The following is a 57671-nucleotide window of genomic DNA, read 5'->3' as shown; positions in this document are numbered from 1 at the left end:
CAATTTTTTAGGTTTTTCAGGTTTCATAAAACCTCCTAATCAAACAGCTGTGATAAATCTAAACCACCGAAAGGATTAGAGTTTAGACTACTCTTGGAGTCCAGTAAGATTCTACTTTCATCAGATTCTAGAAAAGCTTCATAAACACGCGCAGTCATTCGCGCATCCTCTAAACTGTTATGAGATTGGCCCTTGAATCCTAGAAATTCAGCCACAGTCTGTAACTTGAGATTGGCAATACCATGAAGATCAGAACTACGTCGCTCAAAAGCTTCGTCATAGAGATCGACTAGATATTGGCTACTATAATCCAAACCATGTTCCAATAAAATCGGTAAATCACTCTTGGCTGCATTGTATCCAACAAGGGGTAATTCACCTACAAAATCTTGAAAATTCTTAAGAACTTCCTCCACCATCGGAGCATCTTTCAAGGTTTCAGAAGTGATACCCGTTAAACCGTTTATAAAACTTTTCAATGGTACGTCCGTATGAACATATGAATCGAAAGCTCCAATTTCTTCACCATCTTTAAAACGGACAGCAGATACCTGAATCAAGTGAGTTTTATCTTGGTGTTTATTAAATTCCAAATCAAATGAAATGTAATCTCTTAATTTTTCCATCTTATCCATTCCTTACTGTATGTGTAAAAAGAAACTACTTGGTTATACCTAGAAACCAAGCAGTTTTTTCTTATCCTCCAAATAAGCGAGCAAAGAAGCCTTTCTTCGTTGCTTGTACTTCTTGCTTAGCCTGATCCAACTCCAACTGAAGGTTTTCTTGGTCCTTCATGGCTTGTAGGGTTAACTGTTGTTGTTGATCCAATTGCTTATCTTTTTCTGCGATTTGACGGTCTTTAACACGCATCTGTTCATCTTTCTCAGCTAACTGTTTGTCTTTGGCTTTTAATTGCTCATAAAGACGGATGATTTCAGCGTTCTTTTCATCAACAAGAATCTCCATTAACTCACGTTGCTTCACATCATCACTAACAGGTTCATCTTCAAAAATGGTCTTTTTGTAGATTTCTTCAAGCTTAATCAAGCCACTGCGAGTTACCACAGTGACTCCTTTATCATTTTTAGTCGTATCTTCTTCAGGTAATTCCTTGACACGGTTATTGATTGCTTGGCGGGACAAGCCCAAGACCTCAGCAATCTCACTAACAGTCATCTCAATACTCATAATATCCTCTGAAAGTTTTCTAGCTTTTCTTTATTTAAATATTATCATAAGCAAGCAAAACTGTCAAATATCACCGTGTTTTCAACCCTTTTTCAAAACAATTTCTCTTCTAAACTAAATTGTCTTTCAGCTTTTTTAAACTAAACATCCGTTTGCGATTTTACCACCAGCTCTAATCAATTGAAAACCTTTCTTGGTTTATAAAGAGTATCCCGTTTCTCTAAAATGGCTAATAACTTATCACCTTCAAAGCCAGCCAATTCCTTCTCAGTTTGTTCCAATTCAATAAAGCGACCAAAACGCACTTCTTCTGCCTGTTCTGGGGTCAAATAAACCTTAACTAAGTCACCTGTACCAATCTCTAAGGGATGAAGAAAGTCTAATTCACCAGCTTGAACCTTTTCCTCAATTTCACTCAAGGTCAAAGCATCATCTAACTGTAACCCAGCTGCACTTGTTCGTGTTAAATGAGACATATGAGCTGCATAGCCAAGTTTTTCTCCCAAGTCAACTGACAAGGTACGGATATAAGTCCCTTTGCTACATTTTACACGGAAACTAAATCGAGCCAGATTATTTTCATAGGAAATGGTACTTGTTCGTTCGAAACTATAAATCGTCACCTGACGTTCTGGACGTTCGACTTCCTGACCAGCACGCGCATACTCATAGAGCTTGCGCCCATTGACCTTGACAGCGGAATACATTGGGGGAATCTGAATAATAGATCCAGTCAGACTAGCAATGGCTTCATCGACAAGCTTATCATCCAGTGGAGACAAAACAGGGGTCTCAGCAACCACCTCACCACTAGCATCCTCGGTTGTTGTAGAATATCCCAGAGTAATTTCACCCTCATAGACCTTACCTTCGTCCTGCATAAACTCCACCATACGAGTCGCCTTCCCTACAGCAATGGGTAAAACACCCACCACATCAGGATCCAAGGTCCCACCGTGACCAATCTTCTTAGTTCCTAAAATCTTACGCAGCTTAAAAACTGCATCATGCGAGGTCATCCCCGCTTCTTTTTTTAAATTGATAATACCGTTCATGTCTTGCTTTCTAGTTTATTTAAAATATGTCTTCTTCAAGAATTGTTATGTAATTCTCTTTTGTAGGCAAAGAAAGATTACTTAAACGTTTTGCTTGATTCATAATTATTTTATCAAATACATTTCTTACAAATCTACCATTTGAATTCTTATTCTCAGAATCTTCACTTTGTTTATCAAGATACTTTTTGAGTTTCTCTGCAGCTGATTCTTGTAAAATATAATCTTCGTTCTTACAGTATGATAGAAAAATCTCGAACATTTGATTGACTGTATAATCTTCAAATTCAATAAAATAATTAAATCGTGATTTTAAACCAGGGTTAGATTCAAAAAATTTCTTCATTAGATCATCATATCCTGCTACAATTACAACTAAATCATCACGATAGTCTTCCAAAGCTTTTGTTAGTTCAGTCAGACACTCTCTACCATAACTGTCACTTTTTTCATTTTCTGTGATACTGTATGCTTCATCAATAAATAAAACTCCACCTTTAGCTTTTTGAATTAGTCTTTTAACTTTTAAAGCTGTTTGTCCTTGGTATTCAGCTATTAAGTCCGTTCTAGTCGCTTCAATAAAATGACCTTTACTTAGTATTCCTAGAGAACGATACATATTGCCAACAATTCTAGCAACTGTTGTTTTACCTGTACCTGGATTCCCGAGGAAAGCCATGTGCATCGTTCTATTAGTTTTTTTCAACCCAATCTTTTCTCGGTTCTTCTGAACTTTGTTAAAGATTACTAGGTCTTCTATTTCTTTCTTTACATTTTCTAATCCTATCAGGTTGTTTAATTCATCGGATAGCTCATCAAATGATTTGGTATTGATTTCTTTTAAAATAGCGTACTCACTATCTATAAATCTAGAACCAAGATATTTATACAATAATTCTAAAATACTAGTTTGTCTATCTTTAATCTTAGGAAATCTATCATTATTTGACGAATTACCTAAACGTTTTATAAACTCTAATTCCGAATACTTTTTATTAGAAACAATTTCTTGAAGAACAGTCTCAAATTCATAAGAATTATTTGTTAAGTCATCAAGCTTTTTCACTTCTGATTTTAACAATTTTAAGTAAGTTTCACTAATCATCTACATACCTTTAAACAATAGAAATAATACTATTAAAACAACGGCGATTCCTAGAGTATAGAATCCTTTTTTTAGAAAAACAATCTCCTTTTGCTTTTCTTCTAATTTTTTTTCAAGACCTTCGACAACTAACTTTAGATTATTTCCCTCTGTTATTGATTTGTTATTGATTTCATCAAGGTAATTTTTAAAATTATTTTGTGTTTCTTCAACTTGTAAATGCAAATCGTTAAAACTATTTTCTATTTTCACTAATGATTTTAGCTTCGCTTTTAAACTTTCAATTTCAATTTGAATTTCACTTTGCTTCTCTTCAAGTTGTTCTAACTCTTCTAGCTTTTTATGATGTTTCTTCAATATATCAATTAAATCTTTATTCTGTTTAAAAACATCATCTAATAGTTTTTTATTACCTGTTTGATATTCTTCTATCTCGTGCAATCCTTGTATAGCTTTATTATTTGCCTCTTTGGCTGCAATCAAAGACTTTGAAATGCTTTGAATATACTCATCATCCAATATTTGAAATGTTTCGTAAATGGTATTAAATTCCTGAATAATCTTTTTGATATGCTTGTTTTGTTCAATCATTCTATTTTGAACAGCATCGGTGAGAGAGTTTAAATCCTTACCTTTAACATCATATTCCATACCAATAAATCCTAGCATAGGATCGTCTTGTGGAACAGTCGGTAAATCTGATTGTTCTGGAATTTCTTCACTAAAAGCTTTCAACGCTTCTTTTTTCTCATTAAATCTTTCAGACTTTGCTAAAACCTGAATCTCTAATTCTTCTGACATAACATTCTCCTATAATAAATCGTTTAATGCACTTTGCATTTCTTCAAGTTCACTTTGCTTTTCATCAAAGTACATTTCGTTAGCTAATAATCGCTGTTTGAAATCAATCTTTGAATTAGAAAACTCCTCTTGAACATTACCAAGAAGTTCTCTTAGTTTTTGATGGTTCTTAACCATCTTACTGAATATATCATTTCTCTTAACAGCAACATTTTGCTCGGCAACAAAAATTTGAACATCCTGAATTCTTAGCAATTCGTTCTTCTTAACAGCTTGTTGTTTTTTGTTCTCATCTTGTATTTTTTTTGATATAAAACCATCAAGCCCGTTAATGATTATCGCTCCCAAGATTCCAGTCAGTAAACTTGCTAAGAACATCCCTAAAATATTAGCAATTGTTCCTAGAAGTTTTATTTCAAAAGTCATACCTGGTATCTTATTTAAGAACTGTTCAAAATATTCTCCTAAAAACATTGCTCCTACAGCAACTGAACCAGAAGTAATGATTTTTGAAATGTGAGCTATCTTAATTGCTATAGAATGTGTTTGATTTTCAGGGTTAGATAAATAAGAAATACTTTCTCTGATAGATCCAAATAATTGTTTAATCAAGTTTGGAAGTTTTTGTAATTTCTGGTTAAATGCGCCGATAATTTCTCCAACAATGCTTCCAACAAAACTATCTATACCTACTTTAATAAAATCTTTGATTTTGCCAAAAAATGAATGAAGTGCTTTTTTCATTTCCTCTATAAATATATCAAAAGATTGTTTTTTTGCTTTAAAATACCTCACTAAAGCATTCATAATTTCCTTCAGCATCCCAAATAATGCTGCAACAAACATAGCTTTAACTGCATCTTTACCTGCCTTGTTCGCCATTCTTACAGGAGCTTTTTTTGCTATATTTTTATTGATAGCCTTCTTTGCTTTTTTCTCAATCTTCAGCATCTTCTGTGAATCTGCAGCTAATTTATCGTTTAATCTTTTTTCATTTAAAGCTTTAAGATTTCTTTTTTCGGCATCTGAGATATTCTTCTTATCTATTTTCTCATTGGCTCTTTGAAGTTGATCCCTGAGTTTTTTTTCTCTCGCTTCTCGATTCTTGATATAGTCACTATTAGATTTTGCTCCTTTACTTTTATTAAGGGATTCATTAGTTCCTGCCAAATTTTCTGACTTATTGGCTAAATCAGAAGTTTCAATATCTGCTATTTTTCTCCATGGGTTTTCGAAAATCTGTTTTCGTGGTACGACGTGATCTAGATTAGCTTTATCATTAATTTTTAATGTTTTCCCAGTATATTCATCCTTTAAATTTCCAGATTTTTGCTTTGCTTTCATAGCATTATTTGCATCAGTATACCTTTTATCTTTCATTATTTTAGTAGCCTCTTCCTTTGTATAACCATTAGGATACTTATCATTATACTGTTTAAGAAGCGTGTCACTTGTCATATCTAAACCAATTTGATTCGAAAATTGATTCCAAATTTCATCTAAAATAACATCTCCTAGTTTATCTGGTGAACTAATCTCTTTACATTCTAGTTCTAATTTTTCAAGATTAGAAAACTCTATTGTAAATTGCTGTTCTAGTAGTTCTTCTAATTCGTCATAGTTTAAATTTTCAAACTCATATACTTCTTCACTATTCAATACTAATAATTCATTTTCCACTGCTTTCTACTCTCCCCTTCAACGCTTCAAACTTAGCCTTCATGGTTGGATTTTTTCGGGTTAATTTTTTGACCGAAACATCATCCAGCTTGTTATTAGCCAGTCGGAGTTGGTTTTCTGATGTGGTGAGGAATTTCTTGACCTCTTCCATACGCTTAATGGCTTTATCAATCTCATCGATGGCCTTGCCGAAGTTGACAGAAGCTGAATTGTAATTCTTTGCAAAGGCAACCTTGAAGGCATCCAAGTCTTCCTCGAAATGCGTAATGTCAATATTTTGCTCGCGAACCAAAGCCAATTCCTGCTTGTATTTGAGAGAATTCAGTGCAGCATTGCGCAAGAGACCAATCAACTGAATAAAGAATTGAGGACGAATGACATACATCTTCTCATACTCGTGGCTGACGTCGACAATCCCAGTATTGAAGTAGTCGTTATCTGCTTCAAGCATACTTACCAAAACAGCATACTCACAGTTTTTCTCACGGCGGTCTTTGTCTAATTCCTTGTAAAAGTCTGCATTCTTATGTTTCTTCTCTGTCCCGTCTGCTTCATTTTTCATCTCAAACATGATGGAAATGAATTCTAGTCCATTTTCATCAAAATCACGGAAGATAAAATCGCCCTTAGAACCACGTGCTGAAACCTTGTTGTCCTTCTCAAAGTAGGCATTTGGAAAGGCAAAGCTACGGACCTTGTTAAACTCACTTTCTGCATAGTGTTCCAAACTTTCACCGATTGCCTTGGTTGATTGTTGTGCCTTGAAATTCTTGTAGAATTCAACCTGCTCACTGGCTGCCTTTAGCTGGGCTTCATAATTTTGTTTTACAGAGGCTAGAGACAGCTCATTTTCTTTTTCTTGTAAAAGGAGCTGGTTTTTGACCTGATCACGTTCTTTTTCTAGGTCAGATAGTGTTTTTTGTAATTGATTTTCATGCTCTAAGCGCATGGTAGCCAATTGATTTTCGAGAGCTTGGACTTCTTTTTCCTTCTCTAGCAAGCTTTGACTTGCACTTTGCTCCACTTCTTTCTTAGCCAATTCTTTTTCTGTATTAAAGTTGTTAATTTGACTTTGAAGCTGGGCAATTTCTTGATCTTTTTGAGCCAGTTTTGCCTGTTGTTCATTTAAGGCTTTTTGTTCCACCAATGTCAATTCTTGTTTGATTCGTTCATGCAATTCCTTATCAAACTCTGCAGTGCGAACTTGAGAAAGCAGTTCTGCATATTGGCTTTCATTGACTGTAAATACTTCGCCACAATTGGGACATTTAATCTCGTTCATGTTATTCCTCTAAATTTATCTATTCTACTTTCATTATAGCATGGATAAACAAAAAGAAAAAGTTGGAATGAATCCAACTTTTAATCTACATATGTATCTTCGTTTTTATTTAAGAAGGCGTAAGGTAATCCCATGAGTAGACCACCACCGATAAAGTTACCGATGAAAGTTACACCCCAGTGACGAAGAATATTTCCAATACCGAAGTTTGCGATTGAATCAGCAGCAACACTGAATTTCACAATAGCAAATGATGCAAAGTTTGCGGCGATGTGCTCGTTTGTTAAGAATACAAACATGTAAATGGCTGAAAGAACCAACCAAAGTTTTGCCCCACCATCCTTAACTAAAACGAATGAAAGAATCGCGATATTTACAAAGACATTAGCCAAGATAGCTTCAAGCAAGATAAGTTCATTTGAACGGCCCAACTTCATTTCCACAACTCCAGAAATAAAGCTATCATGGGTAAGGTTTGCATAAGCTGCTGAATGGGCGAATCCCCAACCTGCTATAAGAGCACCGATCAAATTAAAGAGTGTACAGTATAGAAGAATTTCAGCTGTTTTTCTCCAGCTAATTTTTTTCAAAAAGCTACCAGCTGTCAAGAACATCATGTTAGATGTTACTAACTCAGCATTCAAGAAGACAATGTAAGCCAATCCCCAAGCGAAAACAAATGGGAAGAGGAAACGTCCACTACCAGGAGCAATCTTATTAATCAAGTCAGCTCCAACTGCACCAGCTGCTGTACTAAATGTTAAGAATGCACCAGCAAACATTGAACGGATAGCATACTTGAATTTACTTTGACTGTAAAGACTTTCCTTTTTCTTACAAGCAAATTCAATTTTTGAGATAAATTCTGAAGAAACCATATAAACTCCTAAAACTTTTATTTGTGAATATTATAACATAAAATCGAAATTATGGGAAGGCTTTCTTAATTCTATTTACAATATTTTTATCACTTTTAACAATCGTTTCCATTTGCTTAGTATCAATATCTTTAATGTTTTCAACCCTTTATTTTTAAATCTTCTATTCTATATATTTAATATATGTTTTTGTTTAGACCAATATTGAATTTACAAAAAAGTCTCTTTAGTTTTCAGCTAAAATCCATGCACTAATAATATGTTTGAATTTATAGACAGAGAAAATATCGTTTTTATCAAAAGGTTCTTTGAACAAAAAAATCGAGGTCTGGATTTTTAGTCCCGACCTCCTCTATTATTGATTTTCATTATATTTTCAAAAGCTTGTACTAATCAACATAAGTCTCTTCATTTTTATTAAGATAAGCGTATGGTAAGCCTATCAAGAATCCTCCACCAATCAAGTTAGCAATGAAGGTAACACTCCAATGACGTAGGATATTGGGAATATCAAAGTTAGCAATTTGGTCAGAAACAATGCTGAATTTAATAATGCTAAAGGATGAAAAGTTGGCTGCAATATGCTCGTTTGACAAGAAAACAAACATAGAAATAGCTGACAAGATGATCCAGAGTTTGGCATTGCTATCCTTAATCAAAATAGAAGATAGAATGGCAATATTTACGAACATATTTGCTAAAATCCCTTCCAACAAGACCAACTCGCTAGGTCGTGCCAACTTCTTGGCTACAATCTTTGGAAGATAACTGTCGTGTGTCAGGTGTGAAAAAGCCGATGAATTAGCAAAGCACCAACCTGCTAACAGAGCACCAACTAAGTTGAAAAAGGCACAATAGAGCAAAATGATAAAGGCTTTTTTCCAATCAATCTTCTTCAAGAATGTTCCAGCTGTCAGGTACATCATGTTGGAGGTGACCAACTCGGCATTCAAGAAAACGATATAGGCAAGGCCCCATGCAAATACAAAGGGAAATAGGAAATAACCAGCACTTGGAACAATGCTATTGAGTAGATCAGCACCTATGGCCCCAGCGGCTGTACTAAAGGTTAAGAAAGCACCTGCAAACATCGAGCGAATGGCATATTTAAACTTGCTTTGGTCAAATAGACTCTCTTTCTTATGGCAATAATAATCTATCTTCGAAATAAATTCTGACGAACTCATATAAACTCCTTAAAATATAATTGTTAATATTATAACATAAAATATTTTAAGGGGAAATAAATTTATGCCCTTTACATTTGAATGTTTTTAGTGCTAGCAAAAGCTTCAATTTCTTCTGCAGTCAATCCTACCAGCTCTGAAAGCCACAAGCCCACTATATCTGACAAAATAGAATCACAAATATATTCATTCTCACCATGACTATATTTGCAAGTGAATAGAGGAGTTCTTATAGCTGATTGATAAAATTTTAAGGCTAACTCTTGCAGTTTTTCTGGATCAAATTCAAGTCCCAACTCTTGTGCAAGTCCAGTTCTCACTTTATCCCAATCTTCACCTTTTGACTGATAATTTTCTCGTGCTTTGTCGATAAATCCCTGACTGAATTTTACCAACAAATCCTTGTTTTGATAGAGCAAACGACAGGAAAAGTCTGAGATAGAACCAGCATGAAGTAAGAAGGTAAGCAGGTCATCAAGGCTTTCTGCCACTCTCCCAACTTGGCCTTCACTCCCTATAAAGCCGATACTCTCATCCTCAAGAATTACATATTCTCCCCCACTACCGTCTTTAGCAAAGGCTATGGGCGAAAGAGAATAAACTTCATTGTTCTGAGAAAATTCAACCTCTTTCAACTGGTCATAAAAGAGAATATCGCATTCTTGCATCAATAAAATTCTTAGTTGTTTATCTTCTCTTATTACTTGTAGTTGATTCATATTAGCTACTCTCCTGGCTTTGACAATTGTCACAAGTGACAACAATTCAATTTTAGCAATCGACTCTTAATAATAATAATAGATTTTAATATGGCACTTCTTGGCCACATTGTCAAGATTTTTCACTAACTCCTCGTTTCTTTTGCTTTTCCCAAAATGAAAAGTAAAAGATTTTCCATCTTTCCTTGTAAAATACAGATGATACCTGTCCCCATTCATTCTTCTCCCTCGAATGTAATCAATATCAATCTGTCTAATTTCAGCTAGAGAAACAATCCTTTTTCTAAAAAGAATAATCGTGTGAATGTATAATCTTCCCTTTGCAATATGAAAAGGATCCAACATACTCCCACCACTTTTTAAGGATGTCTTAACTCTTTGGAAAAAAAGATAGAAATAAAATAGTGCTAAAAAAATTAACAAAAATCTGATGACCTGATTTTTCCAAAGGACTTCAAAAACCGAAATACGATAACTATACATATTAAAATAATCCCTTTTTTCTTTATTATACCACTTTTGTTGAGAGTCTGGGGCTATAGAAAAATAAGAAAAAGACTGAACAGAGTTCAGACCTTTTTAATAATATTTGATGTGATATCTTTATCTGGTCAAATCAAGACGTTTACCGATTTTTCCGATAAGAATAGCACCAACAATGAGTGAAGCGAATTCTCCGATAGCAGTTGTAAACCAAGTAAAGAAGAAAGGTGCTTCTGCTACGATGTTCAATTCAGCAGCAATGGTGATCATTGAAATCGAAAAAAGAATTGAAAAGAAGAAATGATCTTTACGAATCAATCCATTAAAAAGATAGTCTTTACTATATTTGCTAAACAACCATACGCCTAAACTTAGGAAGACAAGCGTAGAGCCCCCACCAACTGCGACGTCGATGATTCCAAAACTGAAGAAATTTGCAATCATACATCCAAGAGTAACACCGATAATGTACTTAGGATTGTAAAAGGCAAGGAAATTCATCATTTCAGAAATACGGAACTGATAAGCACCGTAACTGATAGCATTAAGGGGTGGTGTGATTGTCAAAACCACATAAATGGCTGCGACAATGGCAATATCTGCCAAATCACGGACAGTTAGTTTTTTCATGTTTTCTCCTTTAGCGATTAACCCGCGTAAAATATGCTTGGTGAAAGAAGCTAAGCACCAAGGGTTGAGCAAGTCAACCTTTCAAGTATAGCACATTTATGTCCTTTATGCTATACTGTTTTTATGAAAAGATACATAAAAAAATTTTTCGACAATGAAATCCTCTCCTACTTATTTTTTGGAGTTGCAACTACACTTGTTTCTATCATTGTTCGTATCACTATTTTTTACTTTTTCCAACAAGAATTATGGGCGACTGCTCTGGGAAATATAGCTGGAATTTTGTTTGCTTTTTTCACCAATGATACCATTGTTTTTAAACAAAAACGAAAAAATTGGTTCAAGCGTCTGATAAAATTTACGACCGCAAGATTCATTACCTTCCTCTTAGACCTGCTTCTAACCTTTATTTTTGTGACGAGTTTCCCCCATATTATCGGTCAGTTTGTAGGTGATAATCTCAATACTATCAATACAATTGAGACTATTTTTGCACAAGTTACTATCATAGTCCTCAATTACATCTTCAGTAAAGTTTTTGTTTTTAAAAAACACTAAGCATATTTCTTGCATTCAACAGATGATTAAGTTATAATTTGGATTGTAAAAATTTCGAAAGGAAAAAGAAAATGTTAAAAGATCTTAAAGAATTTTTACTCCGCGGTAACGTTGTAGACCTTGCTGTCGGTGTGATCATCGCTTCTGCTTTTGGTGCTATCGTTACTTCATTTGTTAATGATATCATCACTCCACTCCTATTGAACCCAGCCTTGGAAGCTGCGAAAGTACAAAACATCGCTGAGCTTGCCTGGAATGGTGTTACATATGGTAAATTCTTGAGTGCTATTATCAACTTCCTAGTTGTTGGTACTGTTCTATTCTTTGTGATTAAAGCAATGGAAAAAGCTCAAAATCTTCGTAAAAAAGAAGAAGTCGCTGAAGAGGCACCTGCTGGTCCAACTGAGTTGGAAGTTCTTCAAGAAATCAAAGCTCTTCTTGAGAAAAAATAATCATATAGAGGATTCGGTTCAATACTGAATCCTTTTTTTATTCACCTTTTGCTAAGCCTAGAAAAAACTTGAGTTCAGCTCTCTTTTTTGATATAATAATTAAAGTTTCCACCCTTAGTGTAATGGATATCACGTAAGATTCCGGTTCTTGAGATGGGGGTTCGATTCCCTCAGGGTGGATAGATGAAAACAAAAAAAGCAACGGCGCCGTTGTTTTTTTTTTGTGTTACCCTTGTCTTTGAATATAGAACATTGATACCAACGAAAGTAAAATAACTCCAAGTCCGATGATTAAAAAGGAAACTAATTGCACACTTGGTAAAAATGTCATTACACCTTTCGCAAGCGGCATAAAGAGAATTGCCAGTGTAAAAATGGTACTCAATACCCTCCCCAGATAGTCTCCATCAACCTTGGTCTGTACCTGAGTAAAGAAGTGAATATTAAAAATTGTCATAAATAATTCACAAACTAGGTTTCCTGAAAAGGTAAGAAAACTAGGCAGTGGCAAGCCCATCATGAAAACTCCTACTCCTGTGAGGATCAATAAGAACAAAAGTGTATTCATGCTCGATTTAAATTTATTTGCTATCAGTGCTCCAATGATTGAGCCAATTGCACCCATGGTTAAGATAGTCGCATAGGCTCCTTCTACACCATAGAGTTTATTTGAAAAAGGGAGCAAAAACTCAAAAGCTGCAAAAAAGAAATTCACACTGGAAGCCACTAACAAGAGAAAGAAAATTTCTTTTTGATGCCTGATATAGTGCAAGCCATCTTTGATATCCGCAAAAATATCTTTCCCAGTGAAACTTTTCTGCCCTTGAACCTTTGGTTCTTCTTTGGGAAGTAAAGCAACTAGGGCAAAAGCAATGAAAAAAGTCAGAGCATCTAGTAAGAGCGTCATATGAAGACTTGCAAATTGTAAAACAAGGAAAGAAAGCACAGGTGAACTAACACCAACAACCTGCAAAACTAACTCTAAGCGAGAGTTATAGGTCACTATCTCGTCTTTCTCAACAACCTCCGTTATAATAGCTTTATTGGCAGTGCGAGAAAATGCAAAGGCAATGGCTTGAACAATATTAGCAAAGATCAAAGCTCCAATCATCCAGCTGTCGTTCCTTATAAAAGAAATGGCCAGACAGAGAATCCCACAAACTAAGTCTGTCGTCATCAAAATCTTGCGTCGAGAAAAACGGTCTGAAATCACTCCACCAAAAGGATTGACTAGAATGGATGTGACGAGTTCAGAAATCTGATAAATTCCTAGAACGGTCTGTCCTATCGTTCCCATTGATGCCAACCAAACACTATTTCCATAATCATAGAGCATATTTCCTAGTTTGTTAATAGCTCCGCGACTAATCAACTGTACTGCATATCGATTCATAAAAACTCCTCTCAAATTTTGAAACTATTGTATCAAAACTTGAAGGAGTTTCTCATTTTTCCCTTATTTGGGAAATTAATTTTTGACAAATTTATCGTAATGTTCCTGATAGTAAGCTACCTGCTCTGGAAGCCCAAGAACATCAAAAATATTCATAGCTTCCTGCATTTGCTTACAACCTTCTTTTTTTTGCCCCTTCTGATAAAGGGCAAAGCCTTTAAGAAAGTGGAAAACATTACGCTCATAGAGTTTGATGCTCTTACCTATGATCTTCTCTATATAAGCTTCAAAGTAGCTGGCATTTTCAAAAGCAAGATGTTCTAAACAATGCTGGTAACAATTAAGAGCTAAAATCAGGACCAGTTTTCGATGGCGTCCAATTTCTTTGTAGAAATATTCACGCTCCATCACTTCTCTACCAAGTCGAGCAACATAGTCAATATCATAGAAGCTATAGAGATTGCCAAAGAGGATCAACTCATACATGGTCCATTCGTCTGTTTGAAAGAGATAATCCGCCACCTTATCCAGATCACTCTGCTTCATAGTGAAGCTAGCATCTCTTTGACAAATCAGACCTTGTAACAAAATCCAGTTCAGCTCAAAATAGAGGGGATTAGTTGAACTCTTAGCCTTTTCAAGTTGTTCTTCTTGAAGTTTTTGAAAACCTTCAATATCATTTGAGTAGTAAAGTGGAATAATCTGAGCCATCAAGCCGACATGCTCATGATGTTGAAAATTTCTAGTCTTATCCATAAAATTCTCAATCGTCACGTGAATATTATCTAATATTTCAAAGAAACGAGATGCAACCAGATCCGACTCGCCCAATTCAAAGCGGGATAATTGGGAGGTCGAACAGGCCTCTCCTGCAGCTTCTTTTAGAGAGTAATTTTTACTGATTCGAAATTCACGAAAGACTTTTCCAAGATTTTCCATCTTACACCTGCTCCGATAATTCTTCCCACTCTAGCATTGCTTCTTCTTGACGCTGGCTAATTTTATCCAGTTCTGCTTGTAATTGCATGAGTTCATCTGCATCATTGGTGGTATGCATTTGTTCAGAGATAGCTTGGGCTTGAGTTTCCAGTTCTTCGATTTCTGTCTCAAGACTTTCAATTTGTCTCATTAACTTACGAAGTTCTTTTTGACTCTCTTTTTGTGCTTGGTAGTCGTTAACTGGAGAAACTTCTTTTTCTTGGTTAATAGCTGCCGCTTCTTCCGCTTGACTAGCTACTAGCTCTGCTTTTTTATCAACATAATAGTCATAATCACCTAGATAAAGAGTTGAGCCATTTTCAGATAATTCTAGAACATGAGTGGCTACACGATTAATAAAGTAACGGTCATGGCTGACAAATAGAAGAGTCCCATCAAAGTCAATCAGAGCATTTTCCAAGACTTCCTTGCTATCGATGTCTAAGTGGTTAGTCGGCTCATCGAGAATCAAGAAGTTGTTGTTTTCCATGGAAAGTTTTGCCAGAAGCAAACGAGCTCGCTCACCACCTGAGAGCATTCCAACTGATTTCTTAACATCATCACCTGAGAAAAGGAAGGCACCAAGTCGATTACGGATTTCAACTTCTGGCGTCAATTTAAAATCATTCCAGAGTTCGTCTAAGACCGTATTGCTCGGTGTCAGTTTGCTCTGAGTCTGGTCATAGTAACCAACCTCAACATTAGCACCAAAGCGCTTTTCACCCTTGATAAAGGGAATCTGGTCCACAATGGATTTTATAAAGGTTGACTTACCAATACCGTTAGGACCAACTATAGCAATGGCGTTCATCTTACGAAGGTCAAGGTTGATGGGTTCTGATAAGATTTCACCATCATAGCCAATAGCAGCATTTTCAACTGTCAAAACGACATTACCAGATACTCTATCAGAATGGAAGGTCATATTAGCTGATTTCTTGCCAGCTTCAGGCTTGTCCAAACGCTCCATTTTCTCCAGTTGCTTGCGACGAGATTGCGCTCGTTTGGTTGTCGATGCTCGAACAAGATTTCGATTGACAAAGTCTTCTAAGGCAGCAATTTCCTTCTGTTGTTTTTCGTAGTTTTTTGCCTCAGTTGCGAGCTTCTGCTCCTTCTGCTCCACAAAGCTCGAGTAGTTTCCTACATATCTGTCCAAAGAATGTTTTGTTAAGTCGAGTGTTATGGTCGCAACCTTATCGAGGAAATACCGGTCGTGACTGACGATAATGAGGGCACCGCTATAGTTTACAAGGTAGTTTTCTAACCAGGCAATGGTTTCAATATCTAGGTGGTTAGTCGGCTCATCCAAAACCAAGAGATTAGGCTTTTCAAGTAGCATTTTGGCAAGGGCTAAACGAGTATTTTGACCACCAGATAACTCTGCAATTTTCATCTGCCACATAGACTCGTCAAACTTGAAACCATTTAAGATAGCACGGATATCAGCTTCGTATGTAAATCCCCCAGCCTGACGAAAATTTTCTGATAGGCGATCATAATCTGACATGAGTTTATCAAGTTCTGCTCCAGTCTTTTCCCCCATCTCCAACTCCATCTGGCGAAGTTGTCTTTCAGTACGACGCAAGTCATCAAATACATGTAGCATTTCATCGTAAATAGTATTCTCAGACTCAAAGCGACTATCCTGTGCTAGATATGAGAGGGAAATATCTTTTTTCTTATTGATTTCACCAGTGGTTGGCTCCTCTTCTCCAACCAATATCTTGAGCAAAGTAGACTTCCCAGCACCATTTTTTCCAACGAGGGCAATACGGTCTCTTTCATCTACTTGTAGGTTTATATTATCAAAAAGAACCTCTCCTGCAAATGAACGTTCAATTTTATTAGCTTGTAAAATAATCATACAGTTAGTATAGCATGTTTCGGTAAGCCGTTCAAGACTTGTGGTTTAGCTCTATTCATAACTTTTCAGAAACTCATGCTAACGTTTTACTAAAACTTCAAATCGTGGTATAATGTAAGCGATTAGATTATATATTAAAGGAGATTTCCTATGGCTTACCAAGAAAACTACCAAAAATGGCTTGATTTCGCAGAACTTCCAGATTACCTTCGTCAAGATTTGGAAAACATGGACGAGAAAACTAAAGAAGACGCATTCTATACCAATCTTGAATTTGGTACTGCTGGTATGCGTGAACTGATTGGTGCTGGTACTAACCGCATTAATATCTACGTTGTTCGTCAAGCAACCGAAGGTTTGGCTCGTTTGATTGAGTCAAAAGGTGGAAACGAAAAAGAACGTGGTGTAGCCATCGCTTATGATAGCCGTCACTTCTCTCCAGAATTTGCCTTTGAATCTGCAGCAGTTCTTGCTAAACACGGTATTAAATCTTATGTTTTTGAAAGTCTCCGTCCAACACCAGAACTTTCATTTGCTGTTCGTCACCTCAACTGCTTCGCAGGTATCATGATTACTGCTAGCCACAACCCTGCTCCATTTAATGGTTACAAGGTTTACGGAGAAGACGGTGGTCAAATGCCTCCACACGATGCTGATGCTTTGACAACTTACATCCGTGCTATCGAAAATCCATTTGCTGTTGAAGTTGCTGATGTAGAAGCTGAAAAAGCATCTGGTTTGATTGAAGTTATTGGCGAAGCAGTCGATACCGAATACCTCAAAGAAGTGAAAGATGTGAACATCAACCCAGCTTTGATTGAAGAGTTTGGTAAGGACATGAAGATTGTCTACACTCCTCTTCACGGTACTGGTGAAATGTTGGCTCGTCGTGCTCTTGCTCAAGCAGGATTTGACTCCGTTCAAGTCGTTGAAGCTCAAGCAACTCCAGACCCAGACTTCTCAACTGTTAAATCTCCAAACCCAGAAAACCAAGCAGCCTTTGCTCTTGCAGAAGAACTTGGTCGCCAAGTAGGGGCTGATGTTCTTGTTGCAACTGACCCTGACGCTGACCGTGTTGGTGTTGAAGTCCTTCAAAAAGACGGAAGCTACCTTAACCTTTCAGGTAACCAAATCGGTGCCATCATGGCTAAGTACATCTTGGAAGCTCACAAAAATGCTGGGACACTTCCAGAAAATGCAGCCCTTTGCAAATCTATCGTATCAACTGACTTGGTAACGAAGATTGCTGAAAGTTACGGCGCAACTATGTTCAACGTCTTGACTGGTTTCAAATTTATCGCTGAAAAAATCCAAGAATTCGAAGAAAAACACAATCACACTTACATGATGGGATTTGAAGAAAGCTTCGGTTACTTGATTAAACCATTCGTGCGTGATAAAGACGCTATCCAAGCTGTTCTTGTTGTTGCTGAACTTGCAGCTTACTACCGTTCACGTGGTTTGACTCTTGCAGATGGTATCGAAGAAATCTACAAAGAGTACGGCTACTATGCTGAAAAGACAATCTCTGTTACCCTCTCTGGTGTTGACGGTGCTGAACAAATCAAAGCAATTATGGCTAAATTCCGCAACAATGCACCAAAAGAATGGAATGCAACAACTATCACTGTCGTTGAAGACTTTAAAGCACAAACATCTACTGCCGCTGATGGAACAGTTACAGCTTTAACTACTCCTCCAAGTGATGTATTGAAATACACACTTGCTGATGGATCATGGATTGCAGTTCGCCCTTCAGGTACTGAACCAAAAATCAAGTTCTACATTGCAGTTGTTGGTGAAAGCAACGAAGATTCACAAGCTAAGATTGCTAACATCGAAGCTGAAATCAATGCCTTTGTAAAATAAAAAACTATTTAAAGGTCGGGAAAAATCCTGACCTTTATTTTTGCTAGTAAAGATGAAATGATATCTGACTGAAATTTTTATCTCATTTAACTGGAACGCTCAATCCTTACAGCACAAGGATTAGTAAATCGACACTTGGTCTACTGGTTTCTGTCCAACAATCTAATTTCGTATCAAATCTAAGCAATTTTAGAAACTTTATGGCATACTAGACATATCAATGAAAGCGAGGTAATCTCATGGAACAATTTTTAGAAAACATCAAAGATCTTGAAGTTACAACTGTAGCGCGTGCTCAAGAAGCACTTGACAAGCAAGAAACTGCAACTTTCTTTATCGGACGCAAAACTTGTCCTTACTGCCGTAAATTTGCTGGTACATTGGCTGGTGTAGTAGCTGAAACCAAAGCGCACATCTACTTCATCAATAGCGAAGAACCAAGTCAACTTGAAGCTTTACAAGACTTCCGCTCACGCTATGAAATCCCTACTGTACCAGGATTCGTCCATGTTGCAAATGGACAAATCAATGTCCGTTGCGACTCTTCAATGTCAGCTCAAGAAATCAAAGAATTTGCTGGGTTGTAAGAAACTTAGTTTAAATTGAATTTTAGGAGATAATCCAATAATTTTTTTCATGTTAAAACGCATAATATCAAGGTTTATGAACACCTGATATTATGCGTTTTTTGATTTTATAGACTGTTGAAGAACTATTTGTTTGCTAACTTTTTTTCAGCAATTCTTTAACCATCTGATTCAGCTCCTCAAGCTTTTTATCTTGTGATTCTATTAATTGTCTTTGATTCTCAATTTCCTTATAAAGTTTATCAAGATTTATTTGAGTTTTAGATTCATCCTTAACAAAAAAATTAGTTAAAGAACTTGTTAGCATTCCTATTGTTCCAATTCCAACTAGCATCAATAATACAGCTAGCCATTTTCCAAATAGGCTACTCGGTACAATATCCCCATATCCAACAGTTGTAACTGTAACAAGTGACCACCATACACTATCAGAAAATGACTTCTCTTCAACAACTGATAAGATTGAACTACCAACTAGAACGATAAAAAAATTGACATACAGAATGTAAATTAATCCATTTGTTCTTAGAAAAATTTTTAGCTTTTTCTCTAATTTGCCAGTAAGACCTATAATTCTTAATAACCGACTTAGTTTTACTAACTTTGTTAAGCGTGCAAGACGGAAGATCCTCCCCAAACGAAAAACTGTAAAAATAGCATTCAAAGGCAGAATTGCAAGCAAGTCAAAAATGTTGTTTATAATAAATGACCATTTACTTTTGGAAATACTAAATCTCCAAATATAATCGACAAGAAAAACAAACCATATGACTAAGTCTATAATACTGTATGGAGGTTTCTCAAGATCAATTAAATCTGTAAAACCAAGTATTACTAAAACAACTGATATTAAAGCTAATATTATAATACTAGTATCGTAATAGGCTTTTATCTTCCACTTGTTCTGCAATCTGTAAACTCCTCTTGTTATAAAAAGTAAATAAAATAGTTTAATGGGAATTCTAATAAATATCTCTACGATGACCAACTTCCAGAGTAGAGACTATCAGTTCATCATCTACAATTTGCACAATAACTCGATAATTACCAATCCGGTACCTCCATTGACCACCTCGATTCCCCACCAAAGCTTTCCCATGACGTCTTGGATCCTCTAAAACGTTATTTTCTAGATACTTTGTAATTAATATTTGTGTATAACGATCTAATTTCCTTAGTTGTTTAATAAATCGTCTTGTTGGAACTAGCTTATACAAGTTAATCTTCCTCCAGACCTAGATCATGCATCATTTCTTCCCAAGTAATGGGTTTAAGCCCTTTTTCCAAATCTTCTAAATACTCTTGATAAGCTAAATCTGCTACACGAGCATCATATTCATCCTCTAAAGCTTCTAAAGTTTTTGTCCGTATCAACTCTGATAGAGAAACTCCTTCAAACTTAGCCATGGCTTTCATAAATGTTTTATCTGCTTCGGAAACTTTTAATGTAATAGTCGTCATGTTTCTTCTCCTATAACTATTGGTAACACTATTGTATTACTTTTTAAGAGCTCAGTCAAGATAAAAAGAACACCTCTCGGCGTTCCTTGCTATATCTCCGTCAATGGTGTTGCGGTATCTGGTGAAGTATCGTAAACTTGAAAGTCTACTCCAACTCCCAGATCTGCCTGAGCTAACTGATTGACCATGGTCATGTGGGCCAGCTCCTTGATATTATTTTCCTTAGACAAATGGCCTAGGTAAATCTTCTTGGTACGATTACCTAGTGTGCGAATCATAGCATCTGCTCCATCTTCATTTGAAAGGTGACCAAGGTCAGACAGGATGCGTTGTTTGAGTCGCCATGCGTAAGATCCTGCTCGCAGGATTTCCACATCATGATTTGACTCGATTAGATAGCCATCTGCATTCTCGACAATGCCAGCCATACGGTCACTAACATATCCCGTATCCGTCAACATAACAAAGCTCTTATCATCCTTCATAAAACGATAGAACTGGGGCGCAACTGCATCATGACTCACACCAAAGCTCTCAATATCGATGTCGCCAAATGTTTTAGTTTTTCCCATCTCGAAAATATGCTTTTGCGACGAGTCAACCTTACCAAGATACTTACTATTTTCCATAGCCTGCCAGGTTTTCTCATTGGCATAAAGATCCATGCCGTACTTACGAGCCAGAACGCCCACACCGTGGATATGGTCTGAATGTTCATGCGTAATCAAGATAGCGTCTAAATCCTCTGGTTTACGATTGATTTCACTCAAAAGGCTTGTAATTTTTTTGCCAGATAGGCCCGCATCTACTAAAATTTTCTTTTTTGGTGTTTCCAAGTAAAATGAATTTCCACTGGAACCCGATGCTAAAATACTGTATTTAAAACCGATATCACTCATTCTAGTCTTCTAGTTCATCCTCCCAAATCTCTTCTTTCACGGCATCCTTATCGTATGGCAGTACGATAGTAAAGGTTGAACCCTTACCGTATTCACTCTTAGCCCAGATAAATCCCTTATGTTGTTTGACGATTTCTTTAGCAATAGCAAGTCCTAGACCAGTACCACCTTGAGCACGACTTCTTGCCTTGTCAACACGATAAAAACGGTCAAAAATCTTTGGTAGATCTTCTTTAGGAATCCCAAGCCCTTGGTCCGAAATTGATAAAATCATCTGATCATCTGTAGTCTTCATGCTTACAGTGATTTTTCCACCATCTGGTGAATACTTGATAGCATTATTTAAAATATTATCAATCACCTGGGTCATCTTATCCGTATCAATCTCAATCCAAACAGAGTTAATCGGATAATCTCTCACCAACTCGTACTTCTTCTCCTCATCCTGACTTTTCATTTTATCAAAACGATTAAGGATAAAAGTGATAAAGGCCGTAAAATTAATCAATTCAACATCTAAGTGACTAGTTGCATTGTCAATCCGTGAAAGATGCAAGAGGTCCGTCACCATCCGCATCATACGGTTGGTTTCATCCAGAGAAACCTTGATAAAGTCTGGAGCAACCGGTTCTGTAAGAGCTCCTTCATCCAAGGCCTCAAGATAGGATTTTACACTGGTCAAAGGTGTACGCAACTCATGACTAACGTTCGAAACAAAAAGCCTTCTCTCTCGTTCTTCCTTCTCTTGTTCAGTTGTATCATGTAGAACTGCTACTAAACCAGAGATAAAGCCAGACTCTCTACGAATCAAGGCAAAACGCACGCGCAAGCTGATATACTCCCCATTCACATTTTGCGAATAAATCATCAATTCAGGACTTTGGGTAATGAGATCTCTCAGCTCATACTCTTCTTCAATCTTGAGTAACTCTAAGATATTTTGATTAAGAGCATCATCCCTTTCAACTCCAAGTTGTCTCTTAGCCATATCATTAATCATGATAATCTGACCACGACGATTGGTCGCAAGTACTCCGTCTGTCATGTAGGACAAGATACTATTCAACCTTTTACTCTCTTGTTCCAGATTTTCTTGAGTCAAACGGATTACTTCTGACAAATCATTAAGATTGTTAGTGATATTAGTTATCTCTGAGCTTCCCTGCATATCCAAAACCTGAGAATAATCACCAGCAATCAAATCCTTAACCTTCTGGTTTAGCTGTCTAAGGCGAATATTATCACGACGGCTCTCAAGCAAAAGAAAAGTCACCAGCATAATAAAGCCAATTAGGATGAGGATAAAGATAAAGTCACTCGTCAAAATTGTTTGTTTAATTACTTCAATCATTATTTCTCATATAATATCCTACTCCACGACGAGTTAGGATGTATTCAGGTCTACTTGGTGTGTCTTCAATCTTCTCGCGCAAACGTCTAATTGTTACATCAACTGTACGGACATCTCCAAAATAGTCATATCCCCAAACAGTTTCAAGAAGATGTTCTCGGGTAATAACTTGACCAAGATGAGAAGCTAAATGATGTAAGAGTTCGAATTCTCGGTGGGTTAGGTCTAACTCTTCACCATATTTCTTAGCCACGTAAGCATCGGGTAAAATCTCCAAATCGCCAATCTGCAGACTTTGTAATTTCGTTTCAGGTTCTTGGTTATCAACTGAGACAATATCTGTACGACGGAGAAGAGCTTTAACACGGGCCTGTAGTTCACGATTTGAAAATGGCTTGGTTACATAGTCATCCGCTCCAAGTTCAAGCCCAATAACCTTATCAAACTCGCTGTCCTTTGCTGAAAGCATGATAATAGGAACACTACTTGTCTTACGAATAGTTTTTGCAACTTCAAGTCCATCAATCTCTGGAAGCATCAAATCCAAGATAATAATATCTGGTTGCTCAGCTTCAAATTGTTCAAGAGCTTCACGACCATTAAAAGCAGTTACAACTTCATAACCTTCCTTGGTCATATTAAATTTTATAATATCTGAGATGGGTTTTTCATCATCTACAATTAGTATTTTTTTCATTTAGTCACCTTTTTCCTTATCTCATTATACCAAAAAAATGTAAAGAAGACACGAAAGACCGATACTAGCAGCTTCTTTTCAAGTAGGCTTGCCAAATCTTTTGCTGAGGTTTAGCTAGGGGATAATTGATAAATTCTTCCGGACTTAACCAAAGGACTTCTCTATCTGCATATTCCTGTGTTTCAGTAACTCGGCCTGCAATTATCTGGATATGCCATTTACGATGGCTAAAAATGTGCTTGACCTCTTCAAATCGTAGATCTTGCCAATCAACTTCAAGATCATAGTCCTGTTCAAAACTCTCCTGTGGAGATGGTCCCAGTTCTAGAATTGGCTCCGCTACTTGACTAAAAAGGTCCAAGTCCTGAGTCTGGTCTGAGAATTCATCAACTTCAATCAAGGGAAAATGCCAAAATCCAGCCAAGAGTTTTTCACTCTCATTCTTCTCTAATAGAAACTGCCCCTGATTATTTTGCACTACAAGAGCCTTTAGATAAATAGGGATTGGCTTTTTCTTGGGAGCCTTAATGGGATAGCGATCCATGGTCCCATGTTGGTAAGCAGCACTGAACTCCTTAACAGGACTCTCCTCCGGTCTTGGATTAACAGGAGCCTCAATATCTGAACCTAAATCCATCAAAGCCTGATTGAAATCACCTGGACGATCAGGATCTATCAGAACTTCCATCATCGCTTGAAATATTTTTCGATTGCTAGGATTTCCAATATCATGATTGACTTCAAACAAACGTGCCAAAACGCGCATGACATTGCCATCTACTGCAGGCTGCGGAAGGTTAAAGGCAATACTAGAGATTGCACCAGCTGTATAAGGACCAATCCCTTTTAAGCTTGAAATGCCTTCATAAGTGGACGGAAACTTGCCTTCAAATTCATTCATAATCTGTTGAGCGGCTGTTTGCATATTGCGAACACGAGAATAATAGCCAAGTCCTTCCCAGGCTTTTAATAAGCGATCCTCAGGAGCATTTGCTAAGCTCTCAACAGTCGGAAACCAGTCTAAAAAACGTTCATAATAGGGAATGACGGTATCAACTCGAGTTTGCTGCAACATAATTTCAGATACCCAGATATGGTAAGGATTCTTACTCCGTCTCCAAGGTAAATCACGCTTATTTTCGTCATACCAAGCTAATAATTTTTGACGGAAAGAGAGAATCTTGTCCTCTTCCCACATGGTCACACCATATTTCTCCAAATCTAACATATTTCTAGTATAGCATAACCTTTTAGGATACTCAAAAAATCAAGATAGGGCTTGTTAAAACACTCTCTTAAATTCTATTAGAAAATTAGCAATTTAGTCTTTACAAACCAGCTGCTTCTATCATTTTCCCTACTTTTTTGATATAATAAATTTAATGATTCTTCAAAGGAGGCATCTATGCGTTTTAATCAATTCAGTTACTATCCTGTAAGCCAGCAACAAGCTTTACAGGAATTATCCAGCCTTGAATTCAAGCTAGACCAATCAAATTCTGCGAAAGAACTGTTTGAAGCTTTTGTTAGAACTTGTTTTTTCAATTACAAAAATACAGATTATCCCCTCTCAACTTTAGCTGTTGATAAAGAAACTGATCTGCTCACTTTCTTCAATTCTGATCGTGAATTAACTGCAGAAATTTTCTATACTGTTGCCTTTCAGTTGCTTGGTTTCAACTACTTGACAGACTTTGAAGATGGTCTTGCTTTTCATAAAGAAACGGCATTCCCTATTGTATACGGAGATTTGATTGACAATCTCTATCAACTCCTTAACACGCGCACTAAAAAGGGAAATACTTTGATCGATCAATTGGTTAGCGACGGTCTTATCCCTGAGGATAATGATTACCACTACTTCAATGGCAAGAGTTTGGCAACCTTTTCTGCAAACAATGCTATTCGGGAAGTTGTTTATGTAGAAAGTCGTATTGATTCTGATAATGATGGACTGCCAGATCTTATCAAGGTAAATATTATCCGTCCATCTTACCACGGCAAAATTCCAGCTGTTATAACGGCAAGTCCTTACCATCAAGGAACCAATGATAAAGCAAGCGATAAAGCTCTTTACAAAATGGAAGCTGAGCTAGAAGTCAAGGAACCGCATGAAATTTCTCTAGAAAAACCAACATTAGACTTGGTTGAACCTGTTGGAGAAGCTGAACTCGTTCCAGAAGCTGAAGAAAAACTCACTCATATCAATAGCAGCTACACACTTAACGACTACTTCCTTCCAAGAGGATTTGCAAATATCTACGTATCTGGTCTTGGAACCAAGGATTCTCAAGGTCAAATGACCAACGGAGATTACCGACAAGTTGAAGCCTATAAAAATGTCATTGATTGGCTCAATGGTCGTTGTCGTGCCTTCACAGACCACAGTCGTAAACGTCAGGTCAAGGCTGACTGGTCAAACGGTAAGGTAGCAACTACTGGTCTTTCTTATCTAGGAACAATGTCTAATGGTCTTGCCACTACAGGAGTTGATGGTTTAGAAGTCATTATTGCTGAAGCAGGTATTTCTTCTTGGTATAACTATTATCGTGAAAATGGTCTGGTAACAAGCCCTGGTGGCTATCCAGGGGAGGACTTCGATTCATTAGATGAATTAACTTATTCTCGTAATCTCTTAGCTGGTGACTATATTCGTGGAAACGAGGCTCATAAAGATTCTATAGAAGAACTGAAGAAAAATCTAGACCGTAAAACTGGAGATTATAACCAATTCTGGCATGACAGAAACTACCTACTCAATGCTGAAAAAGTTAAGGCTGAAGTTGTCTTTACACACGGTTCACAAGACTGGAATGTAAAACCACTTCATGTCTATCAAATGTTCAATGCTCTTCCAAGCAATATTAAGAAACATCTCTTTTATCATAACGGTGCCCATGTTTATATGAACAACTGGCAGTCTATTGATTTCCGTGAATCCATGAATGCCCTTTTGACACAGAAATTATTGGGGCATGAAACTGATTACCGACTTCCAAGAGTCGTTTGGCAAGACAATACAGCTCCTCAAACATGGATGACTCTTGAAGATTTTGGAAATCAAACTGACCACAAAACTTTCACATTAGGTACTGAAGAAGCTGTCATTGAAAACCACTATCAAGGCTCAGACTTTGAACGTTTTGGAAAGACCTACCAAACCTTTAACAATGAACTCTATCAAGGGAAAGTCAATCAGGTAACTATTGACCTGCCAGTGACAGAAGACCTTAATCTCAATGGGCGTGTTAAACTAAACCTCCGTCTCAAATCAAGTACAAACAAAGGCTTACTATCTGCCCAACTTCTCGAACTTGGTCAAAAGAAATACCTACAACCATATCCAGGAGTTTTGGCTGCTCGTACTATTGATAATGGCCGTTACCATATGCTGGAAAACCTTTGCGAACTACCATTTAGCCCAAATGCACAGCGTGTTATCACCAAAGGCTATCTCAATCTTCAAAATCGTCATGATTTATTGAAAATTGAAGAAGTCAAGCCAGATGAATGGATGGAATTCCAATTTGAACTCCAACCAACTATTTACAAACTAAAAGAAAGCGATACAGTACGTCTCGTTCTTTACACAACAGACTTTGAGATTACTGTACGTGACAATACAGACTATCACTTGACTGTCGACCTTGCACAGTCCAGTCTTAAGATACCTTTTCAAAGGGAGGTGACTGTAGATGAACAAAGCCGAGCAAAGACACCAGCTCATCCGAGCCCTAATCACTAAACAAAAAATTCATACCCAAACTGAATTACAAGAACTACTGATTGAAAACGGAGTACAGGTCACACAAGCAACACTTTCAAGAGACATTAACCTGATGAATCTTTCTAAGATTCGTGAAGGTGAACACTCCTATTATTCAATCAACACTGGCTCTACATCCAAGTGGGAAAAACGGCTAGAAGTTTATATGGAGGAAGCCCTCTACATGATGCAACCCGTCCAACACCAAGTTGTTATCAAAACCTATCCAGGTTTGGCACAATCCTTCGGATCTATCTTGGACGCCCTAAATTTTCCTGAAATAGTCGCTACTATCTGTGGAAATGATGTCTGTTTGGTTATCTGCGAGGATAAAGAACAAGCTCAATCTTGCTTTGAACGCCTCAAACAATTTGCACCACCTCTATTTTTTGATCGGTAACAAAAACCCGTGATGATAGTCATCACGGGTTTATTTTATGATTTGCTATTTTCAGCTTGCTTTTTAGTTCTTGCAAGTCTCAAAGCTCTATTTGGATTGAGACGATTAAAGAGTTCTTCTAACTTCTTCTCATTCCAGACATCTGCTGCAGAAACAAAATTTCCATCAGCATCACGGAAAGATATCGGTTTATCTCCCATAGCTATCTCCTAGTCCACAAATTCAAACTCAAACTTACCGATACGAACCAAATCTCCATCCTTGGCGCCACGGGCACGGAGAGCTTCATCGACTCCCATACCACGCAACTGACGAGCAAACTTCATAACAGACTCATCACGGTCAAAGTTAGTCATATTAAAGAGTTTAATGAGTTTTTCACCTGAAAGTACCCAAGTTGCATCGTCATCACGACTAATTTCAAATGGTTTTTCTTCTTCATCAAAGCCATAATAAACTTCTTCTTCCATTTCTGACTCATCATAAAGAAGGAATTCTGGGGTCTTATCAAGAAGTTCAGCCGTTGCGTCCAATAAAGGTGCTAAACCTTGTTTGGTCAAACCTGATATTGGAAAGATTGCTGGTAATTCCTCGAACTCATCAAAGTTAGTTGCCAATTTTTTCTTGAATTCTTCAAGGTTTTCCTGACTTTCTGGCATATCCATCTTATTAGCAACAATGATTTGTGGACGCTCCATCAGACGAAGATTGTAAGATTCAAGTTCCTTATTGATAGCTAGATAATCTTCGTAAGGATCACGTCCTTCACTAGCTGACATGTCAATGATATGAAGAATAACGCGAGTACGCTCGATATGGCGAAGGAACTGAGTCCCCAAGCCAACACCTTGGCTAGCACCTTCAATCAATCCAGGAAGGTCTGCAACGGCAAAGGATTCACCGGACTGGGTACGAACCATACCAAGATTTGGTACAATAGTCGTAAAGTGGTAGGCCCCAATTTTTGGCTTAGCAGAGGTAATCACGCTAAGAAGTGTTGATTTTCCGACAGATGGGAAACCAACTAAACCAACATCCGCAAGGATTTTAAGTTCTAACTGTAATTCACGCTCCTGACCAGGTTCTCCATTTTCTGAGATTTCTGGAGCAGGATTTTTAGGTGTTGCAAAACGGATATTTCCGCGACCACCACGACCACCGTGAGCCACGATAAACTCTTGTCCGTTCTCTATCAAATCAGTGAGAACTTTCCCAGTCTCTGCATCACGCACAGTTGTCCCTTGAGGTACTCGAACAATCAAGTCTTCTGCACCGCGTCCGTGCATTCCTTTGGTCATCCCTTTTTCACCCGATTGGGCTTTGAAATGACGATTGTAACGGAAGTCCATCAAGGTACGTAAACCTTCGTCTACAACGAAAACAACGTTACCTCCACGTCCTCCATCACCGCCCCAAGGACCGCCATTAGGGACGTATTTTTCACGGCGAAAGGCAACCATCCCATCGCCACCATTTCCAGCCTTGACCTTGATCTTGGCTGTATCTAAAAACATACTCATATTCTTTTCTCACTCTAAAAAGGGCTGGGAAATCCCAGTCACCAACTATTACTACTTGCTAGAAAATCTAGCATTTTAAAATCTGCTAAATACACCGATGGCTGTAGCAAAAATACCTGCTAGGGTTACAAATAACATAATCAAAACGACAAACATTGTTAGTTTTTCAAAGAAAGTTTTTTTACGTTTCCCATTATCACCAAATGCCATTTTTTCTCCTTTACTATAATACTCTAATCTTAAAATTCATCGGATACAGGAGCGATTGCCCACAAAATCAAGTAAGCAATAAGTCCAGCACCATAACAGAAAGCTAGAACTCCCCAAATCACACGTACGATTGTAGGGTCAATATCAAAATAATTAGCTAAACCAGCACATACACCACCGATTTTTTGATCTCTACCACTTCTCATAAATTTCTTTTTCATATTTTTATTTCCTTTCTTTAATTCGATTAATCGTTCAAATATTTTCTTAAATGACTCAACTGTTTTCTAGAAGCTTTCAACATACGTCTTGAACCCTTGACCGGCATAGACACTGCTTGTTGTGGTATATAAAATACTGTCTTTAAAATGCGTTTCGTAACAGGTTCATCTGCAGTCAATTCTTTTTCAAAATTATTTGAAATAATAACATCTAGATAGAATTCATGCACTCTCTTAGCAAAATTCTCAGCTGAAATTTCATACAATTTTTCAGCCAAAAGTTTTTCATCCATCTTTGGAGTTACAATTAAAGCTTCTAAAATAGCCCCTGCTAGATCTCTCTCTTCATAATAAAGAGTTCCAAACATTTTATGATTGACGAGGTTATCAAGATAGGGATTTCCATGAGCTATTACCGGAGTCTTACTTGCAAGACTTTCAAGATAGGTCAAGCCTTGCGTCTCACTAGTTGAAGCTGAAATGAAGAAGTCAGCAGCCTTATAGTAAAGTGCGGTTTCACTTGGGGCAATCATCCCTGTAAAAATAACAGAATCTTGAATCTGTAAATCTGACGCTTGTTCCTTGAGATTTTCCAGATAAGGACCATCTCCAGCTACGACTAATTTAACATTTTGCTCTTCTTTTAGAACATCTGGAAGTGCTGCCAGAACAGCTTGAATGTTCTTCTCGTAAGAAACACGTGAAAGGCTAAGAAGCATCTTTTCATCTTTCTTAATGCCTAATTTATCACGTAAGTCTGCGATATGTTCTGGTCCAATCTCAGGTCGTTCAAACTTGGCTAGCTCAATCCCTGTAGGAATAACTCGTTTTTCTACTTTGACCTTATAATCTGATAGAAGGTCTCGCACAATTTCACTTGGACAAATCACTCCATCAACATCATGAAGGAAGCCTCTCACAAGGTACTTAACCATACCTGGACGAATCAACATCCCCTTAGCGATATAGTGGACATAATCTTCGTACTGGGTATGATAGGTATGAATGACTGGAATTTTCAATTCACGCGCTATCCAAATCCCTAATAAACCAAGAGAAAACTCAGTCTGCGTATGAATAATATCCAGCTTGTATTGCTTGGCAATCTCAAGAGCTTTTGTAAATCCACGATAGGCGAAACGTCGATCCTTAAAGGCAAAGAAAGGAACACTAGGGATACGGATAATCTGCCAGTCTTCATAACGATTAACATCCTTGTCTGTTGTTGTAAAGATAAAGACGGCATGTCCTTGCTTTTCAAGTTCTGTTTTTAAGGTTCGAATACTGGTCGCAACACCCGAGACCTGTGGGAAATAAGTATCTGTAAATAAACCAATTCGCATATACTACCTCATTTTTTTCCTAAAGCTGCTTGCTCCCGATAGAATTTTAGCCAGATTTCAAGAAGATGCTCTTCTGAATATTCTCTTGAAATGGCCTTAGCCTTTTCTTTCAATGCTTTCAACGCTTCTGGATGCTCTCGATATTTCAAGATAGCTTCTTTCATCTCTTCTACATCACTTGTTGGTCTGTAATTTCCTTCAAGAATAACCTTATAAAGATCTAGATCACGAAGCATAATGGGTGCTTCACAACTCGCAGCTTCTAGAATAGTCATTGGAAAGAGCTCGTTATAACTTGGAAGCAAGAAAAGATCAGCCAAGGCATAGAGTTCTCTCATCCGTTCTGGATCAACAATCCCTGGGAAAATCAGATTCTCTGGAGGATTATCCATAATCTTTTTATAGCGTTCATAACCATCCGTTATACCACCAAATGAGAAACCACCAGCCCAAATAAAAGTAATATCAGGTAATTCCTCAGCTAGAGTGATAAAGTCATCAATACCTTTACGCTTTTGAACCTGACCTGCACCAACAACTACAAACTGATTCTCATCAATTCCCATATCTTTACGAAGTTGTTCAACTTGCTCTATAGGAAGTGAATGCCATTTTTCTTTGTTGACAAAGTTAGGAATATAGGTCACTTTTTCACGTGGAATTCCAGCAGCCACTAAATCCTCAATGAAGGTAGGATTGACCACAACCAGATGCTCCATACGGTCATAAAAAGAAAATACATAGCGTTTGACAATCCCCTTTAAGAAGAATGGAATCTTCAAACTACCTTCCAAGGTATCAGGTAAGAAGTGAACATAGCCAATCTTACGTCCAGAACGTTTTTTCTGAAAGGTCGAGAGATAATAAGGAAAATCAATCGTATGAAAATGAGTAACATCCGCTTCGATTGGAAGATTTTCTGTTACGATCAGTTGGTCTTTCGCATCTCGTTTTAAAAGCTGTACCAGTTCACGGTAAGCACCAGACACACCTTGGCCCGCCACTTTTTCACTTGAACTTAGCATATTGATGCGTAATTTCTCTTTTTCCATAGTAACCATTATACCATTTTCTTAAAATAAAATCAGCAAATAAAAAGAGAGATAGCATAAAAGCTGGGAATTTCCTGGCGTCTACACTATTTCTCCTTTTTATAATTTACTTACTTGATGCCTAAAGCGATACGAGCGTAACGGCTCATTTTCTCAACTGTCCAAGCTGGATACCAAACTAATTTGACTTCAACGTTAGTAACCTCTGGAACGTCCGTCATAGCATCATAGATTTGGTCGGTTAAAAGATCCGCCAAGGGACAACCCATGGTTGTTAAGGTCATATCAATTTCAGTCTCACCTGTATCGCCATCAAAACGAATCTCGTAGATCAAGCCTAGATTGACGATATCAATCCCCAACTCTGGGTCAATCACTTCTTCTAGTGCTGTCAAAATACGTGTTTTGATATTTTCAATCTGTTCTTCTGTGTAAGCCATCTTCACTCTCCCTTAACTTAATCTTCAATGAAATCACGAAGTGGTTTGCTTCGACTTGGCTGGCGAAGTTTTCTCAAAGCTTTGGCCTCAATCTGACGGATACGTTCACGCGTTACGTTAAAGACTTTACCAACATCCTCCAAGGTACGCATCTTCCCATCATCAAGACCAAAGCGGAGACGCAAGACATTCTCTTCACGGTCTGTCAGAGTGTCCAAGACTTCATCCAACTGCTCACGCAAAACGATACGAGTTGTATAGTCCACTGGATTTTCAATCACTTCGTCCTCTATAAAATCACCAAGATGGCTGTCGTCCTCTTCACCAATTGGCGTTTCAAGAGAAACCGGCTCTTGGGCAATCTTGAGGATTTCACGAACCTTGTCAGGTGTCATATCCATGCGTTCAGCGATTTGTTCAGGAGTTGGATCTTGTCCCAACTCTTGAAGAAGATTACGTTGTTCACGAACAAGCTTGTTAATTGTTTCCACCATGTGAACTGGGATACGGATGGTACGAGCTTGGTCAGCAATGGCACGAGTAATAGCCTGACGAATCCACCAAGTCGCATAAGTTGAGAATTTAAACCCTTTAGAGTAGTCAAATTTATCAACGGCCTTCATCAAGCCCATGTTTCCTTCTTGGATCAAGTCAAGGAACTGCATTCCACGTCCAACATAACGTTTAGCGATAGATACTACCAAACGAAGGTTCGCTTCTGCAAGGCGTTGTTTAGCTTCGATATCACCCGCTTCAACAGCAAGGGCCAACTCTTTTTCCTCTTCATTTGTAAGCAGAGGAACAACCCCGATTTCTTTCAAATACATACGGACTGGGTCATTGACCTTAGCTGAGGTTGAACCAATCAAATCTTCATCAGTCAACTCTGGTTCTTCCTCAGTGCTCAAAACACGCGCACTTGGATTTCCTTCGTTGTCCGTAATTGAGATACCAGCATCTTGAATGCGTTGCAAAAGATTCTCAATACCTTCCACATCTAAAGTGAAGGGAATTACGAGGGCGTTATTGATTTCATCATCAGTTGCTGTACCAGTTTTTTTATGATTGCGAATAAATTCCGCTACTTGGACGTCAAAGGTTGTTACTTCTTTTTGTTTTGTTGCCATTCTTACTCCATTCTTCTTTTTTGGGCAATTAAGCGTTCTAGCTCTTCTAATGCGGTGTCTGTATCACCGATATGGCTAGCTTCCTGAACTTTCTTTTTAATTTGCAGATTTTCCTGATTCAAAAGAGCTCTTTTTCGAGACTCTTCCACTTCAGCTAACTCGTGAGGGGACATTTCAGGTGGCAAATCTAAGGCTAGGACTTGATACCAAGCACTCTCCACTTCTCTGGTCTGATGAGCCAAATCCTCAGAGGAGATACTTCCATTATCAATCAAGAGTCCATACAAGGTCTGAAACTCTGGAGTTTCAAAGATAAAGTCATCTCTTAAGCGGTAGTCATTGAGCACCAAGGGATGTTCCATCATTCGATAGAGGATATGGGCCTCTGCTCTCATCACTGCTGTCAGTTGCTTTGTGACAGACATGGTGACAGGACTCGGACTATAGGTCTCCTTGACCTTCTCCTTTCTCTGTCTAACACGACTTTCATTGACAATATGTTCGACTTGCTGATAGTCAAAAGATGGCAAGTGATCCGTCAAAATGTGAATGTAGGAATTCTGAGCTGTGATAGAGGGTTCCTTGGCGATTAAGGGAGCAATTTTCTCTATAAATTCAATCTGAGCTTGTAGATTTTCACTATTTTCAGGTCTGAAATGATGAATGTAAAACTCAACAGGACTAATGCGTGTATTGGTTAAGAGATAAGCCAAGTCTTGAGGAGAGTTTTTCTGCAAATATTCATCCGGATCCATCGCGTCAGGAATCTGGACTACTTGGACAGGTATATCTTTAAGCTCGTCCAAGGCTTTAGCCGTCGCAGCTTGCCCAGCCTTATCTCCGTCATAGGTGACGATCACTTTTTGGGTAAAGCGTTTCAGATGCTCCACATGTTCACTCGTCAGTGCGGTACCCATAGAAGCAACTGCATTTTCAATACCAGCACGATAAGCCGCAATGACATCCATAAACCCTTCCATCAGGTAGATTTCAGGAGCCTTGCCCGATCCTTTTTTTACCCTCTCCAAATGATATAATTCGTAACTTTTGTTAAAAATTGCCGTCGCTCGACTATTTTTATACTTTCCAGTTTGAGAATCAGTCTCTTGCCATACACGACCAGAAAAGGCAATCACCTTTCCTTGATCATTTGAAAGAGGAAACATAATGCGATTATGAAAGGTATCAAAGAATTGGTTACTCTCAGATAGATAAAACAAACCCGAATCCAGCAAGTCCTTCTCACTATAATCATCTGCTAAACGCTGATATAGATAAGAGCGTTCTGCTGGAGCTAAACCAATCATAAAATGCTTGAGAACATCATCTGTTAAGCCACGTTTATAGAGATAGTTTCTCGCCTCTTCACCCATCTTAGTCGTCATGAGAATGGCATGATAAAAACGAGCGGCTTTCTCATGCATATCGTAGAGATTTTGATGGGGCGACCTAGGCTGTACAGAACCTTGAACAGGCGCTGCCATCTGAATCCCAAGTCTCTCAGCTAATATCCTCACCGCATCCGCAAAAGTTACTTGCTGATACTCCTCGATAAACTTAAAAACATCTCCAGAACGACCACAACCAAAACAGTGGTAAAACTGCTTATCCTCGACCACGTTAAAGGAAGGGGTCTTTTCACCATGAAAAGGACAGAGCCCTAAAAAGTTCCGTCCAGATTTTTGTAAAGAAATCACTTCTCCTATGATTTCGACAATATTGGTATTGTTTTTGATCTCTTCGATGAGTCTCTTGTCAACCATAGACAATACCTCCATTTTATCACAGTTTACTCTAACTAGTATAGCTTATTTCTGAAAAAAAGTAAACCATTTCATACACTTTACATGAGACTATTTCATAAGTTTACAGCTGTCATGAAAAAGTGAATCTTTTGAGCAAACCATTCTAATATTTGAAAGAAAAAAAGAAAAATTAAAGACTATTTCACTTGATCTTCGAGATTATTTTTCAATATCCTGCTAATATACTGACCATCTTTTCTACTGATACAAGCTGTTGCATAAGTCAATGGTGCTTTGTATACCACTCCTCTATAGGATGGATCAGTCAATACAGGCATAGAATAATAGGCATTCTTTTTATTATTAAGATCAATAAACCATTTACCTCCTAGGTGCTTACGGAAGGTTTCACCGATATAAACGGTCAAATAATCCAACATCTTGCGGTCTGCTATCAAAGCATGGTGGTCATCGTAGTGAGCCAAGATCCAAGCCTCCAAATCATCCAAAGACTGCATGCTATAGTCTAAATGAAGGCCTTGTTCCTCAGCAAACTCCCTAGTAAAATAGTCCATCTTAAATCCAATCTGAAAAATCCATTCCTGAAAATCTTCTTGTGTGTATACCATGTTTTTATCTCCTTACTATTATCAAAATTTAAGATTCTTAGATTGATTATATTATAAAGGAAAACAGACGAAAAGAGAAATATAAATAATATTTAAAAACAACTAAAACACTTAGAAGCAAAAGCCTACTTCTAAGTTTTTAAGGATGCTTGATTTAAAAATTATCTACTCAAAAAGTTGATAGTAATCGGAAATTTTCATCTTGGCTTTTTCATCCTTATTCAAATCTTGGATGATTTGTCCATCTTTCATAACAATCAAGCGATTTCCATACTTGAGAGCATCTTCCATATGGTGAGTAATCATCAAAGCTGTTAGATGGTCCTTGTTGATAAAGTCATTTGTCAATTCCATCAAGGCAACACTTGTTTTAGGGTCAAGTGCAGCCGTATGCTCATCTAACAAAAGGAGTTCTGGGCGCTTCAAGGTTGCCATCAATAGACTCAAGGCCTGTCTTTGTCCACCTGACAAGAATTCAATCGGTGTATCCAAGTGTTTCTCTAGGCCATTTCCAACCTTCTCAATGGTCGCTTGAAATTCTTCCTTATAGGATGACAATTTTCTTGGAAAAAGTCCACGTTTTTCTCCACGGAACTTGGCAATCAAAAGATTTTCTGCAACCGTCATACGTGGAGCTGTCCCCATCTTAGGATCTTGAAAAACACGAGAGAGATACTTAGCACGTTTCTCAGGGCTGAAATGAGTCACATCCTCGCCCATGATACGAATGCTACCACTAGTCAAGGGTAGCGTTCCTGCAATGCTATTAAAGAGGGTTGATTTCCCTGCACCATTTCCACCCAAGATTGTGATGAAGTCATGTTCATAAATATCAAGCGAAACATCATTTAGGATAATCTTTTCTTCGTCAAAGCCATTTGTCACAATTTTTGTGGCATTTCTTAATTCTACTATTGCTGTCATTTGCTTAACTTGACTCCTTTCAAGTATTTATCCTTAAGGGTTGGAATTACCAAGCAAGTTGCTAGGATAAGGGCACTATATAAACGGAGGTAGCTAGTGTTAAAGCCGAGAGCAATGACTCCCCATACCAAGAATTGATAGCTGATGGAACCAACTACAATAGTAACCAAGCGTTCTGCTAGGGTAAGACTCTTGAAGAGGACTTCACCGATAATCAAGCTAGCAAGACCAACAACGATAACACCGATACCACGAGAGACATCGGCATAGCCTTCTTGCTGAGCGATAAGTGCGCCAGCAAGTGCGATTACACCATTTGACAAGACCAAGCCCATAAGCTCCATACGTCCTGTATTGATACCAAAACTACGAGCCATGTCTGGATTATCCCCTGTAGCGATATAGGCCTGTCCAAGTTTGGTATCTAGGAAGAAAAGCATGAGAAGGATAACCAAAGTCACAAAGATTAAACCTGTCAGTAATTGATTAACCTCTGATGAAAATGGAAGAACATCTTGGATTTGCTTGGTGTTTAAGAGTCCAAGGTTAGCCCGTCCCATAATCATGAGCATGATAGAATGACAAGAAGTCATGACTAAAATTCCTGATAAAAGAGTTGGAATTTTCCCTTTGGTATATAATAACCCCGCTGCTAAACCAGCAAGACACCCTGCTCCTACAGCCGCTAAAGTCGCAAGAAAAGGATTGACTCCCTGGGTAATTAAAGTCACTGCTACTGCTCCTCCAAGTGGGAAGGAACCCTCAGTTGTCATATCTGGGAAGTTCAAGATTCGAAAGGTCATAAAGATTCCCAAACCTAGGATAGCCCAGACCAATCCCTGTGAAATAATTGATATTAGCATGTTTGATTCGTTTCCTTTATTCTAAAAATTGGAGGAGATGTCTCCAACTCCTCCTTTATTCTTATTCGATTACTTGACCGGCTTCTTTGATAACTGATTCAGGAATAGTAATTCCAAGTTCTTGAGCAACTTTCTTGTTGATCACTGATTTACCAGTTGAGAAGACATTAACTGGTGTATCTGCAGGCTTTTCACCCTTCAAGACTTTAGCAATCATTTTACCAGTAGCAACACCAAGATCGTGTTGGTCCACTACGACTGATGCCAAACCTCCAGCTTCTACCATGGCAGTCGCACTTGGGTAGATTGGGTTTTTAGCTGTTTGATTGCTTGAAACGACAGTTGAGAATGCAGATGCGATTGTGTTATCGATTGGAACCCAGATTGCATCTACTTTACCAGTCATAACGTTCACTGTTGAAGCAATTTCGTTCGTTGAAGGAACTGCGAATGTTTCGACTTTCAAACCAGCTTTTTCAGCGTAAGCTTTGAATTCTTCAACTTGTGATTTTGAGTTATCTTCACTACTTGAGTAAAGAGCTCCAACCGTTTTCACATCAGGAGTCAATGTTTTAATCAATTCAACCTGTTGTTCAGCAGGGTTGTGGTCAGACACCCCAGTGATGTTCCCACCTGGTTTTTCCAAGTTTTGTACAAGGTTAGCACCAATTGGGTCTGTGATAGCTGCCATGATAACAGGAAGGTCTTTTGTTGCACTTGCAAGACCTTGAGCTGCTGGTGTAGCAATACCTACAACGACATCATTTCCATTTGCCACCAATTGTTTACTCATTGTCGCAACCTTACTTTGGTCACCTTCTGAGTTCATAAAGTCAATTTTGACTTGGTCACCTTTATAACCTTCTTCAGCAAGTCCATCTTGGATACCTTGGTAGATCAAGTCAAGCGATGGGTGGCTTACAAACTGAAGAACACCAACTTTAGCTGTTTTATTAGCTGTCTCAGTTTTAGTTTCTTGTTTCGTTAAGCTAGAATATACCAAGCTTCCACCAACTACAAGTGCTAATGCTACGATAATACCGAGTAGACGTTTGTTTTTCATAATTTTCTCCTTATTTCTTCTTAACTTATTATTTTTTTATTCAATCACTTATTCAAGCGACGCCATCGTTTGATTTCCATAATTTTTTCCTCCCCATAGAAAAAGTCCTCACACAAAAAACTTGTGTGAGGACGTCGATGCGCGGTGCCACCTCAATTATAGGAACTAGTCCTATCGCTCTTACTCGCTAAAACGAGTTGCACTGTAAGGTGTGCTCACCGAATTCTTATGATTTCAAATTCTTAATAACATTCAGCCCAATTTTCATCACTTCCACCTATCTGATTCCACCAACCACAGACTCTCTAAAAAATTTCAATGATTACTTTCTGAATGCTTAAATTATATCATTTTACTAAAACTTGTCAAGGGTTTTCATAAAATATTTTAAATATTAACAAAAATTCCTACGTTTTTTTATAAAATCTAACTTGTATCAGCCTGAATTACGTAATCCTGTAGCAATTCCGTTGATAGTTGTATGGATTAATCTTTCTTCATCTGAAGATAGCTCGCCACGACGTTGACGCTTAATCAATTCCAACTGAATATAGTTAAGGATATTGAAATAAGGCATGCGGTAGTTGAGACTGTCTTTCAAATAAGTATTTTCTGCCAAGAGCTCCTCATGGCCTTCAATAGCCAAGATAACGTCCTTAGTCAACTGCCATTCATCTAAGATAGTATAGTAGATTGCTTGTACTTCTTCACTTTCACACAGTTTAGCGTATTCAAAGGCAATGTTCATATTTGATTTGGACAAGACCATATCAACATTAGATAGGAGTGACTGGAAGAATGGCCAGTTTTGATACATTTCACGAAGGAATTCAATATTTTTTGGATCTTGGTCAATAAATTCCTTGAAGCTTGAACCAACACCATACCAACCCGGGAACATAACACGACTTTGTGACCATGAGAATACCCAAGGAATAGCACGTAGACCACCGATTTCAGTGATCGTTTTACGAGCTGCTGGACGAGAACCAATATTGAAACTTGAAATAGCCTTGATTGGACTAGATTCAAAGAAATAATCATAGAAATGTTCATTTCCAAATACGAGCTCACGGTAGATATCGTAACTACGTTCTACTACTTGGTCCATGATAGCTTCATAGCGATTTGATGTATTGGTATCACTCTTCTTCTTGGTAATCATACGGTTGATAGCTGCTGAAACCAACATTTCAAGGTTATAGTAGGCTGCATCCTTGTTTCCGTATTTGTTTCCGATAACTTCCCCTTGCTCTGTCAATCGAATACGATCCTTAATTGACTTGAGCGGTTGAGAAGCAATGGCATCATAAGTAGGGCCACCACCACGGCCAACGGTACCACCACGACCATGGAAGAAGGTTACTTTGACTCCAAATTCGTCACCAATAGCTGTCAATTGTTGTTGGGCCTTATAAAGTGTCCAACAAGATGATAGATAACCACCATCCTTATTACTATCAGAGTAGCCAAGCATGATTTCTTGGTAATTGTTTTTAGAAGCAATCCATTTCTTAGCAAGTGGTAGAGAAAAATACTTTCTCATTGTTTCTTCAGAATGGTCCAAGTCCTCAATTGTTTCGAAGAGAGGAACAATCTGAACACGCGCTTTTTCAGCATCCACCAGACCAACTTCTTTTAGCATGATAGCCAACTCAAGCATATCTGACACGCTTGTTGCATGTGAGATAATCGTTTGACGAATGACATCTTCTCCTAAACGGTCTTTTAATTCACGTGCTGTTTGGAAAATAGCCAGTTCTTTTTCGAGAAGTTCAGACTTCTCAGCATGAGTTGCAGACAAGATTCGAGGATCTTCTAATAATTCATGCAAAAGCAATTCACATTTTTCATCTTCTGATAAATCACTATAGTGGTCATTGATTCCAGCAGATGACAATAATTCTGCTACACAGGCTTCGTGGACGCTTGAATCTTGACGCATGTCGATGGAAGCCAAGAAGAAACCAAATACTTCTACAGCTTCTAAAAGTTCTGCAAATTCACCTGTGAGTAAGGACTCTGCCTTGTTTTCAAGTAATGAATTCTTAATGGTATATAGATCTTTTTTGAACTCTTCAACTGTTTCGTAAAATGGTGGACGATCTTCAGCCAGTTCTTGAATAGCTCCTGAAAGTCGATTGCTAATATAGTCTGTAATCACTCCTTGTTGATGTCCTTGAGTACCTAGAAGACGTTCAACAGGATGACGTTCATCAGCTGACGAGCCAACAACAGACCATTCTTTTAAATTCAAGAGTGTTTGAATCAATTTGGACTGAATCAAATGAAAGGCACGACGATAAGGTTCTTTCTCACGAAAGACTGATGTATCTCCAGACTGAGCAGCCATTTCTTCAACAGCTTTACTAGTTTTTGATAAATTCGTTGAAAGAGAGAAGGTACGATAGAGACTAGAAATCTTGCTAATATAGTAGTTCAAGATCACTTCACTTTGGATAGTAGCAGAACGCAGAAGCGTCTCAGCAGTTACAAATGGATTTCCATCACGGTCTCCACCAATCCACATTCCCATAGTAATAGGTTTTGCTTGTTTAAGATCAATTCCTTGCTCTTTTGCTAGACGTTTGTACTCTAACATCAAGTTAGGGACAGCCTGTAGGAAGGAACTATTGTAGTACTCCATCACATTGGTGATTTCGTTGGTTACTTTTAGTTTCTTCTCACGAATCATATCTGTCTGCATGATAATCTCAATATAGCGACGAAGATCATTATGCCATTTTTCCTTGTTAATGAGCCCCATTCTCACGTCACGGTATTTACGTAAAAGGGTATGGATATGAGTGGTCAAATCTAACATACTCTTACGTTGAACCTGAGTTGGATGTGCTGTCAAAACTGGTACCACATTCAAGCGTTCAAGAATCTCAGCAGCGTTTTCTTTTTCAGCCACCATTTTAATAGTTGTTGACAATTTACCCAAATAGTCTTGATCAACATTATTTAGATGGTTAATCTCATAAGCCAAGTCAACATCTTCTGAGATGTTAATTAAAAGAGGCAAAATAGAGAAGTATCTAGAAATGTAGACCATCTCATCATTTGAAAGACCTGTTACTACTTTATCTAGCCCTTGATAGTCAAGTTTTGACGAAAGTTCCTTTAAGTGCATAATCTTATCAAAGGTTTCAGCAGGAAGCATATTTTTTGTGATATCTTCCAGCATATCTGTCAAGATTTGAACTTCTTCTTGTACGACCGTTTTGTTACTATAATTTTCTAACTTTTGAAGAGACATTTTTTTCTCCTTGTTATCTATGTCTTAAAGCTGTGCTTCGTATTCACTAAAAAGTCGCGCACGCTTCTCACTGGCATCAATATTTAATACAAATGCTATGGCTACCGAAAGAACCAAGAGGCTATTCCCCCCTTGCGAAAGGAAAGGGAAGGTTACCCCTGTTGAAGGAATCAAGCCTGAAATACCTCCAATGTTAACAAAAACCTGTATTAGAATCATACCACCAATACCGATTGCTACCATTGAGTTGAAAGGATCCCTTGCTCGAATACCTACCAAAATGATTCGTAAAATTAAGAAGAATAGGAGAGCGAGAATAAGACTTGCTCCTACAAATCCAAACTCTTCGATGACAATCGAAAAGACAAAGTCTGTATGGGCTTCTGGCAGATACCCTCGTTTTTCAATAGAATTTCCTAATCCCAGACCAAACCATCCTCCATTAACCATGGCATAGTAGGAATTGGCCAACTGGTGTCCAGCTCCAGCCAAGTCATTAAATGGGTTGAAAAAAGCACTGAACCGCTTGGCAACATAACCAAATACGGGAATTTTAGAGAATTTCTCAACACCGATTATCCGAATGGCTGTTAAGGAAATCATAGAGACACCAGCTAGTAAGCCCAGAATAGTTGTGAACCACCGATAAGCTATTCCACTGATGGTATACATGAGCAAGGATACCAAAATCAAGATGGTAGCATTCCCAAGGTCTGGGAAAATCGCCAAACTACCAATCATAACCAGTAGAACAAAACGCCAATCATTAAATGCTCGAGGAATCCACTGATTAAGAGTTAAAACTTGGAAGTCGTAAACAGCTATCTCATCCTGTTGTTTTGAAAAACGCTGTGCTAGATACCAGACAATGATAATTTTTAAATACTCTGCTGGTTGAATCGTTATTGGACCAACCTTGATCCAGCCATAGGCCCCATTGACAGGAATCCCAATTAAACGCGCTAGAGCTAGCAATATCAACTCAACAAACATAACGATGAAGATTAATCGCTCATTTCGCAGAAATCCTAATTTCAATTTATAAATCAAGGCAATTAAAAACAAACTGGCTATCCAGAAAATTCCTTGATTTCGAACCAGTTGCAGGGTGCTTTTGCCCTCTTGGATAAGAGTTGCACTAGTTGTCGAATAAACTACTATCAATCCTAGAACGGATAACAGTAAATAAGGAATCAAAATGGAATAATTCAGCAAGTGCCTTTTACTTATTTTCATATGTCACCTATCTATCGGAAAAATTATCTTATTTTCCCATATTATTTCTAGTTTTATAAGCTATTATACCATTTTTTAGCCTAGAAAAAAACTCTTACAGTATAAACATTCGAATTTTACCCAAGACAGGCTCATGATTAAAAATTCTTGAGTAACATCTTTACTCAATCTACAAATAGTTGAAACTTACTTGAATTCGTTAAACTTTAATGTTCGTATTTCAGAAAATCAAAAACTACCTCCCAGACAAAGGAAGGTAGTTCATTACTATCTTAGTTTGAGGCGCTACTGCTGCTTTCAGAAGTTGTTTCGCCTTTGATGTATTGTGTAAAGATATTTTGGAAAGCCTGATCTTTAACTTTAATATTGGCGTCCTGTAATTCTTTACTAATGACACCTTGAACAAAGGTAGCATCATTTTGTTTTTGAGTCAAAATAATTGTTTTGAGCTTTTCTTTATAATCGTCTAGATTTGAAGATTTTTCTGACTTCTTAGTTAGTTTCACAATGTAGAAACTACTTGTATAAGCTTGAGTTCCTGGAGCAGTGATAACATCTGAAATTCCGTTAACATCAAGCGCAAAAGCAGCTTTTTTAACCACGTCTGGCAATTCTGTTGATGCAGAGTCAAAGGTAATTTCTCCACCATTTTCCTTTGTCTTTTCATCTGTAGAATTGTCTTTTGCAAGTTGTGCAAAGTCAGCACCTGACTCTTTTGCCTTGGCAAGAATTTCCTTAGCCTTATCTTCGCTGTCAAGTTTAATAATTTGAGCCGTTACTTCTGGAGTATACTCTTCAAAAGCTTTTTTGTAGTTTTCATCTGTTAATTCAGCTTCAGCAGCTTTCTTAACAGCATACTCAACTAATTTACTTGTACGAATTTGAGCTTTACGGCTTTCTGCAGTCATACCTGAACGGGCGAGAATTGTTTGATAGCTATCACCGTATTTCTTTTGTTCTTCTGCTACTGCATCATCTACTTCTTTATCACTTACTTCTGAACCATATTGTTTTTCAAAAACTTTTTGAATGGTCATATTCAGCAAGACTTGTTGAGCAGTCGCATTATTTTTGACTTCTTCAAAGAATTGATGCTCAGTAATAACATCGCCTTTCATGCTAATCAAGTCAGTTCCTTCAGAACTGTTTGAACAAGCAGCCAAAGTAGCTACTGACAACAATGTGATGGCTCCTGCCATTAGTTTTTTCTTCATGTTTACTCCTTTTGTATACTAAATAAAGGTTTACCTTATCTATTTTACCAAATTGTCTTAAAAATATCTGAAATCAATCAATATCAGGCAGTTCTACTTCTGCTTGATTCTTTCTTAGCATGAGAATCCCATCTCCAAGAGGAACCAAGCTAGCGGTTAAGCCAGGATTGTCTAAGGTTGCATCAAATAGTCTTTGCAAGCCACGATAAATCGTCCGTTGTCCACGTCGGACTTCCATAATATCCCTCGCAATATCTCCTCCTTGGAAAATATCATCCAAGACAACGACTCCACCTACTTCGAGGTGTTTGAGGATTTCTGGTAGAAAGACGATGTATTTGGACTTGGCAGAATCCATAAATACAAAATCATAGGTCTCAGTTAACGTTGATAGGACATCTACCGCATCACCTTCTAAGAGAGTGATTTGTTTGCGGCTATCAAATTTGGCAAAATTCTCCTTGGCAAAACCAATCATCTCAGGATTTCGGTCAATAGTGGTAATTTTTGACTTAGGTGAATGCTCTGCCATTAAAAGTGCTGAAAATCCAATAGCCGTCCCGATTTCCAAAATGTTTTTTGGTTGAATGGTTTCCATAAGGAAACGAAAATAAGCGACGGTTTCATGAGGAATGATAGGAATATTCTCCTTGCGGGCAAAGTTTTCTAGTTCTTTTAGGGAACCCGTCACCTGCTTTTGTCTGTGGCGCATGAACTCGACAATCTCATGCTTGACAACAGGACGTCGCATGTTATGATTGGCATTTTTACTATAAGACTTTACCATCTGCCTTATGCCAATCCTAATTTTTCAACAAGGGCTTCAAACTCATCCAAACGGCGTTCAAAGACTGCAAAGGCGTCGTTGAGGTAATCTTCTTTTTCCATATCAACACCAGCTTTACGCATGATATTGAGTGGATAGTCTGACTTCCCTGCTTTGAGGTAGTCGATATAGCGATCACGATCCTCTTGGCTACCATGAACAATCTTTTCAGCCAAGGCTGAAGCTGCAGCAAAACCTGTTGAATATTGATACACATAGTAGTTATAGTAGAAATGAGGAATTCGAGCCCACTCGTACTGGATTTGAGGGTTGTCTTCCTTGCTCAAGCCATAGTATTCTTGGTTCAAGTCAGCGTAGAGATTGTTTAGGAACTCACTTGTCAAGACTTCACTATTTTGATCGGCTTGGTGGATGGCATGTTCAAATTCTGCAAATTGAGTTTGGCGGAAGACTGTTCCACGGAAACCATCCAAGAAGTTGTTGAGAATCGCAAAGCGTGTTGCATCGTCTTGAACTTCTTGCAATAATTTTTCAGTTAAGATATTTTCATTAGTAGTTGAAGCAATTTCTGCCAAGAAGATTGAGTAATCTCCGTATACATAAGGCTGTGTTTCACGTGTATAGCTAGAATGCATACTGTGACCTGTCTCATGTACAAGAGTAAAGAGATTATCGAGGTTATCCTGCCAGTTAAGGAGCATGAAGGCATTTGTATCGTATGATCCACCTGAATATGCACCTGAACGCTTGCCTTGATTTTCATAAACATCAATCCAACGTTCGCTGAAGGCACGTTTAACTCGGCTCAAGTAATCCTCACCAAGAACTGCCAAAGCTTCTTCTGCTTTCTTCAAGGCTTCCTCATAAGTAAAGCTGTATTCCACTGAAGACAATGGGGTATAAACATCGTACATCTTGAGATCTGGAATACCCAAGATTTTTGAACGAAGAGCCAAATAACGATGCAAGAGTGGCAAATGCTTACGAACAGCAGATACTAGATTGTCATAAACACTTTCTGGCACAAAGTTTGCTGCAAGAGCTGCTTCACGCGCACTCTTATAGTTTCGAACTTTTGCACGGTAGTTTTGCACTTTAACATTGGTCTGCAAGGTTTTAGCGTAAGTGTGCTGGTATTGCTCATAAGTAGCATAGAGGGATTCATAAGCTCCACGACGAACCTCACGATTCTTAGATTCTACCAAGCGCATATAAACGCCGTGTGATAATTGAACTTCATTTCCATCTTCATCTTTAACAAATGGAAAGACGATATCTGCATTATCTAAAATAGCAAAGGTTTCACTAGCAGCACCGAAGATTTCCCCAGCACCTGCAAGCAACTCTTCTTCACGTTGTGAAAGGACATGGTCCTTATTTTGCAAGAGTTTATCAAAGAAGTGTTTATAAGGCTGGAGTTTTGGTTCTTCTGCTAGAAAGTTTTGATACTGATCTTCTGTGATTGCCATAAATTCAGGCTCATAGAAAGAGAAGACTTGATCAAGTTGACTATAAAGAGTCATAGCTTTTGCATAGTATTCTTGATATTTAGCAACTCGTGTATCCTGGTCGTTTTTCATATGTGCGTAGACATAGAGTTTTTCAAGACGACGACTCAATTCCAGATAACGCTCTGTAATTTCAAGAAGGCTTTCTGCACTGTCCAAGAGATGACCCTCAAGACTAGCTGCTTGTTTTGTATCTTCCGTTAAAAGGGCGAGTTCTTCTTCCCATTTTTGGTCTGTTTCAAAGATCGTTGATAGATCCCATGTATCTTTTTCATTGATTTCATTTCGTTGTAATACCATAAGTTTCCTCCATCCTTTCTATTTTACCATATTTTTTAAGAAATAATGCTGATAAAAGGCAGGTGGATAGAGCTTTTGTTGCTGATTATGTGGATTCAGTTCATAATAAACCTGAAAGTTGCGGTAATAATCATATAGATTTTGACTTATCTGACAAAAATGACCATGTTCTATCGGCCTTACTTGGGGATACCAGTCCTGAGTCTTCAAATTTAATAGGTTTTCTCCTCTCAAGTAAGCTTGTGCTTGTTGTTTCATCCAATAGGGGTTTTGATAATAGAGCTGTTTTTGAATGTAATGACAAATGTTCCTATCTTGTTCAACCGAAAAAGTGGTAAGATTTTGTTGATGATAAGGAATCCGTAATATTTCTAGAAGATTTCCTTTGTCATAAGAAAATTCCTTAACCTGATAATGGAGTTTCCCTTTCAAATCTTGGTGAAGGAGGTACTTAAGTCTTAAAACTTGTTTTTTATGGTCTAACTCCCAAAGATAAAATCCCATATTATTACTAAAATAAAGAAAATCTCTTTGAAGTTTAGTTAGTCGCTCTTTTAGCCAGAGCTTTTCTCCCAGTAGCCAAAGAACTTGAATTCCCAAACTTCGATAACCATTGCTTCTCTCCCGTAAAAGTTCACAAGAAATGGGACTGCACTGAATTTCTAGAGCTAGTTGTTTATTGATAAAGATATCTGCAATTTGCTTCGGTTCAGGTATCAGGCATTCCATCTCTACCTTAGCATTCTTCTTAGCCCAATAAAACAGACTTTTCTTATTTTCTAGGTGTTCTGGTCCTTCATTTTCATGAAAAAAATCACATTTTTTGAGACTTTCATGAGCGAAATGTGCACGCACGTTTTTTCCTTTCCTCAAGCGGACACTTGTTCCACAAGCCGGACAAAAATAAGCTTGCTTCTTTACTTCATCCGCTAAAGCGCTGATTAAATCCCCATTTTCATCTCTGGCTAAAAACATAAAACCTCCTTTTCTACTTTATTCGAAAAGGATAAGAAAAAGGCTGAGAAAACCAGCCTTTCCATTATATTTTTAGAATAATCCTTTAATCCAGCTCATATTTTATGCTTTTTGATATGTTTTTGTAACATGGGAATCAGATTTGAAATTTGATCTTGTTTAATCACCAACACACCGTACTCTTGACAGCGATGGTTATATACGGGATTGATTTTTCCAGAGCAAACAATTAATTTCAAACAAGTTTCACCAGCAAAATGATTGGCATATACCTCTAGTTCATTAATAGCTTCTACAGACAAGTCTGTCATTTTACAAGATATAAAAATAATGGATTGACCTTTACGGAGGACAACATCAATTTCATTTTGTACATTATCAACTTCAGGGAAAATACCATTCCAGTCAATTTCTGCCCCTATCATACATTCATCAAAATACTCTGACTCTATCGCTAAAAGATAGAGATATAATTCTAAAATATGACCTTTTGTGCGACAGAGCAATTGTGCCTCAGAGCTAGAAAAAGTGTAACTAATATGTTCGGAACTTTCCGCATCAATATGAATCAAGTTAGCTTCTGTTAGTAGAGGAATCATTGATTCTGGATATGAGTACCTTTTTCCGTTACTTTCCAAAACTTTTACTGTTTCAGCATGAAAATCAATTGTTTTAGCTAATGCAAAGAATTGAGTAATCTGATACCATTGCTCTGGGTTTAAAATTGCATAGTTGGCTAGTTTTTTGATGGTAATCATTTGTTTCGGACTATATTTAGGTTGTTTCGATTTGATGAGTTTACCACCCCGTAAGGCCATCAACTGTTCAATGGTCAGACCAGGAATTACTAACTCTTCCTTTTCCACCTTCCCCATCTTCCATTTGAATTGTTTTCCTTGCTCAATATCAATTGCAACAATCGGTAATTGCTTTTCCAAACCATACTGATAAAGGAAAATAGCTAATATCGAATCTCCTCCAAAAACATCTAAAGTCACTGAATCATAGTTAGTCAAAAAAAGATTCAAATCATCCGTAATCTTATCTAGACTTATTTGCCGAAAATGCACTTGCTTTACATGGGAAACTTGATCCAGCAAAAAATGTTTCAAGGACAACCTTTCTTCTTCTGTAATTTTTTTCAGGGAGAGAAATAAAACCTCATCACAATCACAAATAAAAGTCTGATAAACATTTTTCTCGATAGTGTGATGATCAAAAAGTTCGACTAAAAGACTAGGCATATCGCTACCTCCCTATTAAAAATTTGCTAGTTGTATAGAAAATTTAAAATTACTTAGAATAAACTTCATAGAAATATGGGTTAAGAGATTGTCTTAAGCATTTTCTACACATCTAGTATAGCATAATTCAGTTGATTGGCCCTCAAGTCTTTATATAAAAAAACGAATAGAAATGGATAGCTATTCGTTTTAAGATTTTTATTTTACTTTTTTAGCCAACATTGTTGCAAAGCGTAGTTGGATACGATTGCCATTTTCGTCACGACGGTGGAGATGACCAGGATTTTCATTATACTTGATCAATTCCCAGTCCTTGTAGTAATTTGCCAACTCACCCTCTTTGAAGGTAAACGGGAAATTAACAGAACATGGATAATCCTCTGTATCCATAGCACAAACGATCAAATTATAGCCACCGATAGATGTTTGTTCTTGCATATTTTGAATGATAGCAGGAATACGTTCTGCTTGTAAAAACATGAGCACAACCGTTGATACGATAAAATCGTAAGTTTGACCAATACTAGCTGAATTAATATCGTAGAGACCAACAGGCATTTCTAAATCTTCTTGCTCCACAATGCTTTGCAAGATTTCAAGGGATAGCTCATTTTGGTCCACTGCTGTGACATCAAATCCATGTTGAGCAAGAAAGAGGGCGTTTCTTCCTTGACCACATCCTAGGTCCAGTGCCTTACATGGCTTGACCGTCTGCATAGCTTCTAAAACCTCCGAATGAACTGGATTGCTATTGTATTTCTTAGGGAAATAATCTTCTGGTTTACAATAGAATTCCAGATACCATTCTACATCATCTGTGGCAGCTTCGACTCTGTGCCAGGCCTGGGGTTGCGCCATAGGATTATCAGCACCTGCTTCAAAGAGGTGCTCAGCTATAACTTCCCCCTCCTCAGTCAATTCAATAAACTTAAGAGCCCCTTTTAATACGGTAATCTTGCCCCAGGTTCCGACTTTGGTATTGTGTTTTCTTTGAACAGCTTCTGGCATGGTGTCTTTATTCCAGACAGGCATGCGTTTATAGGCAACTAGTTTTTCCATTTACTTCACTCTTTCTATCGATGGTTAACTGCTTTCATAACACGCGCGATATCGCGATCTTGCTCACGACGTTTGATTGACTCACGTTTATCGTAGTCATGTTTTCCTTTAGCAAGTCCTAAAAGAAGCTTGGCATAGCCGTCTTTGATGTAGACTTTAAGTGGAACCAGAGTCATCCCTGTCCCTTTGGTTTCTTGCTCCAATTTCTGGATTTGTTTTTTATGAAGGAGAAGTTTACGACGACGTTCTGGTTCCTGATTCCAGATATTGCCTTCCTCATAGGGTGCAATATGAACATTGCTCAACCAAACTTCCCCATTTTTCACTTGGGCAAACCCATCTTTCAGATTGATGCGGGCTGCTCGAACACTCTTGATTTCAGTTCCCGTCAGGACCATTCCTGCTTCTAGCGTATCTACGATAGTATAGTCGTGGTGCGCTTTTTTATTTTGCGCGACGACCTTTCCCTCGCCCTTTGCCATGCTTAGCTCCTTTCTTTGCTACTTCCTTATAAAAAGGTTTCTTACTTTTTTTCTTCTTGTCTTTTGAAGAATGCTTACGCTTATCATTTGAGCGACTAGCTTTTCTCTTGTCTTCTTTCTTATCTGAACGACGACCTCTATCCTTACGGCCAGATTGTTTCAAACCTTTCTCAATGACATCAAATTCGCTTGGAATAAAGGAGAAATCAATCTCTCCAGTCATCTTATCCGCTCTTTCAACACGAATGCGAATCTGCTGTCCTACACGGAAAGTTGTACCCGATTTTTCCCCACGAAGAGTCAAATCACGTTCATTGAAATGGTAGAACTCAGGTAGATTTGTGATGTGAATCAAGCCTTCAACTGTATTTGGCAATTCAACAAAAAGACCAAATTTGACGATACTTGAAACGACTGCATCATACTCTTCGCCCACAAATGCTTCCATATACTCAGCTTTTTTCATAGCTTCAACTTCACGCTCTGCCTCAATAGCTCTGCGCTCACGATTAGAAGACTGGGTGGCAATCTCTGGAATGACCTGTTCAAAATGTTCTGCTATTTCCTTGGAACGTCCATAGTCACGAATCATTCGGTGAACCAAGAGGTCCGGATAACGGCGAATCGGACTGGTAAAGTGAGTGTAATAGTCCGCTGCTAGGCCATAGTGACCATGATTATGCTCAGAATAACGAGCCTGTTGCATAGAACGCAGAAGCATCATAGAGAGAACATCCGCATAAGGCTCACCTTCAACAGCACTCATGATGTCTTGAAGAGCTTCCTGACTAATCTCACTGGCAGTTCCATAAATTCTCAAGCCAAAACTTGAAGCATAATCAATAAACTTCTGAACTTTCTCAGCTTTAGGTTCCTCATGGATACGATAGATAAAAGGTAAATCAAGCTTGCTAAAATGCTCTGCAACTGTTTCGTTTGCCATCAACATAAAGGACTCAATCATACGTTCTGCAGTCCCACGATGACGAAGAACAATATCTACTGGTTTCCCTTGCTTGTCAACCAAGATTTTAGCTTCATTGGTATCAAAATTAAGAGCTCCACGCTTAATCCGCATACCTTCAAGAATTTCATGAAGTTTGGCCATTAACTCGATACTAGGAACAATTTTCTTATATTCTTTTCTCTTCTCCTCATCACCTGCTAGGATGTCATTGACAGCACTATAGGTCATACGGAAACTTGTCTTGATAACGGTCTGTGTAATCGTATAATTCACAACACGACCCTGCTTATTAATTTCCATAATCGCAGACTGAGTCAAGCGGTCTACTTGAGGATTAAGGGAACAGATACCATTTGAAAGGCGCTCTGGAAGCATTGGAACTACACGGTCTGTCACATATACAGAGGTCGCACGATTGAGGGCTTCTTTGTCAAGAGCAGAACCCTCTGTCACATAGTAAGAGACATCAGCGATATGAACTCCAAGTTCAAAATTTCCATTCTTCAATGGCTTGATGTGAACAGCGTCGTCCAAGTCCTTGGCATCGGCTCCATCTATGGTAAATGTAATTTCATCTCTCAGGTCCAGACGGCCTTCCATATCCTTCTCTGATGGAGCATCTGGCACACTTTCAGCTTCTTTGAGAACTGCCTCTGGAAACTCTGATACAATATCCATAGATTCCAAGACCTCAAGGACATCAATCCCTGCATCCGTTGAATGTCCGACAACATCTAAGACACTAGCGACAAAGAAATCGTGTTTCTTACTTGGATACTTATCAATAAAGACCTTTAGAACTTCTGTGCCTTCCAATTGAATAGCTGGCTTTTTAACAAAAATTGGTTGACCAATTTTTTGATTTTTTGAACGGATATAGCCCGCATACTTGGGCTTTTCCTCATCAAGAACGATTTGCCCAACAACTGTCGTTAGACTGTGTTCTAGGATGTCGATAATCTTTGCTTCTGCAGCAGTTCCTTTGTTACGGTCAGCAACTTTCTTAATGACAACTTCAACAGTATCGCCATCAATGGCATAGTTAACATCACTTTTCCCAACAAAAAGATCGTCTTCTTCACCTTCAAGACTTACAAAACCGAACCCATTTTTATGGGCATGGAAAATTCCTTTCAGGGTAATCTCATGTTTTTTCTTCTGTTCTAGGGTTAAACTACTATCTTCTTCAAAGCGAATCTGGTGCTTACGTTCCATCAAGGAAAGAGTTTTAATTAACTCACGGAAGTCCTTTGAACCATCCTTCCCGAGAGCACTGGCCAAGTCATTGACTGTGACTCGTCCCTTTTCTTGTATATATTCTTTTATTCTATCTTTCATGTTTTCTTTCTAGATTTTTTAAATTCCTTTTGCTGTAAAACCTTCTTAAACATCATTTAATACTCAATAAAAATCAAAGAGCAAACTAGAAAGCTAGGCGCAGGTTGCTCAAAACACCGTTTTGAGGTTGCAGATGGAAGCTGACGTGGTTTGAAGAGATTTTTGAAGAGTATAAAAATAAAAATAGGCAAAGACCTAGTCCCGCCCATTATTTTCTTATCTACTTGATAATACCGTCAATGCTAAGGCAATGGCTAGCCAGAAAAAGACTAAAATTCCTGTCAAACGTTGCATCACAGCTTCAAAACCGCGCGCTTTGCTACGTTCAAACAAATCACCTGCACTGGCATCAAATACATTGCTAGATTGGTTTTTAGTTGGTTGCATGAAAATTGCAATCACAATCACAACAGATAATACTAATAGAATGGTTAATAATAGGTTATACATATCAAACTCCTTAAAATCCCTATTATTCTACCATAATTTCTACTTAGATTCAAGATGTAGAGTCACTTTTCTTTCTTTTGGGCAATACTTTAAGACCTCAATCTTGTCTGGATGGGTTTTGGAGTTCTTACTGGTTAGATAATTGACGCTGCCACATGAGGAGCATTTGAGATTGATTTTTACTCGCACTAGATTTCCTTCACTTTTAATAATGTTTTAAATTGGATAAGGTTAAATAAACAACTAAGAGCTACACAAAGAGCTGTTGCATAAAATACTGAGTGATAGCCAAATTGTCTCGCTACTGCTGATCCTGCTAAAGGACCTATCACTCCTCCTAGATAAAAGAAGACTTGATTAAAGGCAAATACCCTTGAAATGCCAACTTTAGGGGTCATTTTGCTTAGGAGAGCATTGACACCAGGTATCAGAGCTCCCGTCCCCAGACCAAATAGAAAACGATATAAGCCTAATTGAAATGGGCTAGTCGCATTTGCACATAATAGATATATGAAAACTGAATATACCTGAGCTACGACAAGTAGTCGATGATTGCCAACTTTATCACCTAATTTACCCATGATACCTGCGCTCATCATACTTGAAAATCCCATGCTGGATACAATCAAACCAGAGACAAAGAGAAGATTCTCTTTCTGTCCCAGATCTCGTACATAGAGGGCAAGGATGGGACCAATAGATTGGGCAGCAAATTGAATCACAAAGCTAGTTAGAAATAGATTTATCAGGAGAAAAGGGTATTTAACAGAAGTAAAGAGATCTTTTGTAGGCAGTGCTTTTTCTTTTGGCACTGGTTGAAAGTTTTCTTTGATAAAAAGAATGGTTAAGATAGCTGCCAAGAACAGGAAACTACCGACCAATAAAAAGACATTTCGAATTCCAAAAATTTCGGCAATGAAACCACCTACAAATGGACCGGTCAAAGTTCCAGCGACAACACCAGTTGATAAAGTCCCTAGAGCGTATCCCGACCTATCTTTAGGAACTTGACTTGCAATTAAAGCTGTCGCATTAGGTACAAATCCTGTAAAAACTCCATTAAGAAACCGTAAGAACAAGAGCCAGAAAACATTTGGAACAAATGCTAGACCACCCATAGTGATGGTCATGGCTAGACCTGCTCGTATCATCATAGGTTTTCGACCATACTTGTCTGCCAATATTCCCCAAATTGGTGATACAAAGGCTGCAGAAATGGCTGAGACTGATATAGCTAAACCTGAATAAAAGGCAACTTGATCCCCTTTAATTCCTAACTGTTCGACAAAAATAGGCATGAAAGGGACAACAAGAGAAATGCTGGCTCCCGTTAAAAAGCAACCAAACCAAGCAATACGAAGATTATCCTTCCAACTAATCTCTTGCATGGACATCGCCTCCTTCAAGTAAGGTCACTACTTGACTCAAAAGCTGCTCTCGACTGCCATTATTGTCCAATATATAAGTAGCAAATTTCTTCTTTTCTTCTAAGAGCCACTGTGAAGCTAAACGAGTTTTAGCTGACTCTTGGGATAACTGATCACGGTTCATTAATCGCTCCAATTGAACATCACGATTTACATAAACTAGCCAAGTTTCATCGAACCATGAAGCATAGTCCTGTTCAAAAAGCAATGGAATATCCATGAAAAATATGTCCTCAGTCTGAGCTAACTTGTCTCTCAAAGAGCCCAATTCTTCACGGATGATTTGTCCTTGAGTCTGTTTAGACCATTCCTGCTCTTCTGGCTTTGAAAAAATAAGGCTAGCAAGCAAGGGGCGATTCAGTTCCCCATCTTCTAGAAGGACTTTTTCACCGAAATGCGCTACTAAAATCTGATAAAGGCGACCACCAGGTTTTTGAAGTTGGTGAACAAGAGCATCCGCATCTACCACTTCAAACCCTTTTTGTCTTAGAAAATTTGTGACAGTGGACTTACCTGATGCAATACCACCAGTGATTCCGATTATTTTTCCCATCACTTTCTCCTTTGACATTTTGGACAAAAATGGGTTCCACGACCACCGAGTTGAATTTTTTCGATGATGGCTCCACAGCAAGAACATGCCTCTCCAGTCTTATCATAGACCTGATGAAAGTCCTGCATGGTCCCATCCTCTCCAAAAGCATTGGTATAGGTGCGAATGGTTGAACCGCCTTTCTCGACAGCCTGCCCCAATACTTCAATGGTCTGTTCATGAATAGCTGTCGCTTCAGCTCTTGTCAAACTCTGAGAAGGACTAGCTGGATGAACCTTTGCCCTCCAGAGAACTTCATTCACGTAGATATTTCCCAATCCAGCAACTAGCGTCTGGTCAAGAAGATGCGATTTGATAGGTTTTTTAGATTTCTTCAAGGCACCTCTAAAAATCTCTAAGTCAAAATCCTGTTCAGTAGGTTCTGGTCCAAGCTTCTTAGATAGAAAGTAAGCTTCTAGAAGTTCAGGAGCAAGCAATTCCATAGTCCCAAACTTGCGGACATCCTCATAAACAAGCGTACCACCATCTTCAAAATGAATCAAAACATGGGCATGCTTGCGTTCAGGAACTTGGTCTGGATAATAAAAATACTTTCCTTCCATTCGCAGATGCGAAATCAAGACCTTATCTGTCAAATAAAAAAGTAAATATTTTCCACGACGTCCCATTGATTTAACAACTTGACCAGGCAATTCTTTCTGAAACTGATCCAAATCTGTCTTAATCATCTTGGGATAACGAATCTCAAGACTAGCAATCTTCTTCCCTAGAATCAGTTTTTCAAGACCTCGTCGAACCGTTTCGACTTCAGGTAATTCAGGCATAACTCCTCCTTCTCTAAAAACAAGAAGCAGGCTACCGCCCACCTCTTCTTAATATTCTTTTTCGTTATAGCCAAAGTCAGCCAAATCTAGCTTCTTATCTCGCCAGTTTTTCTTAACCTTGACCCAAGTTTCTAGGAAGACCTTGTCCCCTAGCATAAGCTCGATATCGCGACGGGCCATAGTCCCAATTTTCTTGAGCATGGCACCACCTTTACCGATGACAATCCCTTTTTGGCTATCACGTTCGACCATGATGGTTGCTCGAATATGAACTTTATCAGTTTCCTCATCTCGTTTCATAGAGTCCACCACTACTGCAACTGAGTGTGGGATTTCTTCACGAGTAAGGTGCAATACTTTCTCACGAATCATTTCAGATACCAAAAATCGCTCTGGGTGGTCTGTGATTTGATCTGCTGGGAAATACTGGAAACCTTCCTCAAGATTTTCACTGAGAATATCGACTAAACGTGAGACATTATTCCCCTGAAGGGCTGAAATAGGGACAATTTCCTTGAAATCCATCTGATTACGGAAATCATCGATTTGAGCCAAGAGCTGGTCTGGATGAACCTTGTCAATTTTATTGACCACCAAAATCACCGGAACCTTAGCAGCCTTGAGTCGTTCGATAATCATATCGTCGCCCTTACCACGCGCCTCATCTGCTGGCACCATGAAAATTACGGTGTCCACTTCACGAAGGGTGCTATAGGCAGACTCTACCATGAAATCTCCGAGTGCTGTTTTAGGCTTGTGAATGCCTGGTGTATCGATAAAAACGATTTGTTCCTTATCAGTGGTGTAAATCCCCATGATTTTATTGCGCGTTGTCTGCGCCTTATCACTCATAATAGCAATCTTTTGCCCCATAACGTGATTTAAAAAAGTTGACTTCCCTACATTTGGACGTCCTAAAATGGCTACAAAGCCTGATTTAAATGTCATGATTTCCTCTTACTGTTTAAAATAATAAATCCCAAATCCGTGGGAGAAAGATGAGTGCACCTGTCAAAGCGGCAAAAAGCGAGACCACAAGCACGGCACCAGCCGCCATGTCTTTAGCTTTTTTTGCCAACATAGAAAAGTGATAGTGACTTGCCAAATCTACTACATTTTCAATAGCTGAATTAATAATCTCAAAAGCTACTACCATGAAAATGCTCAAAAGCAGAAATAACCATTCGATTCGTGACACCTGAAAAACAAAACCTGCAAGGACAACTATTAGAGCTGTCACTGCATGCTTTCTCATATTACGTTCTTCCTTAATCGCAGTAAAAATCCCTGTAATGGCAAATTCTAAACTGGATATTAGGTCACGATTTTTCCATTTTCGTTTATTGTCTTGTGAGTCCATAGGCTGTCAAAATTTCTTCTTGTAAACCGAACATCTCCGCTTCTTCCTCGGGAGTGTAGTGATCATAGCCGTTAATGTGTAAAAAGCCGTGCACTGCCAAGAAGCCCATTTCACGCTCAAAACTATGACCGTACTCCTCAGCTTGCTCATGAGCCTTATCAATGGAAATGAAAAGCTCACCGATATAAGCATCAAATTCTGACATCATATCTGCCAAGTCGGGATCATTTTCCAGATCTTCCTCATCAAAGGCAATCTCTAACTC

Annotated in this window: 59 protein-coding genes, 1 tRNA gene and 1 riboswitch (2 of these 61 only partly in view); of the genes, 7 read left to right on the top strand and 53 right to left on the bottom strand. The window is 38.1% G+C overall.

The annotated features are described in order from the left end of the window. The 12 genes from AAFQ93_RS06175 to AAFQ93_RS06120 all read right to left on the bottom strand — a co-directional run. A protein-coding gene (locus AAFQ93_RS06175) for a glycerophosphodiester phosphodiesterase (protein WP_223140912.1) crosses the window boundary here: on the bottom strand, positions 1-27 show its start. 1737 nt of this gene lie to the left of the window's left edge; the window shows 27 of its 1764 coding nt (coding positions 1-27); it begins with the start codon at positions 25-27; its stop codon lies beyond the left edge, outside the window. 8 nt (positions 28-35) lie between these two features. After that, a complete protein-coding gene (locus tag AAFQ93_RS06170) occupies positions 36-626 on the bottom strand; it encodes a 3'-5' exonuclease (protein ID WP_223140911.1) in 591 nt (196 codons plus the stop codon). 70 nt (positions 627-696) lie between these two features. Then, positions 697-1188, bottom strand: coding sequence for a chromosome segregation protein RocS (gene rocS, locus AAFQ93_RS06165; protein ID WP_000021254.1), 492 nt, complete (start codon positions 1186-1188; stop codon positions 697-699). A 176-nt stretch (positions 1189-1364) separates the two neighbouring features. Continuing rightward, a complete protein-coding gene (gene truB / locus AAFQ93_RS06160) occupies positions 1365-2243 on the bottom strand; it encodes a tRNA pseudouridine(55) synthase TruB (protein WP_375554937.1) in 879 nt (292 codons plus the stop codon). A gap of 19 nt (positions 2244-2262) precedes the next feature. Then, on the bottom strand, positions 2263-3348 hold the full coding sequence (locus AAFQ93_RS06155; protein WP_375554936.1) for an AAA family ATPase: 1086 nt from the start codon (positions 3346-3348) through the stop codon (positions 2263-2265). Further along, a complete protein-coding gene (locus tag AAFQ93_RS06150) occupies positions 3349-4149 on the bottom strand; it encodes a hypothetical protein (protein WP_375554935.1) in 801 nt (266 codons plus the stop codon). It lies immediately after the preceding gene. 9 nt (positions 4150-4158) lie between these two features. Then, positions 4159-5829, bottom strand: a complete 1671-nt coding sequence (locus AAFQ93_RS06145) for a hypothetical protein (RefSeq protein ID WP_375554934.1) — start codon at positions 5827-5829, stop codon at positions 4159-4161. After that, positions 5819-7111: a DUF2130 domain-containing protein gene (locus tag AAFQ93_RS06140; RefSeq protein ID WP_375554933.1), complete on the bottom strand. Its 1293-nt coding sequence runs from the start codon at positions 7109-7111 to the stop codon at positions 5819-5821. Before AAFQ93_RS06140 ends, AAFQ93_RS06145 begins: the two co-directional genes overlap by 11 nt. Before the next feature lie 80 nt (positions 7112-7191). After that, the gene (locus AAFQ93_RS06135) at positions 7192-7989 is read right to left on the bottom strand and encodes a formate/nitrite transporter family protein (protein ID WP_060955659.1); all 798 of its coding nucleotides are present in this window, start codon (positions 7987-7989) and stop codon (positions 7192-7194) included. A gap of 389 nt (positions 7990-8378) precedes the next feature. Continuing rightward, the gene (locus AAFQ93_RS06130) at positions 8379-9176 is read right to left on the bottom strand and encodes a formate/nitrite transporter family protein (RefSeq protein WP_375554932.1); all 798 of its coding nucleotides are present in this window, start codon (positions 9174-9176) and stop codon (positions 8379-8381) included. A gap of 71 nt (positions 9177-9247) precedes the next feature. Further along, a complete protein-coding gene (locus tag AAFQ93_RS06125; RefSeq protein WP_375554931.1) occupies positions 9248-9895 on the bottom strand; it encodes a hypothetical protein in 648 nt (215 codons plus the stop codon). Between the two features lie 603 nt (positions 9896-10498). After that, complete coding sequence (locus AAFQ93_RS06120; protein WP_375554930.1) at positions 10499-11008, bottom strand: QueT transporter family protein; 510 nt, start codon at positions 11006-11008, stop codon at positions 10499-10501. Continuing rightward, positions 11006-11103, bottom strand: a riboswitch (PreQ1 riboswitch). (Overlaps the previous gene by 3 nt.) Before the next feature lie 28 nt (positions 11104-11131). Between AAFQ93_RS06120 and AAFQ93_RS06115 the strand changes: the two genes are divergently transcribed. The 3 genes from AAFQ93_RS06115 (at position 11132) to AAFQ93_RS06105 (ending at position 12198) form a co-directional block, all read left to right on the top strand. Further along, the gene (locus AAFQ93_RS06115) at positions 11132-11566 is read left to right on the top strand and encodes a GtrA family protein (RefSeq protein WP_049526581.1); all 435 of its coding nucleotides are present in this window, start codon (positions 11132-11134) and stop codon (positions 11564-11566) included. A 71-nt stretch (positions 11567-11637) separates the two neighbouring features. Continuing rightward, entirely contained in the window at positions 11638-12018 is a 381-nt protein-coding gene (gene mscL, locus AAFQ93_RS06110; protein WP_049502776.1) for a large conductance mechanosensitive channel protein MscL, read from the top strand. Between the two features lie 108 nt (positions 12019-12126). Next, positions 12127-12198 (top strand) — tRNA-Arg (locus AAFQ93_RS06105). A 46-nt stretch (positions 12199-12244) separates the two neighbouring features. Here the strand turns inward: AAFQ93_RS06105 and AAFQ93_RS06100 are convergent. The 3 genes from AAFQ93_RS06100 to AAFQ93_RS06090 all read right to left on the bottom strand — a co-directional run bounded on the left by AAFQ93_RS06100 (position 12245) and on the right by AAFQ93_RS06090 (position 16253). After that, positions 12245-13411 (bottom strand): MFS transporter, encoded by a 1167-nt coding sequence (locus AAFQ93_RS06100; protein ID WP_375554929.1) that lies wholly within the window; start codon positions 13409-13411, stop codon positions 12245-12247. Positions 13412-13486: 75 nt separating this feature from the next. Then, a complete protein-coding gene (locus tag AAFQ93_RS06095; RefSeq protein ID WP_375554928.1) occupies positions 13487-14350 on the bottom strand; it encodes an XRE/MutR family transcriptional regulator in 864 nt (287 codons plus the stop codon). Between the two features lies 1 nt (position 14351). Continuing rightward, complete coding sequence (locus AAFQ93_RS06090) at positions 14352-16253, bottom strand: ABC-F family ATP-binding cassette domain-containing protein (RefSeq protein ID WP_375554927.1); 1902 nt, start codon at positions 16251-16253, stop codon at positions 14352-14354. A 150-nt stretch (positions 16254-16403) separates the two neighbouring features. On the opposite strand from AAFQ93_RS06090, the gene AAFQ93_RS06085 reads away from it, so the two are divergent. Together AAFQ93_RS06085 and AAFQ93_RS06080 are read left to right on the top strand one after the other, a co-directional pair. After that, positions 16404-18122: a phospho-sugar mutase gene (locus AAFQ93_RS06085; protein ID WP_375554926.1), complete on the top strand. Its 1719-nt coding sequence runs from the start codon at positions 16404-16406 to the stop codon at positions 18120-18122. 239 nt (positions 18123-18361) lie between these two features. After that, positions 18362-18709 carry a thiol reductase thioredoxin gene (locus AAFQ93_RS06080; protein WP_049508487.1) on the top strand — a complete coding sequence of 116 codons (348 nt, stop codon included), beginning with the start codon at positions 18362-18364 and terminating at the stop codon, positions 18707-18709. A gap of 136 nt (positions 18710-18845) precedes the next feature. Here the strand turns inward: AAFQ93_RS06080 and AAFQ93_RS06075 are convergent, their stop codons facing one another. From AAFQ93_RS06075 to mutY, 7 genes are all read right to left on the bottom strand, one after another. Next, positions 18846-19619 (bottom strand): potassium channel family protein, encoded by a 774-nt coding sequence (locus AAFQ93_RS06075; protein ID WP_223140898.1) that lies wholly within the window; start codon positions 19617-19619, stop codon positions 18846-18848. Positions 19620-19671: 52 nt separating this feature from the next. Then, entirely contained in the window at positions 19672-19926 is a 255-nt protein-coding gene (locus tag AAFQ93_RS06070; protein WP_045763285.1) for a type II toxin-antitoxin system RelE/ParE family toxin, read from the bottom strand. Between the two features lies 1 nt (position 19927). Continuing rightward, positions 19928-20170: a type II toxin-antitoxin system RelB family antitoxin gene (gene relB, locus AAFQ93_RS06065; RefSeq protein ID WP_223140897.1), complete on the bottom strand. Its 243-nt coding sequence runs from the start codon at positions 20168-20170 to the stop codon at positions 19928-19930. An 89-nt stretch (positions 20171-20259) separates the two neighbouring features. After that, positions 20260-21069, bottom strand: a complete 810-nt coding sequence (locus tag AAFQ93_RS06060) for an MBL fold metallo-hydrolase (RefSeq protein ID WP_045763287.1) — start codon at positions 21067-21069, stop codon at positions 20260-20262. 1 nt (position 21070) lies between these two features. Beyond that, complete coding sequence (vicK, locus tag AAFQ93_RS06055; protein WP_223140896.1) at positions 21071-22420, bottom strand: cell wall metabolism sensor histidine kinase VicK; 1350 nt, start codon at positions 22418-22420, stop codon at positions 21071-21073. Then, on the bottom strand, positions 22413-23117 hold the full coding sequence (gene yycF / locus AAFQ93_RS06050; protein WP_000722070.1) for a response regulator YycF: 705 nt from the start codon (positions 23115-23117) through the stop codon (positions 22413-22415). The genes vicK and yycF overlap by 8 nt, the downstream gene beginning before the upstream one ends. A 64-nt stretch (positions 23118-23181) precedes the next feature. Continuing rightward, the gene (gene mutY / locus AAFQ93_RS06045) at positions 23182-24345 is read right to left on the bottom strand and encodes an A/G-specific adenine glycosylase (protein WP_375554925.1); all 1164 of its coding nucleotides are present in this window, start codon (positions 24343-24345) and stop codon (positions 23182-23184) included. 177 nt (positions 24346-24522) lie between these two features. Between mutY and AAFQ93_RS06040 the strand changes: the two genes are divergently transcribed. Next, positions 24523-26862, top strand: a complete 2340-nt coding sequence (locus AAFQ93_RS06040) for a Xaa-Pro dipeptidyl-peptidase (protein WP_375554924.1) — start codon at positions 24523-24525, stop codon at positions 26860-26862. Then, complete coding sequence (locus tag AAFQ93_RS06035; RefSeq protein ID WP_001030117.1) at positions 26813-27283, top strand: arginine repressor; 471 nt, start codon at positions 26813-26815, stop codon at positions 27281-27283. Before AAFQ93_RS06040 ends, AAFQ93_RS06035 begins: the two co-directional genes overlap by 50 nt. 35 nt (positions 27284-27318) lie before the next feature. Here the strand turns inward: AAFQ93_RS06035 and AAFQ93_RS06030 are convergent, their stop codons facing one another. The 31 genes from AAFQ93_RS06030 to ybeY form a co-directional block, all read right to left on the bottom strand. Then, positions 27319-27483, bottom strand: coding sequence for a hypothetical protein (locus AAFQ93_RS06030; RefSeq protein WP_000502583.1), 165 nt, complete (start codon positions 27481-27483; stop codon positions 27319-27321). Positions 27484-27492: 9 nt separating this feature from the next. Continuing rightward, on the bottom strand, positions 27493-28803 hold the full coding sequence (gene obgE, locus AAFQ93_RS06025) for a GTPase ObgE (RefSeq protein WP_153224708.1): 1311 nt from the start codon (positions 28801-28803) through the stop codon (positions 27493-27495). 75 nt (positions 28804-28878) lie between these two features. Next, entirely contained in the window at positions 28879-29013 is a 135-nt protein-coding gene (locus AAFQ93_RS06020) for a DUF4044 domain-containing protein (protein WP_000863850.1), read from the bottom strand. Positions 29014-29042: 29 nt separating this feature from the next. Continuing rightward, on the bottom strand, positions 29043-29234 hold the full coding sequence (locus AAFQ93_RS06015) for a PspC domain-containing protein (protein WP_000726417.1): 192 nt from the start codon (positions 29232-29234) through the stop codon (positions 29043-29045). A gap of 26 nt (positions 29235-29260) precedes the next feature. Further along, positions 29261-30577, bottom strand: coding sequence for a glycosyltransferase family 4 protein (locus tag AAFQ93_RS06010; RefSeq protein ID WP_375554923.1), 1317 nt, complete (start codon positions 30575-30577; stop codon positions 29261-29263). Between the two features lie 8 nt (positions 30578-30585). Then, complete coding sequence (locus AAFQ93_RS06005; RefSeq protein WP_375554922.1) at positions 30586-31629, bottom strand: glycosyltransferase family 4 protein; 1044 nt, start codon at positions 31627-31629, stop codon at positions 30586-30588. 110 nt (positions 31630-31739) lie between these two features. Continuing rightward, positions 31740-32069, bottom strand: a complete 330-nt coding sequence (locus AAFQ93_RS06000) for a metal-sulfur cluster assembly factor (RefSeq protein WP_000331926.1) — start codon at positions 32067-32069, stop codon at positions 31740-31742. A gap of 17 nt (positions 32070-32086) precedes the next feature. Beyond that, on the bottom strand, positions 32087-33196 hold the full coding sequence (gene rpoD / locus AAFQ93_RS05995) for an RNA polymerase sigma factor RpoD (RefSeq protein WP_000201894.1): 1110 nt from the start codon (positions 33194-33196) through the stop codon (positions 32087-32089). A gap of 2 nt (positions 33197-33198) precedes the next feature. After that, positions 33199-34959 (bottom strand): DNA primase, encoded by a 1761-nt coding sequence (gene dnaG, locus AAFQ93_RS05990; RefSeq protein ID WP_223140891.1) that lies wholly within the window; start codon positions 34957-34959, stop codon positions 33199-33201. A 179-nt stretch (positions 34960-35138) separates the two neighbouring features. Beyond that, positions 35139-35570: a hypothetical protein gene (locus tag AAFQ93_RS05985; RefSeq protein ID WP_223140890.1), complete on the bottom strand. Its 432-nt coding sequence runs from the start codon at positions 35568-35570 to the stop codon at positions 35139-35141. A gap of 165 nt (positions 35571-35735) precedes the next feature. Continuing rightward, positions 35736-36494, bottom strand: a complete 759-nt coding sequence (locus AAFQ93_RS05980) for an ABC transporter ATP-binding protein (protein WP_070459428.1) — start codon at positions 36492-36494, stop codon at positions 35736-35738. Then, positions 36491-37357: an ABC transporter permease gene (locus AAFQ93_RS05975; protein ID WP_223140889.1), complete on the bottom strand. Its 867-nt coding sequence runs from the start codon at positions 37355-37357 to the stop codon at positions 36491-36493. Before AAFQ93_RS05975 ends, AAFQ93_RS05980 begins: the two co-directional genes overlap by 4 nt. Before the next feature lie 61 nt (positions 37358-37418). After that, positions 37419-38420 carry a tryptophan ABC transporter substrate-binding protein gene (gene trpX, locus AAFQ93_RS05970; RefSeq protein ID WP_223140888.1) on the bottom strand — a complete coding sequence of 334 codons (1002 nt, stop codon included), beginning with the start codon at positions 38418-38420 and terminating at the stop codon, positions 37419-37421. 436 nt (positions 38421-38856) lie between these two features. Continuing rightward, on the bottom strand, positions 38857-41682 hold the full coding sequence (gene ppc / locus AAFQ93_RS05965; protein WP_375554921.1) for a phosphoenolpyruvate carboxylase: 2826 nt from the start codon (positions 41680-41682) through the stop codon (positions 38857-38859). Positions 41683-41706: 24 nt separating this feature from the next. Next, positions 41707-42918, bottom strand: coding sequence for a cell division peptidoglycan polymerase FtsW (gene ftsW / locus AAFQ93_RS05960; protein WP_049530447.1), 1212 nt, complete (start codon positions 42916-42918; stop codon positions 41707-41709). Between the two features lie 272 nt (positions 42919-43190). Next, entirely contained in the window at positions 43191-44132 is a 942-nt protein-coding gene (prsA, locus tag AAFQ93_RS05955; protein WP_375554920.1) for a peptidylprolyl isomerase PrsA, read from the bottom strand. A gap of 73 nt (positions 44133-44205) precedes the next feature. Then, positions 44206-44919: an O-methyltransferase gene (locus tag AAFQ93_RS05950; protein WP_075230470.1), complete on the bottom strand. Its 714-nt coding sequence runs from the start codon at positions 44917-44919 to the stop codon at positions 44206-44208. 5 nt (positions 44920-44924) lie between these two features. Further along, positions 44925-46727 (bottom strand): oligoendopeptidase F, encoded by a 1803-nt coding sequence (pepF, locus tag AAFQ93_RS05945; RefSeq protein WP_375554919.1) that lies wholly within the window; start codon positions 46725-46727, stop codon positions 44925-44927. Between the two features lie 18 nt (positions 46728-46745). Continuing rightward, the gene (locus AAFQ93_RS05940) at positions 46746-47702 is read right to left on the bottom strand and encodes a competence protein CoiA (protein ID WP_375554918.1); all 957 of its coding nucleotides are present in this window, start codon (positions 47700-47702) and stop codon (positions 46746-46748) included. Positions 47703-47797: 95 nt separating this feature from the next. Next, entirely contained in the window at positions 47798-48946 is a 1149-nt protein-coding gene (locus AAFQ93_RS05935) for a hypothetical protein (RefSeq protein WP_375554917.1), read from the bottom strand. 198 nt (positions 48947-49144) lie between these two features. Beyond that, on the bottom strand, positions 49145-50005 hold the full coding sequence (tehB, locus tag AAFQ93_RS05930) for an SAM-dependent methyltransferase TehB (protein ID WP_223140883.1): 861 nt from the start codon (positions 50003-50005) through the stop codon (positions 49145-49147). 14 nt (positions 50006-50019) lie between these two features. Then, complete coding sequence (smpB, locus tag AAFQ93_RS05925) at positions 50020-50487, bottom strand: SsrA-binding protein SmpB (protein WP_001051741.1); 468 nt, start codon at positions 50485-50487, stop codon at positions 50020-50022. Then, a complete protein-coding gene (gene rnr, locus AAFQ93_RS05920; protein ID WP_375554916.1) occupies positions 50450-52792 on the bottom strand; it encodes a ribonuclease R in 2343 nt (780 codons plus the stop codon). Before rnr ends, smpB begins: the two co-directional genes overlap by 38 nt. Before the next feature lie 216 nt (positions 52793-53008). Next, positions 53009-53242: a preprotein translocase subunit SecG gene (gene secG / locus AAFQ93_RS05915; protein ID WP_000282514.1), complete on the bottom strand. Its 234-nt coding sequence runs from the start codon at positions 53240-53242 to the stop codon at positions 53009-53011. Between the two features lie 39 nt (positions 53243-53281). Next, positions 53282-53431 (bottom strand): 50S ribosomal protein L33, encoded by a 150-nt coding sequence (gene rpmG, locus AAFQ93_RS05910; RefSeq protein WP_084926419.1) that lies wholly within the window; start codon positions 53429-53431, stop codon positions 53282-53284. Beyond that, on the bottom strand, positions 53431-54630 hold the full coding sequence (locus AAFQ93_RS05905) for a multidrug efflux MFS transporter (protein WP_375554915.1): 1200 nt from the start codon (positions 54628-54630) through the stop codon (positions 53431-53433). The genes rpmG and AAFQ93_RS05905 overlap by 1 nt, the downstream gene beginning before the upstream one ends. After that, entirely contained in the window at positions 54617-55222 is a 606-nt protein-coding gene (gene coaE / locus AAFQ93_RS05900; protein ID WP_070459466.1) for a dephospho-CoA kinase, read from the bottom strand. The genes AAFQ93_RS05905 and coaE overlap by 14 nt, the downstream gene beginning before the upstream one ends. Beyond that, positions 55222-56046 carry a DNA-formamidopyrimidine glycosylase gene (gene mutM, locus AAFQ93_RS05895; RefSeq protein WP_375554914.1) on the bottom strand — a complete coding sequence of 275 codons (825 nt, stop codon included), beginning with the start codon at positions 56044-56046 and terminating at the stop codon, positions 55222-55224. The genes coaE and mutM overlap by 1 nt, the downstream gene beginning before the upstream one ends. 48 nt (positions 56047-56094) lie before the next feature. Continuing rightward, complete coding sequence (gene era / locus AAFQ93_RS05890) at positions 56095-56994, bottom strand: GTPase Era (RefSeq protein WP_375554913.1); 900 nt, start codon at positions 56992-56994, stop codon at positions 56095-56097. 16 nt (positions 56995-57010) lie between these two features. Beyond that, positions 57011-57406 (bottom strand): diacylglycerol kinase family protein, encoded by a 396-nt coding sequence (locus AAFQ93_RS05885; protein ID WP_000378151.1) that lies wholly within the window; start codon positions 57404-57406, stop codon positions 57011-57013. Further along, on the bottom strand, positions 57387-57671 hold the 3' portion of the coding sequence (ybeY, locus tag AAFQ93_RS05880) for an rRNA maturation RNase YbeY (protein ID WP_000275150.1). 213 nt of this gene lie beyond the right edge of the window; only the last 285 of its 498 coding nucleotides appear in the window; its start codon lies off the right edge, out of view; its stop codon occupies positions 57387-57389. Before ybeY ends, AAFQ93_RS05885 begins: the two co-directional genes overlap by 20 nt.

It is taken from the genome of Streptococcus nidrosiense, from assembly GCF_042140045.1.
Lineage (GTDB): Bacteria > Bacillota > Bacilli > Lactobacillales > Streptococcaceae > Streptococcus > Streptococcus nidrosiense.
Note: the sequence above shows the minus strand (reverse complement) of the source record. Positions and strands in the feature narration are given on the sequence as shown.

What these genes read in the sequence shown, in the direction of transcription:
- AAFQ93_RS06170 (WP_223140911.1), bottom strand. Translation starts at nt 626, where the DNA reads ATGGAAAAATTAAGAGATTACATTTCATTTGATTTGGAATTTAATAAA.
- rocS (WP_000021254.1), bottom strand. Translation starts at nt 1,188, where the DNA reads ATGAGTATTGAGATGACTGTTAGTGAGATTGCTGAGGTCTTGGGCTTG.
- truB (WP_375554937.1), bottom strand. Translation starts at nt 2,243, where the DNA reads ATGAACGGTATTATCAATTTAAAAAAAGAAGCGGGGATGACCTCGCAT.
- AAFQ93_RS06155 (WP_375554936.1), bottom strand. Translation starts at nt 3,348, where the DNA reads ATGATTAGTGAAACTTACTTAAAATTGTTAAAATCAGAAGTGAAAAAG.
- AAFQ93_RS06150 (WP_375554935.1), bottom strand. Translation starts at nt 4,149, where the DNA reads ATGTCAGAAGAATTAGAGATTCAGGTTTTAGCAAAGTCTGAAAGATTT.
- AAFQ93_RS06140 (WP_375554933.1), bottom strand. Translation starts at nt 7,111, where the DNA reads ATGAACGAGATTAAATGTCCCAATTGTGGCGAAGTATTTACAGTCAAT.
- AAFQ93_RS06135 (WP_060955659.1), bottom strand. Translation starts at nt 7,989, where the DNA reads ATGGTTTCTTCAGAATTTATCTCAAAAATTGAATTTGCTTGTAAGAAA.
- AAFQ93_RS06130 (WP_375554932.1), bottom strand. Translation starts at nt 9,176, where the DNA reads ATGAGTTCGTCAGAATTTATTTCGAAGATAGATTATTATTGCCATAAG.
- AAFQ93_RS06125 (WP_375554931.1), bottom strand. Translation starts at nt 9,895, where the DNA reads ATGAATCAACTACAAGTAATAAGAGAAGATAAACAACTAAGAATTTTA.
- AAFQ93_RS06120 (WP_375554930.1), bottom strand. Translation starts at nt 11,008, where the DNA reads ATGAAAAAACTAACTGTCCGTGATTTGGCAGATATTGCCATTGTCGCA.
- AAFQ93_RS06115 (WP_049526581.1), top strand. Translation starts at nt 11,132, where the DNA reads ATGAAAAGATACATAAAAAAATTTTTCGACAATGAAATCCTCTCCTAC.
- mscL (WP_049502776.1), top strand. Translation starts at nt 11,638, where the DNA reads ATGTTAAAAGATCTTAAAGAATTTTTACTCCGCGGTAACGTTGTAGAC.
- AAFQ93_RS06100 (WP_375554929.1), bottom strand. Translation starts at nt 13,411, where the DNA reads ATGAATCGATATGCAGTACAGTTGATTAGTCGCGGAGCTATTAACAAA.
- AAFQ93_RS06095 (WP_375554928.1), bottom strand. Translation starts at nt 14,350, where the DNA reads ATGGAAAATCTTGGAAAAGTCTTTCGTGAATTTCGAATCAGTAAAAAT.
- AAFQ93_RS06090 (WP_375554927.1), bottom strand. Translation starts at nt 16,253, where the DNA reads ATGATTATTTTACAAGCTAATAAAATTGAACGTTCATTTGCAGGAGAG.
- AAFQ93_RS06085 (WP_375554926.1), top strand. Translation starts at nt 16,404, where the DNA reads ATGGCTTACCAAGAAAACTACCAAAAATGGCTTGATTTCGCAGAACTT.
- AAFQ93_RS06080 (WP_049508487.1), top strand. Translation starts at nt 18,362, where the DNA reads ATGGAACAATTTTTAGAAAACATCAAAGATCTTGAAGTTACAACTGTA.
- relB (WP_223140897.1), bottom strand. Translation starts at nt 20,170, where the DNA reads ATGACGACTATTACATTAAAAGTTTCCGAAGCAGATAAAACATTTATG.
- AAFQ93_RS06060 (WP_045763287.1), bottom strand. Translation starts at nt 21,069, where the DNA reads ATGAGTGATATCGGTTTTAAATACAGTATTTTAGCATCGGGTTCCAGT.
- vicK (WP_223140896.1), bottom strand. Translation starts at nt 22,420, where the DNA reads ATGATTGAAGTAATTAAACAAACAATTTTGACGAGTGACTTTATCTTT.
- yycF (WP_000722070.1), bottom strand. Translation starts at nt 23,117, where the DNA reads ATGAAAAAAATACTAATTGTAGATGATGAAAAACCCATCTCAGATATT.
- mutY (WP_375554925.1), bottom strand. Translation starts at nt 24,345, where the DNA reads ATGTTAGATTTGGAGAAATATGGTGTGACCATGTGGGAAGAGGACAAG.
- AAFQ93_RS06040 (WP_375554924.1), top strand. Translation starts at nt 24,523, where the DNA reads ATGCGTTTTAATCAATTCAGTTACTATCCTGTAAGCCAGCAACAAGCT.
- AAFQ93_RS06035 (WP_001030117.1), top strand. Translation starts at nt 26,813, where the DNA reads ATGAACAAAGCCGAGCAAAGACACCAGCTCATCCGAGCCCTAATCACT.
- AAFQ93_RS06030 (WP_000502583.1), bottom strand. Translation starts at nt 27,483, where the DNA reads ATGGGAGATAAACCGATATCTTTCCGTGATGCTGATGGAAATTTTGTT.
- obgE (WP_153224708.1), bottom strand. Translation starts at nt 28,803, where the DNA reads ATGAGTATGTTTTTAGATACAGCCAAGATCAAGGTCAAGGCTGGAAAT.
- AAFQ93_RS06020 (WP_000863850.1), bottom strand. Translation starts at nt 29,013, where the DNA reads ATGGCATTTGGTGATAATGGGAAACGTAAAAAAACTTTCTTTGAAAAA.
- AAFQ93_RS06015 (WP_000726417.1), bottom strand. Translation starts at nt 29,234, where the DNA reads ATGAAAAAGAAATTTATGAGAAGTGGTAGAGATCAAAAAATCGGTGGT.
- AAFQ93_RS06010 (WP_375554923.1), bottom strand. Translation starts at nt 30,577, where the DNA reads ATGCGAATTGGTTTATTTACAGATACTTATTTCCCACAGGTCTCGGGT.
- AAFQ93_RS06005 (WP_375554922.1), bottom strand. Translation starts at nt 31,629, where the DNA reads ATGGAAAAAGAGAAATTACGCATCAATATGCTAAGTTCAAGTGAAAAA.
- AAFQ93_RS06000 (WP_000331926.1), bottom strand. Translation starts at nt 32,069, where the DNA reads ATGGCTTACACAGAAGAACAGATTGAAAATATCAAAACACGTATTTTG.
- rpoD (WP_000201894.1), bottom strand. Translation starts at nt 33,196, where the DNA reads ATGGCAACAAAACAAAAAGAAGTAACAACCTTTGACGTCCAAGTAGCG.
- dnaG (WP_223140891.1), bottom strand. Translation starts at nt 34,959, where the DNA reads ATGGTTGACAAGAGACTCATCGAAGAGATCAAAAACAATACCAATATT.
- AAFQ93_RS05985 (WP_223140890.1), bottom strand. Translation starts at nt 35,570, where the DNA reads ATGGTATACACACAAGAAGATTTTCAGGAATGGATTTTTCAGATTGGA.
- AAFQ93_RS05980 (WP_070459428.1), bottom strand. Translation starts at nt 36,494, where the DNA reads ATGACAGCAATAGTAGAATTAAGAAATGCCACAAAAATTGTGACAAAT.
- AAFQ93_RS05975 (WP_223140889.1), bottom strand. Translation starts at nt 37,357, where the DNA reads ATGCTAATATCAATTATTTCACAGGGATTGGTCTGGGCTATCCTAGGT.
- trpX (WP_223140888.1), bottom strand. Translation starts at nt 38,420, where the DNA reads ATGAAAAACAAACGTCTACTCGGTATTATCGTAGCATTAGCACTTGTA.
- ppc (WP_375554921.1), bottom strand. Translation starts at nt 41,682, where the DNA reads ATGTCTCTTCAAAAGTTAGAAAATTATAGTAACAAAACGGTCGTACAA.
- ftsW (WP_049530447.1), bottom strand. Translation starts at nt 42,918, where the DNA reads ATGAAAATAAGTAAAAGGCACTTGCTGAATTATTCCATTTTGATTCCT.
- prsA (WP_375554920.1), bottom strand. Translation starts at nt 44,132, where the DNA reads ATGAAGAAAAAACTAATGGCAGGAGCCATCACATTGTTGTCAGTAGCT.
- AAFQ93_RS05950 (WP_075230470.1), bottom strand. Translation starts at nt 44,919, where the DNA reads ATGGTAAAGTCTTATAGTAAAAATGCCAATCATAACATGCGACGTCCT.
- pepF (WP_375554919.1), bottom strand. Translation starts at nt 46,727, where the DNA reads ATGGTATTACAACGAAATGAAATCAATGAAAAAGATACATGGGATCTA.
- AAFQ93_RS05940 (WP_375554918.1), bottom strand. Translation starts at nt 47,702, where the DNA reads ATGTTTTTAGCCAGAGATGAAAATGGGGATTTAATCAGCGCTTTAGCG.
- AAFQ93_RS05935 (WP_375554917.1), bottom strand. Translation starts at nt 48,946, where the DNA reads ATGCCTAGTCTTTTAGTCGAACTTTTTGATCATCACACTATCGAGAAA.
- tehB (WP_223140883.1), bottom strand. Translation starts at nt 50,005, where the DNA reads ATGGAAAAACTAGTTGCCTATAAACGCATGCCTGTCTGGAATAAAGAC.
- smpB (WP_001051741.1), bottom strand. Translation starts at nt 50,487, where the DNA reads ATGGCAAAGGGCGAGGGAAAGGTCGTCGCGCAAAATAAAAAAGCGCAC.
- rnr (WP_375554916.1), bottom strand. Translation starts at nt 52,792, where the DNA reads ATGAAAGATAGAATAAAAGAATATATACAAGAAAAGGGACGAGTCACA.
- secG (WP_000282514.1), bottom strand. Translation starts at nt 53,242, where the DNA reads ATGTATAACCTATTATTAACCATTCTATTAGTATTATCTGTTGTGATT.
- AAFQ93_RS05905 (WP_375554915.1), bottom strand. Translation starts at nt 54,630, where the DNA reads ATGCAAGAGATTAGTTGGAAGGATAATCTTCGTATTGCTTGGTTTGGT.
- coaE (WP_070459466.1), bottom strand. Translation starts at nt 55,222, where the DNA reads ATGGGAAAAATAATCGGAATCACTGGTGGTATTGCATCAGGTAAGTCC.
- mutM (WP_375554914.1), bottom strand. Translation starts at nt 56,046, where the DNA reads ATGCCTGAATTACCTGAAGTCGAAACGGTTCGACGAGGTCTTGAAAAA.
- era (WP_375554913.1), bottom strand. Translation starts at nt 56,994, where the DNA reads ATGACATTTAAATCAGGCTTTGTAGCCATTTTAGGACGTCCAAATGTA.
- AAFQ93_RS05885 (WP_000378151.1), bottom strand. Translation starts at nt 57,406, where the DNA reads ATGGACTCACAAGACAATAAACGAAAATGGAAAAATCGTGACCTAATA.